The organism is Janthinobacterium sp. Bl 1 (assembly GCF_058215535.1).
Window position 1 is genome coordinate 1,426,886 of the sequence record NZ_CM177086.1, and the last position, 56,164, is coordinate 1,483,049.

Annotated in this window: 53 protein-coding genes, 1 tRNA gene and 1 pseudogene (1 of these 55 only partly in view); 39 read left to right on the forward strand and 16 right to left on the reverse strand. The window is 61.9% G+C overall.

The window, feature by feature from the left end; translation table 11 throughout:
* From AC4BCN_RS06495 to AC4BCN_RS06510, 4 genes are all read left to right on the forward strand, one after another.
* Positions 1-886, forward strand: partial view of an NCS1 family nucleobase:cation symporter-1 gene (locus AC4BCN_RS06495; RefSeq protein WP_072454245.1) — the 3' portion only. Its footprint begins 599 nt before the window's first position; 886 of the gene's 1,485 nt are visible here — the last part of the coding sequence; the start codon falls outside the window, past its left edge; the stop codon is at positions 884-886.
* Between the two features lie 17 nt (positions 887-903).
* The gene (gene hydA, locus AC4BCN_RS06500; protein WP_338680912.1) at positions 904-2,295 is read left to right on the forward strand and encodes a dihydropyrimidinase; all 1,392 of its coding nucleotides are present in this window, start codon (positions 904-906) and stop codon (positions 2,293-2,295) included.
* A gap of 10 nt (positions 2,296-2,305) precedes the next feature.
* A complete protein-coding gene (locus tag AC4BCN_RS06505; protein WP_219330070.1) occupies positions 2,306-3,541 on the forward strand; it encodes a Zn-dependent hydrolase in 1,236 nt (411 codons plus the stop codon).
* A gap of 809 nt (positions 3,542-4,350) precedes the next feature.
* Positions 4,351-5,412 (forward strand): sulfatase-like hydrolase/transferase, encoded by a 1,062-nt coding sequence (locus AC4BCN_RS06510; protein ID WP_175560491.1) that lies wholly within the window; start codon positions 4,351-4,353, stop codon positions 5,410-5,412.
* A 213-nt stretch (positions 5,413-5,625) separates the two neighbouring features.
* On the opposite strand, the gene AC4BCN_RS06515 is transcribed toward AC4BCN_RS06510, so the two are convergent.
* Positions 5,626-7,383, reverse strand: coding sequence for an allantoate amidohydrolase (locus AC4BCN_RS06515; protein ID WP_490492832.1), 1,758 nt, complete (start codon positions 7,381-7,383; stop codon positions 5,626-5,628).
* A gap of 72 nt (positions 7,384-7,455) precedes the next feature.
* Positions 7,456-8,394 carry a LysR family transcriptional regulator gene (locus tag AC4BCN_RS06520; protein ID WP_034754583.1) on the reverse strand — a complete coding sequence of 313 codons (939 nt, stop codon included), beginning with the start codon at positions 8,392-8,394 and terminating at the stop codon, positions 7,456-7,458.
* A 131-nt stretch (positions 8,395-8,525) separates the two neighbouring features.
* Between AC4BCN_RS06520 and AC4BCN_RS06525 the strand changes: the two genes are divergently transcribed.
* The 14 genes from AC4BCN_RS06525 (at position 8,526) to AC4BCN_RS06590 (ending at position 24,355) form a co-directional block, all read left to right on the forward strand.
* Positions 8,526-9,758, forward strand: a complete 1,233-nt coding sequence (locus AC4BCN_RS06525; protein WP_490492833.1) for a urate hydroxylase PuuD — start codon at positions 8,526-8,528, stop codon at positions 9,756-9,758.
* A complete protein-coding gene (locus AC4BCN_RS06530; protein ID WP_490492834.1) occupies positions 9,755-10,990 on the forward strand; it encodes a M20/M25/M40 family metallo-hydrolase in 1,236 nt (411 codons plus the stop codon). The genes AC4BCN_RS06525 and AC4BCN_RS06530 overlap by 4 nt, the downstream gene beginning before the upstream one ends.
* 57 nt (positions 10,991-11,047) lie before the next feature.
* Positions 11,048-11,965 (forward strand): LysR family transcriptional regulator, encoded by a 918-nt coding sequence (locus tag AC4BCN_RS06535; protein WP_456148593.1) that lies wholly within the window; start codon positions 11,048-11,050, stop codon positions 11,963-11,965.
* 165 nt (positions 11,966-12,130) lie between these two features.
* Positions 12,131-12,802, forward strand: coding sequence for a hypothetical protein (locus AC4BCN_RS06540; RefSeq protein ID WP_490492835.1), 672 nt, complete (start codon positions 12,131-12,133; stop codon positions 12,800-12,802).
* Between the two features lie 108 nt (positions 12,803-12,910).
* On the forward strand, positions 12,911-14,239 hold the full coding sequence (locus tag AC4BCN_RS06545) for an MFS transporter (RefSeq protein ID WP_490492836.1): 1,329 nt from the start codon (positions 12,911-12,913) through the stop codon (positions 14,237-14,239).
* 4 nt (positions 14,240-14,243) lie between these two features.
* Positions 14,244-14,921, forward strand: a complete 678-nt coding sequence (locus AC4BCN_RS06550) for a DUF2848 domain-containing protein (RefSeq protein ID WP_490492837.1) — start codon at positions 14,244-14,246, stop codon at positions 14,919-14,921.
* A gap of 4 nt (positions 14,922-14,925) precedes the next feature.
* Positions 14,926-16,275 carry an amidase gene (locus AC4BCN_RS06555; RefSeq protein ID WP_490492838.1) on the forward strand — a complete coding sequence of 450 codons (1,350 nt, stop codon included), beginning with the start codon at positions 14,926-14,928 and terminating at the stop codon, positions 16,273-16,275.
* A gap of 128 nt (positions 16,276-16,403) precedes the next feature.
* Positions 16,404-17,696: a paraquat-inducible protein A gene (locus AC4BCN_RS06560; RefSeq protein ID WP_490492839.1), complete on the forward strand. Its 1,293-nt coding sequence runs from the start codon at positions 16,404-16,406 to the stop codon at positions 17,694-17,696.
* A complete protein-coding gene (locus AC4BCN_RS06565; protein WP_139090131.1) occupies positions 17,689-19,320 on the forward strand; it encodes a PqiB family protein in 1,632 nt (543 codons plus the stop codon). The genes AC4BCN_RS06560 and AC4BCN_RS06565 overlap by 8 nt, the downstream gene beginning before the upstream one ends.
* Positions 19,317-19,913, forward strand: coding sequence for a PqiC family protein (locus AC4BCN_RS06570; RefSeq protein ID WP_070303397.1), 597 nt, complete (start codon positions 19,317-19,319; stop codon positions 19,911-19,913). Before AC4BCN_RS06565 ends, AC4BCN_RS06570 begins: the two co-directional genes overlap by 4 nt.
* A 47-nt stretch (positions 19,914-19,960) precedes the next feature.
* The gene (locus AC4BCN_RS06575; RefSeq protein WP_485882556.1) at positions 19,961-20,368 is read left to right on the forward strand and encodes a DUF2946 domain-containing protein; all 408 of its coding nucleotides are present in this window, start codon (positions 19,961-19,963) and stop codon (positions 20,366-20,368) included.
* A 77-nt stretch (positions 20,369-20,445) separates the two neighbouring features.
* Positions 20,446-22,569 carry a TonB-dependent receptor family protein gene (locus tag AC4BCN_RS06580; protein WP_485882554.1) on the forward strand — a complete coding sequence of 708 codons (2,124 nt, stop codon included), beginning with the start codon at positions 20,446-20,448 and terminating at the stop codon, positions 22,567-22,569.
* Positions 22,570-22,577: 8 nt separating this feature from the next.
* On the forward strand, positions 22,578-23,969 hold the full coding sequence (locus AC4BCN_RS06585; RefSeq protein WP_490492840.1) for a PepSY-associated TM helix domain-containing protein: 1,392 nt from the start codon (positions 22,578-22,580) through the stop codon (positions 23,967-23,969).
* Positions 23,970-23,971: 2 nt separating this feature from the next.
* Positions 23,972-24,355 (forward strand): hypothetical protein, encoded by a 384-nt coding sequence (locus tag AC4BCN_RS06590; RefSeq protein ID WP_456148604.1) that lies wholly within the window; start codon positions 23,972-23,974, stop codon positions 24,353-24,355.
* 6 nt (positions 24,356-24,361) lie between these two features.
* Here AC4BCN_RS06590 and AC4BCN_RS06595 read toward each other — a convergent pair whose 3' ends face one another.
* Complete coding sequence (locus AC4BCN_RS06595; protein ID WP_046685653.1) at positions 24,362-25,276, reverse strand: LysR family transcriptional regulator; 915 nt, start codon at positions 25,274-25,276, stop codon at positions 24,362-24,364.
* 102 nt (positions 25,277-25,378) lie between these two features.
* On the opposite strand from AC4BCN_RS06595, the gene AC4BCN_RS06600 reads away from it, so the two are divergent.
* The 4 genes from AC4BCN_RS06600 to AC4BCN_RS06615 all read left to right on the forward strand — a co-directional run bounded on the left by AC4BCN_RS06600 (position 25,379) and on the right by AC4BCN_RS06615 (position 29,138).
* A complete protein-coding gene (locus tag AC4BCN_RS06600) occupies positions 25,379-26,488 on the forward strand; it encodes a muconate/chloromuconate family cycloisomerase (RefSeq protein ID WP_331777578.1) in 1,110 nt (369 codons plus the stop codon).
* 9 nt (positions 26,489-26,497) lie between these two features.
* The gene (catC, locus tag AC4BCN_RS06605) at positions 26,498-26,788 is read left to right on the forward strand and encodes a muconolactone Delta-isomerase (RefSeq protein WP_070291119.1); all 291 of its coding nucleotides are present in this window, start codon (positions 26,498-26,500) and stop codon (positions 26,786-26,788) included.
* Positions 26,789-26,799: 11 nt separating this feature from the next.
* Positions 26,800-27,603, forward strand: a complete 804-nt coding sequence (gene pcaD, locus AC4BCN_RS06610; protein ID WP_490492841.1) for a 3-oxoadipate enol-lactonase — start codon at positions 26,800-26,802, stop codon at positions 27,601-27,603.
* Positions 27,604-27,746: 143 nt separating this feature from the next.
* Entirely contained in the window at positions 27,747-29,138 is a 1,392-nt protein-coding gene (locus AC4BCN_RS06615; protein WP_490492842.1) for a sodium:solute symporter family protein, read from the forward strand.
* Positions 29,139-29,151: 13 nt separating this feature from the next.
* Here the strand turns inward: AC4BCN_RS06615 and AC4BCN_RS06620 are convergent, their stop codons facing one another.
* The 3 genes and pseudogenes from AC4BCN_RS06620 to AC4BCN_RS06630 form a co-directional block, all read right to left on the reverse strand.
* Complete coding sequence (locus tag AC4BCN_RS06620) at positions 29,152-30,546, reverse strand: GntP family permease (RefSeq protein ID WP_139090141.1); 1,395 nt, start codon at positions 30,544-30,546, stop codon at positions 29,152-29,154.
* A 126-nt stretch (positions 30,547-30,672) separates the two neighbouring features.
* Positions 30,673-30,749: transfer RNA gene (locus AC4BCN_RS06625), tRNA-Pro, on the reverse strand.
* A 72-nt stretch (positions 30,750-30,821) separates the two neighbouring features.
* A pseudogene (locus AC4BCN_RS06630) lies at positions 30,822-32,996 on the reverse strand (AsmA family protein).
* 40 nt (positions 32,997-33,036) lie between these two features.
* Between AC4BCN_RS06630 and AC4BCN_RS06635 the strand changes: the two are divergent.
* The gene (locus tag AC4BCN_RS06635; RefSeq protein WP_490492843.1) at positions 33,037-33,390 is read left to right on the forward strand and encodes an ArsR/SmtB family transcription factor; all 354 of its coding nucleotides are present in this window, start codon (positions 33,037-33,039) and stop codon (positions 33,388-33,390) included.
* Positions 33,391-33,403: 13 nt separating this feature from the next.
* Positions 33,404-33,826 carry an arsenate reductase (glutaredoxin) gene (arsC, locus tag AC4BCN_RS06640; RefSeq protein WP_490492844.1) on the forward strand — a complete coding sequence of 141 codons (423 nt, stop codon included), beginning with the start codon at positions 33,404-33,406 and terminating at the stop codon, positions 33,824-33,826.
* A gap of 50 nt (positions 33,827-33,876) precedes the next feature.
* Here the strand turns inward: arsC and ispB are convergent, their stop codons facing one another.
* Positions 33,877-34,866 (reverse strand): octaprenyl diphosphate synthase, encoded by a 990-nt coding sequence (gene ispB / locus AC4BCN_RS06645; protein WP_034754644.1) that lies wholly within the window; start codon positions 34,864-34,866, stop codon positions 33,877-33,879.
* Positions 34,867-35,170: 304 nt separating this feature from the next.
* Here ispB and rplU point away from each other — a divergent pair, with 304 nt between their 5' ends.
* The 5 genes from rplU (at position 35,171) to proB (ending at position 38,587) form a co-directional block, all read left to right on the forward strand.
* Positions 35,171-35,482 (forward strand): 50S ribosomal protein L21, encoded by a 312-nt coding sequence (rplU, locus tag AC4BCN_RS06650; protein WP_034754730.1) that lies wholly within the window; start codon positions 35,171-35,173, stop codon positions 35,480-35,482.
* A gap of 40 nt (positions 35,483-35,522) precedes the next feature.
* On the forward strand, positions 35,523-35,795 hold the full coding sequence (gene rpmA / locus AC4BCN_RS06655; protein WP_070219281.1) for a 50S ribosomal protein L27: 273 nt from the start codon (positions 35,523-35,525) through the stop codon (positions 35,793-35,795).
* Positions 35,796-35,908: 113 nt separating this feature from the next.
* Positions 35,909-37,018 carry a GTPase ObgE gene (obgE, locus tag AC4BCN_RS06660; RefSeq protein WP_034754647.1) on the forward strand — a complete coding sequence of 370 codons (1,110 nt, stop codon included), beginning with the start codon at positions 35,909-35,911 and terminating at the stop codon, positions 37,016-37,018.
* A 12-nt stretch (positions 37,019-37,030) separates the two neighbouring features.
* Complete coding sequence (locus AC4BCN_RS06665; protein WP_128140466.1) at positions 37,031-37,441, forward strand: hypothetical protein; 411 nt, start codon at positions 37,031-37,033, stop codon at positions 37,439-37,441.
* 27 nt (positions 37,442-37,468) lie between these two features.
* Complete coding sequence (proB, locus tag AC4BCN_RS06670; protein WP_086137518.1) at positions 37,469-38,587, forward strand: glutamate 5-kinase; 1,119 nt, start codon at positions 37,469-37,471, stop codon at positions 38,585-38,587.
* A gap of 118 nt (positions 38,588-38,705) precedes the next feature.
* Here the strand turns inward: proB and nth are convergent, their stop codons facing one another.
* Together nth and rsxB are read right to left on the reverse strand one after the other, a co-directional pair.
* Positions 38,706-39,353, reverse strand: a complete 648-nt coding sequence (gene nth / locus AC4BCN_RS06675; RefSeq protein WP_139090144.1) for an endonuclease III — start codon at positions 39,351-39,353, stop codon at positions 38,706-38,708.
* Positions 39,350-40,081: an electron transport complex subunit RsxB gene (rsxB, locus tag AC4BCN_RS06680; protein WP_490492845.1), complete on the reverse strand. Its 732-nt coding sequence runs from the start codon at positions 40,079-40,081 to the stop codon at positions 39,350-39,352. The genes nth and rsxB overlap by 4 nt, the downstream gene beginning before the upstream one ends.
* A gap of 316 nt (positions 40,082-40,397) precedes the next feature.
* Between rsxB and AC4BCN_RS06685 the strand changes: the two genes are divergently transcribed.
* Positions 40,398-41,183 carry a substrate-binding periplasmic protein gene (locus AC4BCN_RS06685; RefSeq protein ID WP_223278815.1) on the forward strand — a complete coding sequence of 262 codons (786 nt, stop codon included), beginning with the start codon at positions 40,398-40,400 and terminating at the stop codon, positions 41,181-41,183.
* 96 nt (positions 41,184-41,279) lie between these two features.
* Here AC4BCN_RS06685 and AC4BCN_RS06690 read toward each other — a convergent pair whose 3' ends face one another.
* From AC4BCN_RS06690 to AC4BCN_RS06705, 4 genes are all read right to left on the reverse strand, one after another.
* Positions 41,280-42,500, reverse strand: a complete 1,221-nt coding sequence (locus AC4BCN_RS06690; protein ID WP_070303359.1) for a polyhydroxyalkanoate depolymerase — start codon at positions 42,498-42,500, stop codon at positions 41,280-41,282.
* Positions 42,501-42,775: 275 nt separating this feature from the next.
* Positions 42,776-43,099 carry a ferredoxin FdxA gene (gene fdxA / locus AC4BCN_RS06695; protein WP_010395176.1) on the reverse strand — a complete coding sequence of 108 codons (324 nt, stop codon included), beginning with the start codon at positions 43,097-43,099 and terminating at the stop codon, positions 42,776-42,778.
* 341 nt (positions 43,100-43,440) lie between these two features.
* Positions 43,441-43,728 carry a protealysin inhibitor emfourin gene (locus tag AC4BCN_RS06700; RefSeq protein WP_490492846.1) on the reverse strand — a complete coding sequence of 96 codons (288 nt, stop codon included), beginning with the start codon at positions 43,726-43,728 and terminating at the stop codon, positions 43,441-43,443.
* A gap of 96 nt (positions 43,729-43,824) precedes the next feature.
* Complete coding sequence (locus AC4BCN_RS06705) at positions 43,825-45,222, reverse strand: hypothetical protein (protein WP_490492847.1); 1,398 nt, start codon at positions 45,220-45,222, stop codon at positions 43,825-43,827.
* A gap of 200 nt (positions 45,223-45,422) precedes the next feature.
* On the opposite strand from AC4BCN_RS06705, the gene AC4BCN_RS06710 reads away from it, so the two are divergent.
* From AC4BCN_RS06710 to proX, 4 genes are all read left to right on the forward strand, one after another.
* Positions 45,423-45,707 carry a polyhydroxyalkanoic acid system family protein gene (locus AC4BCN_RS06710; RefSeq protein WP_490492848.1) on the forward strand — a complete coding sequence of 95 codons (285 nt, stop codon included), beginning with the start codon at positions 45,423-45,425 and terminating at the stop codon, positions 45,705-45,707.
* A gap of 584 nt (positions 45,708-46,291) precedes the next feature.
* Positions 46,292-47,524, forward strand: coding sequence for a glycine betaine/L-proline ABC transporter ATP-binding protein ProV (gene proV, locus AC4BCN_RS06715; protein WP_035828675.1), 1,233 nt, complete (start codon positions 46,292-46,294; stop codon positions 47,522-47,524).
* A complete protein-coding gene (gene proW, locus AC4BCN_RS06720) occupies positions 47,521-48,624 on the forward strand; it encodes a glycine betaine/L-proline ABC transporter permease ProW (protein WP_490492849.1) in 1,104 nt (367 codons plus the stop codon). The genes proV and proW overlap by 4 nt, the downstream gene beginning before the upstream one ends.
* 12 nt (positions 48,625-48,636) lie before the next feature.
* Positions 48,637-49,695 (forward strand): glycine betaine/L-proline ABC transporter substrate-binding protein ProX, encoded by a 1,059-nt coding sequence (gene proX / locus AC4BCN_RS06725; RefSeq protein ID WP_070303354.1) that lies wholly within the window; start codon positions 48,637-48,639, stop codon positions 49,693-49,695.
* Positions 49,696-49,786: 91 nt separating this feature from the next.
* On the opposite strand, the gene AC4BCN_RS06730 is transcribed toward proX, so the two are convergent.
* The 3 genes from AC4BCN_RS06730 to AC4BCN_RS06740 form a co-directional block, all read right to left on the reverse strand.
* Positions 49,787-50,257 (reverse strand): GNAT family N-acetyltransferase, encoded by a 471-nt coding sequence (locus tag AC4BCN_RS06730; RefSeq protein ID WP_490492850.1) that lies wholly within the window; start codon positions 50,255-50,257, stop codon positions 49,787-49,789.
* A 46-nt stretch (positions 50,258-50,303) separates the two neighbouring features.
* A complete protein-coding gene (locus tag AC4BCN_RS06735) occupies positions 50,304-50,558 on the reverse strand; it encodes an acyl-CoA-binding protein (RefSeq protein ID WP_034760268.1) in 255 nt (84 codons plus the stop codon).
* Positions 50,559-50,757: 199 nt separating this feature from the next.
* The gene (locus tag AC4BCN_RS06740; protein ID WP_034760263.1) at positions 50,758-51,114 is read right to left on the reverse strand and encodes an FKBP-type peptidyl-prolyl cis-trans isomerase; all 357 of its coding nucleotides are present in this window, start codon (positions 51,112-51,114) and stop codon (positions 50,758-50,760) included.
* A gap of 197 nt (positions 51,115-51,311) precedes the next feature.
* Here AC4BCN_RS06740 and AC4BCN_RS06745 point away from each other — a divergent pair, with 197 nt between their 5' ends.
* From AC4BCN_RS06745 to AC4BCN_RS06765, 5 genes are read left to right on the forward strand one after another with little or no spacing between them, the layout of a single operon-like run.
* Positions 51,312-52,283, forward strand: coding sequence for a YVTN family beta-propeller repeat protein (locus AC4BCN_RS06745; protein ID WP_058049179.1), 972 nt, complete (start codon positions 51,312-51,314; stop codon positions 52,281-52,283).
* 11 nt (positions 52,284-52,294) lie between these two features.
* Complete coding sequence (locus AC4BCN_RS06750) at positions 52,295-53,137, forward strand: polysaccharide deacetylase family protein (RefSeq protein WP_490492851.1); 843 nt, start codon at positions 52,295-52,297, stop codon at positions 53,135-53,137.
* On the forward strand, positions 53,134-54,174 hold the full coding sequence (locus AC4BCN_RS06755) for a sterol desaturase family protein (RefSeq protein ID WP_490492852.1): 1,041 nt from the start codon (positions 53,134-53,136) through the stop codon (positions 54,172-54,174). Before AC4BCN_RS06750 ends, AC4BCN_RS06755 begins: the two co-directional genes overlap by 4 nt.
* The gene (locus tag AC4BCN_RS06760) at positions 54,174-55,001 is read left to right on the forward strand and encodes an EI24 domain-containing protein (RefSeq protein WP_490492853.1); all 828 of its coding nucleotides are present in this window, start codon (positions 54,174-54,176) and stop codon (positions 54,999-55,001) included. Before AC4BCN_RS06755 ends, AC4BCN_RS06760 begins: the two co-directional genes overlap by 1 nt.
* 31 nt (positions 55,002-55,032) lie before the next feature.
* Positions 55,033-55,818, forward strand: a complete 786-nt coding sequence (locus tag AC4BCN_RS06765; RefSeq protein WP_490492854.1) for a competence/damage-inducible protein A — start codon at positions 55,033-55,035, stop codon at positions 55,816-55,818.
* Positions 55,819-56,164: the final 346 nt, after the last annotated feature.

The following is a 56,164-nucleotide window of genomic DNA, read 5'->3' on the forward strand; positions in this document are numbered from 1 at the left end:
CAGCAAGGCCGGCGGCGTGGCCAGCCTGCTGGACCAGCCATCGCAGTTCATCCCCGGCGGCAAAAAGGCGGGCCAGTTCTGGAGCGTCTTCTGGCCATCGCTGACGGCCATGGTGGGCTTCTGGGCCACCTTGGCATTGAACATCCCCGACTTCACACGCTTCGCCAAGACGCAGCGCGACCAGGTGATCGGCCAGTCGATCGGCTTGCCCGTGCCCATGGGTCTCCTGGCCATGCTGGCCGTCATCGTCACGGCGGGTTCCGTTGTAATGTACGGCAAGGCCATCTGGGACCCTGTCGACCTGGCCAGCCGCATGACGGGCGCCGCCGTGCTGATCGCCCTGATCATTCTCCTGATCGATACGGTCAGCGTCAACCTGGCGGCCAATCTGGTGGGCCCGGCGTACGATTTTTCCTCGCTGGCGCCGAAGCAGATTTCGTACAAGATGGGCGGCTACATCACGGCCTTCATCGCCATCGTCATGATGCCGTGGAAGGTGCTCGAGTCGACGCAGGGCTATATCTTCACGTGGCTGATCGGCTACTCGGCCCTGCTGGGACCCATCGCCGGCATCCTCATCGTCGACTATTATTTTGTGCGCAAGACGCAGCTTGATGTGAAGCAGCTGTACCGCGACGACGGCGTCTACTCATATGGCAATGGCTGGAACATGGCGGCGCTGATCGCCTTTGTCATCGCCGTGCTGCCGAACATCCCGGGCTTTTTGAACGCGGCCTTTCCCACGGCGTTTCCCGACGTGGCCGAAGGCTTCAAAACCATTTACACCTACGCCTGGTTCGTGGGCGTGGCCATCGCCGCCGTCGTGTACGGCGTCATGATGAAGGGCAAGGCCGTGGCGCACGTGCAGCAGGCGCCGCAGTCGTAATCACTGAAGGAGACAAGATGACTACACTGATACGTGGCGGTACCGTCGTCAACGCCGACCGCGCGTTTCGCGCCGATGTGCTGATCGAGGGTGACATCATCGCCGCCGTCGGCGAGAACCTGGCGGTACCGGCAGGGGCTACCGTGATCGACGCGGGCGGCCTGTACGTGATGCCGGGCGGGATCGACACGCACACGCACATGAACTTGCCCTTCATGGGCACCGTAACGTCCGACGATTTTTTCACGGGCACGGCGGCGGGGCTGGCAGGCGGCACCACCACCATCATGGACTTCGTCATTCCCGCGCCGAAGCAATCCTTGATCGAGGCCTATCACCAATGGCGCGAGTGGTCGGCCAAGGCGGCCGGCGACTACACCTTCCACGTGGCGATCACATGGTGGAGCGAGCAGGTACATGCAGAGATGGGCACCCTCGTGCGCGAGCATGGCGTGAACAGCTTCAAGCATTTCATGGCCTATAAAAACGCCATCATGGCCGACGATGAAACCCTCGTGAAAAGCTTTACCCGTTCGCTGGAACTGGGGGCGCTGCCCACCGTGCATGCGGAAAACGGCGAGCTGGTTTTTCAGTTGCAGCAAGCGTTGCTGAAAAAGGGGATCACCGGACCGCAGGCGCATCCGCTGTCGCGCCCACCGGCCGTGGAAGCGGAGGCGGCCAACCGCGCCATCGCCATTGCCAACGTCCTCAATACCCCCGTGTACATCGTGCATGTCTCGTGCGCCGAGTCGCTCGACGCCATCACACGGGCGCGTGCCAACGGCCAGCGCGTGTATGGCGAGGCGCTGGCGGGCCACTTGGTGATCGACGACAGCGTCTACCAGAGCGATGATTTCGATTACGTGGCCGGCCACGTCATGAGCCCGCCATTCCGCGGCAAGCACCATCAATCGGCCCTGTGGCATGGTCTGCAAAGCGGCAACCTGCACACGACGGCCACCGACCACTGTACCTTCTGCGCCGAGCAGAAGGCGGCCGGCAAGGACGACTTCACGCGCATCCCGAACGGCTGCGGCGGCGTCGAGGAACGCATGGCCGTCGTGTGGGACGCTGGCGTCAATTCCGGCATGCTCACGCCTTCCGAATTCGTCAAGGTCAGTTCCAACAATGCGGCACAGATTTTCAATATGTATCCGCGCAAGGGTGTCATCGCCGCAGGCAGCGACGCCGACATCGTGCTGTGGGACCCGCAGGGCACGCGCACCATTTCCGCCGCCACGCAGTTCGCCAAGGGAGGCTTCAACGTCTTCGAAGGGCGCACCGTGCGCGGCATCCCCAGCACCACGATTGCCGCCGGCAAGGTGGTGTTTCACCAGGGTGAATTGATGGCCGTCGAAGGGGCGGGGCGCTATATCGAGCGTCCTGCCTTTTCCGCCACGGCCGCATAAGGAGTTGACGATGGATGCATTGCGTATCAATGGCGAACGATTGTGGGCGGCCCTGATGGAGCTGGCGCAGATCGGCGCGACAGCGAAGGGCGGCGTCAAGCGCCTGGCCCTGACGGACCTGGACAAGCAGGGACGCGACCTCGTGGTGGGCTGGGGGCGCGAAGCGGGCATGAGCATCACGATTGACCAGATCGGTAATGTCTTCATGCGCCGTGACGGCGTAGATAACACCTTGCCGCCCGTGATGACGGGCAGCCATATCGACACGCAACCGACTGGCGGCAAGTTCGATGGCAATTACGGCGTGCTGGCGGGACTGGAGGTGGTGCGCACCCTGAACGATCTGAAGATCAAGACGCAGGCGCCCATCGAAGTGGCCTTCTGGACCAACGAGGAAGGCTCGCGCTTCGTGCCCGTGATGATGGGTTCCGGCGTATTTTGCGGCGCCTTTTCGCTCGAAACGGCGTATGCAGCGAAAGACACGGAAGGCAAAACCGTGGGGGAGGAACTGGCGCGCATCGGATACAAGGGCGAGCAGGTGCCGGGCGACCATCCGATCGGCGCCTACTTTGAAACGCATATCGAGCAGGGCCCCGTGCTGGAAGATGCCGATAAAGTCATCGGCGTCGTGCCTGCCGTGATGGGCCTGTCGTGGTACGACTGTGTGGTGACGGGCATGGAAGCGCATGCGGGCCCCACGCCCATGGGACTGCGCAAGGATGCGCTGCAGGTGGCCACCACCATCATGCAGGAAGTGGTGGCGATTGCCAACCGCTACCCGCCGTATGGGCGCGGCACCGTGGGCATGGTGCAGGTCTTCCCGAACAGCCGCAACGTGATCCCCGGCGAGGTGAAATTCAGCATCGACCTGCGCAACGTGAACGACGAACTGCTCAACACCATGCATGGCGAGATCACGGCCTTCATCGATGCTACGCGCGACAGGACGGGTCTGGGCATTTCACTGGAAAGAGTGTCCTACTACCCGCCATGCCCGTTCCACCCCGACTGCGTGGGCGCCGTGCGCAACGCCACTGAAAAACTCGGCTACTCCGTGATGGACGTGGTCTCCGGCGCCGGCCACGACGCCATCTACGCGGCCCGGCTGGCTCCGGCCGGCATGATCTTTGTACCGTGCAAGGACGGCATCAGCCACAATGAAATCGAAGACGCCAAGCCCGAGCACCTGGAAGCGGGCTGCAACGTGCTGCTGCACGCGATGCTGGAGCGGGCCGTGGCGGTGTAGAAAAAATCGTCAGGCGTGCCGTTTATTTTGTTTCTTCAACATGATGAAGTCATGGCGGCGGTCACCAATGGCCCGCCAGCCTGACTTCCTGGCATCTGGCGGACATTCGGTTTTCGTCTACCGCACCGCGTCGAGCGTGGCGCACCCTGCGTCTTCTGTCACTTTTTCTGTTTTTGCAAGTGAGCACACCGTCGCGACACCAATCGGTGCGGGCGTATATATGGCAACGACCTTGATTGCGGCAACCTCTCACTTATCCGGAAATACAATTTCCGCCAGCTTTTAATATCAATTATTCCTTAACTTGACTTGCAGTTCATAATGTCAAGAAGTGATGCAAAATTGCCATTTTAAATACGATGTTTTTTTATTCCAGCTGTACGTCGTTTTCTGTTCCGGGTATGGTAAAGAAGATTTGTGACAAGCGTGTTACAATATGTGCAAAAAAATAATTAAACCGTTAGGCAGATGTCATGGCCTTCGGGTGTCTTTGTGCGCTGACAAAATGCCATTTTTAGTATTGCCTATCTATGAGTTCAATTTTCACATTGCAAGAAAAACCGATTTTTTCAACTTATTCTGAAAAAATCATATATGTGCGCTGTTTTTTATGGATGCTATTGCCTAGCTTAATATGGAGCTTTGCATTTGGCAGTATCTATATCTGCGTCGAGCCACTGTTTTTTCCTTATCTGGAAAAAAGTTTCAAGAGATGGGTTTCGTTTTTAATAAAATTTGTATGGATTTTTGTTTTTTTGGTTTCCATATTGTCAAGTTGGAATATTCGACCCAGTTCGTATGAGTTTTACTTGTTTGCTGTTTTGGGAAATTCCCCGGTGCCGATATTGTTAACCTGTTCCTTGTTTTTTTTACTAATGTTTTTTTTCCTGTATTCAGATGTTTATCGGAAAACTTCATTGGAATTCAGGCGTGTTGCTTTTTTTATTGGTTTTTCCCTTATATTATTCAAGGGGGTGCTGCTGGTGCTGGATGTTGGCGCAAGTGAGATTCGCAATAAAATTATCACGCCGTCACCTTTTGCCATTAAAACGCTGATCAGTGATGGTTTTTCAAAAAAAGAAAATTCTTTAGGGAAAACCAGCGAACCGACCTTTTTGAATCATGTGAAAGGTGAAAGTTCAATGCCTGCAAAAATGGTTTTGATGCTAGTGGAGTCGTGGGGGGAAAGCCATGGATCGTTGGTGGCGGTCGAAAAGAAGCTGAAGAGCCGCGGCGTGAAAGTGCTGAAGACAGGATTCACTGATTATCACGGCTCGACCATGCAGGGAGAGATTCGTGAGTTATGCTCTGAATATATTCAGTTTGATGCAAGTACTAATTTTTCAGCAATGGCTGATGGTTGTGCTCCGGCCTACATGAAAAATAAAGGGTATGAGGTTTTCGGAGTACATGGTTATCAAAAAATGTTTTATGCCCGCGATACCGTCTGGAAAAGCTTGGGTATCGACCATGCATATTTCCAACCTGAAATGAGCAAGCTGAAAACCTGTCCAGGACCATTCCTTGGTATCTGTGATGAAGATATGATTAATTTTGGAGTGGATTTGATACGGCAGCAAGACAGGGCTTTTTTGTACATGCTTTCGTTATCCAGCCATGAGCCCATTGCTTCTAGTATGCCGGAAGCATCAGTCCAATATTTCCAGGGTATTGAGACAATTGGTGATTCACAGCTGGTAGCACGTAGCGCGATTGGAATTTTGATCGATACATTGAGTACAAGTACTGAACTGGGCTGTACGGAAGCTTATGTGGTTGGTGACCATCAGCCACCATCTGCTGTAAATAGCGGGCAGCTCTCTGAAAATCAGGTTCCATATATACGAATGTCCTTTCACTGCGAGCCATAGCACGCTTCAGTTTGTGAAAAATAGCATAATGTGGTGGTTTGTAGCGGACCTGACTTCAGCTTGCTACAAACTTCTGCGTGGATCGAGGCAGGCACCGCAGAATTTCGTTGTTACTGCACAACATACACCATAATGCCGGCATGCACCCGGTTTGATTGTCTTCCACGCAACATCCGGACGTGCTGCCCGGCCTTTCCATCATTTTCTTTCCTGTTACATGCGTGTCTCCTGGAAGCCGCGCAAAAACGCCAGCAGCGCGCGCGCCGCGATGTCGGCGTCGTCCGCCGTCATGGTTTCCAGCGGGTTGTGGCTGATGCCGCCATTGCCGCAGCGGGTAAACAGCATGGCCACGTCGGTGATGGCGGCCATGGCCATGGCGTCGTGGCCGGCGCCCGACAGCAGCGCGTACGGTTCGATGCCGACCGATTCCACGGCTTGCGCCAGCTGCGCCATCAGCCACGGTGCGCACGGCGCCGCACGCGCCGACAGCAGCAGTTCCAGCTGGTAGTCGATCTGGCGCCGCGCGCAGATGGCGGCGATGCCATCGAGAATATCGTCGACGGCCGCCTGGCGCACGGCATCAACGGCTGCGCGGATATCGAGCGACAGGGTGCAGGCGCCGGCGATCACGTTGACGGAGCCGTTGGGCACGTGCAGCTGGCCCACGGTGCCCACCAGCGCTTCGCCCTGGCTGCAGCGTTGTTCCACCAGCAGGATGATTTCGGCGGCCGCGCTGGCCGCGTCCTTGCGCATGGTCATGGGCGTGGTGCCAGCGTGGCTGGCTACGCCGCCAAGATTGACCAGGTAGCGCGAACTGCCGGCAATCGCCGTCACGATCCCCAGCGGCAGGTCGCGCTCGAGCAGCACGGGACCCTGCTCGATATGCACTTCCACATAGCCGAGCACGCTGGCGGGATCGCGCGCGATGGCGCCGATGGCGCCCGCCTCGTGGCCGGCGGCGGCCAGCGCGTCGCGCATGCTCACGCCGTCCGCATCGACTTGCTCCAGCAGCGACACGTCGAACTGGCCCGTGACGGCCGTGCTGCCCAAAAACGTGCTCTTGAAGCGCACGCCTTCTTCTTCGGCGAAGCCGACGACCTCGAGATGGAACGGCAGTTTTTCGCCCCGTTCATGCAGGTGGCGCACGACGGCGATCGGCAGCACGATGCCCAGCCGGCCGTCGTACTTGCCGCCGTTGCGCACCGTGTCGTAGTGCGATCCCGTCATCAAGGTCTTCGCGCCGGGGATATCCGACAGATAGCGTCCGACCACATTGCCGACGGCGTCGATGTGCACCTGCATGCCCGCGTCCCGCATCCAGTCGGCCAGCTGCGCGGCCGTTTTCTGGTGCGCCGGCGTCAGGTAAGCGCAGGTCAGGTTGTAATCGCTGTCGCTCCAGCCGGCCAGGGTTTCCGCCTGCTGCATGATGGCCGGGCCGAAGTCCAGGCGCACGTCGAACAGCTCGTTCAGGCGCAGCTCGGCGATGCGCTTGATCTGCCGCAGCGATTCGGCCAGTTCGTCGGCGCGGCGATTTTTCAGGCGGCGCGCAAATGTGGCGATGATGTCCTGGCGCGTCAAGCCTTCGCCCGTCGGGCCCTTGACGGCCAGGATGAAGGGAAAGCCGAACTTGGCGTTGTAGTCGCTGTTGAGGCGCTGCAGGGTGGCGAATTCGTCGGCGCTGCACAGGTTCAGGCCGGACTTGGCCTGTTCGCGCGTCGATTCCGCCGTCAGCTGCCCGGCGATGGCGGCCTTGCCGGCCAGCTCCGGGTGGGCGCGGATCAGCCCCAGCTGCTCTTCGGGCGAGGCTTGCGCCAGCACGCGCTGCAGTTCCGTCTTGAGTGCCGTCAGGCTGGCAAACGGCCGGGCGGCGGCCGCGCGCTGGGCGATCCAGGGCGAATGTTCGTAGATGCCGTGCAGGTGCGCGATAAAATCGGCCTGGCTGCCGGCGTTCAGGTCTGAAAGGGTGGTCATGGTTTTCCGATCATGCAAGCGGTGATGATAGCGCCCCGTTCTGCGTCCATTATATGCGCGCGCTGATAGCGGCTATCGCTGCACCAGCGCCTTGGCGGCCGCACTGACCTGGTCGCGCAGCCATTTGTGCTCGGGCGCCTGGTGCACGCGCTGGTGCCACAGCTGGTAAAAGCGCATCGGCGGAAATTTCAGGGGCACAGTGTACGTTTTCAGCGGCAGGGTCTTTTCATAGAAGCGCATGAATTGCCGGCCCGTCGTGAGCACGAGGTCCGTCTGCGTCAGCATGTAGGGAATCAGGCCGAAATACGCCGATTCCACCACCACGTTGCGCTGCAGGTTTTGCCGTTCGAGGAAGGAATCGATGACGCCGTGGTAGCCGGGCATCATCTGCGACGGCGCCACGTGGGGCAGGCTCAGATAGTCGTCGAGGGTCATGGCGTCGCTGGCCGTGCGCCGCGCATAGGCGTTTTCCGCATGCATGGCGCAGATGATGGGGTCTTCGAACAGCTTCGAGATATGCAGGTGCGCGGGCGGCTCGTCCCAGTTGGCGATGACCAGGTCCAGGCCACCATCGGACAGCTGGCGGATATGGTCGATGCCCGGCCCCAGGCTATGCAGCACGACGCGGCTTTTCGGCGAGCCGCGCCGCAGCAGGGCCACCACGTTGGGCAGGAACTGGCTGTCCAGGTAGTCGGGTGCGGCGATATGGAAGGTGCGCGCCTCTTCCTGCGCCACGAACGGCGTCTTCTTGACGAACAGGCTTTCCGTCTGGTCGAGGATGCGCTTGGCCGGATTGAGCAGGCTTTCGCCATGCTGGGTCGGCACCATGCCGCGCGCGCCGCGCACGAGCAGCGGGTCGCCCGTCAATTCGCGCAGCTTGCGCAAGGAGGCGGAAATCGAGGGCTGCGGCTGATTGAGCTTCAATGCCACGCGCGAGACATTCTTTTCTACCAGCAGCAGGTAGAGGATGCGGATCAGGTGCAGGTCGAGGTGTTGCGGCAGGCTGGACATGTGGCGGCGGCTCAGTTGTATATCGATTTGAATATGTCAAATATACGATATTTTTCATGTGATGGGCGGTAAATCCGTTTATCTTGTGTAGATTGGCACGAATATTGGTTCGGTCTGACTAGAGGAAATTTATGGAAGTATTTGCCTACCTGATCCCGTACGGCCTTGAGTGGCTGAACCTGATCGTCCGCTGGCTGCACGTCATCACGGGCATCGCCTGGATCGGTGCTTCCTTTTATTTCGTCTGGCTCGACAACTCGATCCGCCCGCCCGCACCCGGCTCGGACCTGGCGAAAAAGGGCGTGTCGGGAGAATTGTGGGCCGTGCACGGCGGCGGCTTCTACAACCCGCAAAAATACCTGGTGGCGCCCGCCGAACTGCCGAAGGAGCTGCACTGGTTCAAGTGGGAAGCGTATTCCACGTGGCTGTCCGGTTTCGCGCTGCTGACCATCGCCTATTATTTCAATGCCCAGGCCATGATGATCGACAAGGCCGTGGCGGACATCTCCAGTGGCCAGGCTGTCGGCATCGGCATCGCCACCCTCGTCATCGGCTGGACCGTGTACGATTTGCTGTGCCGTTCCCCGCTGGCCAAACATGAACTGTGGTTCGGCGTGACGGTGTTTGCGCTGATCGTCGGCGCCGCCTACGTGCTCACGCATTTGCTCAGCGGGCGCGCCGCCTACATCCATGTGGGCGCCATGATCGGCACCATCATGGTGGCCAATGTGCTGATGCTGATCATCCCCGGCCAGCGCAAGATGGTCGAAGCCATGGCGGCCGGCAAACTGCCCGATCCCAAGCACGGCTTGAAGGCCAAGCAGCGCAGCGTACATAACAATTACTTTACCTTGCCCGTGCTGTTCATCATGATCAGCAACCACTACGCGATGACTTACCGGAACGACCACGCGTGGCTGGTGCTGGCGCTGATCATGGCGGCCGGCGTCTTCATCCGCCACTTCTTCAACCTGCGCCACAAGGGACGTGTCGAGTGGCGCTATCCGGCTCTCGGCGTTGTCCTGTTGCTGGCCGTGGCTGTGGCCATCGCACCCAAGGTACCCGTGGCCGTGGCGGCCGCGCCGGCGGTGGATCCGGCCGCGCAGTTCAAGGCCGTGCATGCCATCATCGCCCAGCGCTGCGCCACCTGCCATTCAGCCCAGCCCACGCAGCCCGGCTTCGCCACGGCGCCAGCCGGCATGATGCTCGATAATGAAACGGAAATACGCCAGCACGCGGCGCAAATCTACAAGCAGGCCATCGAGCTGAAAGCCATGCCGATCGGGAACCTGACGAATATGACGGAGGCCGAGCGCAGCGAGCTTGGCGTCTGGCTGCAACAGACCATGCAAGGAGCAAAATGACTACGCAAGCAGAAAAAATAACGGCCTGGATCGACGAACATTTCGACGAGGAAGTCTCTTTTTTACAAAAGGTGGTGCAGCAGCCGACGGATACGCCGCCCGGCAATAACGCGCCCCATGCGGACCTGGTGGCGCAGCTGCTGCAGGCGTATGGCTGGAACGCCGAAAAGCACGCCGTGCCGGCGGACCAGGTGGAAGCATATGGCATGCAGAGCATCACCAACCTGATCGTGCGCAGGCCGTATGCGGCGGGCGGTCCGACCGTGGCCCTGAATGCGCATGGCGACGTGGTGCCGCCCGGCGACAACTGGACGTATCCGCCGTATGGTGGCCAGATCGACGGCGGCTATATGTATGGCCGCGCGACGGCCGTGTCGAAAGGCGATTTCGCCACCTATGTGTTTGCCGCGCGCGCGCTCGAAGCCTTGGGTATTCCGCTCAAAGGCCAGCTGGAACTGCATTTTACGTACGACGAGGAATTCGGCGGTTTGCTGGGGCCGGGCTGGCTGCTGGAACAGCAGCTGACGAAACCCGATTTCGTCATCGCAGCCGGTTTCAGCTACGGCATCGTCACGGCGCACAATGCCTGCCTGCAGCTGGAAATCACCGTGCACGGCAAGTCGGGCCACGGGTCCATGCCGGAGACGGGGCACGACGCGCTGCAGGCGGCGAACAAGATCCTCAATGCGATCTATGGCCAGCTGCCGGAGCTGAAAAAGATCAAATCGAAAGTCGCCGGCATCGACTCGCCCACCATGCTCGTGGGCCGCATCGATGGCGGCACGAACACCAATGTGGTGCCGGGCAAGGTGGTCATGAAGATGGACCGCCGCATGATTCCCGAAGAAGACCCGGTGGCGGTGGAGGCGCAGGTGCGCGCGCTGATCGAGGACGCCGTGCGCGGCGAGCCTGGCATCCGCATCGAGATCCGCCGCCTGCTGCTGTCGCACGCGCTGCGGCCCTTGCCCGGTTCCGAGCAGCTGGTCGGCAGCCTGCAGAAAAACGCGCAAGCGATTCTGGGCGAGACGATTCCCGCCGTCGGCACGCCCCTGTATGCGGATGCGCGCCTGTATGGCGAGCGTGGCATTCCTGCCGTGCTGTATGGCGCCGGCCCGCGCACCGTGCCAGAGTCGAACGCGAAGAAGGCCGATGAACGTCTGGCGCTCGATGATTTGCGCAAGGCCAGCAAGATCGTCGCCCTGACTTTGCTCGACTTCCTGGGCGGGAAATAGAACGGGGGCTTTGGCTTACAATGGGGCGGACACTCAACCTGTGAAGAAGAGCTCCCATTGAATACCCGTTTTCTCGAAGCGTTTGTCTGGGCTGCGCGGCTGGGCAGCTTCCGCACGGCGGCCGACAAGCTGCACATCACGCAGGCGGCCATCTCGAACCGCATCGCTTCGCTGGAGCAGGACTTCGGCACGCGTCTGTTCGACCGCGATGCGCGTGAAATCCGCCTGACCTTTGCCGGGCGCAACCTGCTCGTGTACGCCGAGCGCATGCTGGAGCTGTGCCGCGACATGTATGCGGCCAATTCCTCGCCTGCGCTGATCACGGGCGAAGTGCGCATCGGCGTCATCGAAACCATCGTGCATACCTGGCTGATCCCGTTCCTGCAGCGCGTGCAGGAGCGCTATCCGGGTATCGAGATTCAACTGACGTCGGAATCGACGCGCCGCCTGCATGAACAGCTGCAGCAGGGCGAGCTCGATATCGCGCTGCAGACGGACATGCTGACGGGCGACCATATCCGCAGCACGGGCAGCGGCGCCATCGCCATGGGCTGGGCCGGCAGGGCCGCCGACTGGCCCGATACGGGCGTGCCGTTCACGGTGGCGCAACTGGCGCAGCATCCGATCATCACCATGAACCGCGGCTCGCAGCCGCATTCGGCCTTGAAGGCGCTGTGCCAGGACGAGGGTGTGCAACTGGGAAGGGTCCATTGCGTCAGCTCGATCTCCGCCATCGTGCGCCTGGTCAAAGCGGGCTTCGGCATCGCCGTGCTGCCGCTGGCGCCCCTGCGTGAGGAAATCGAGCAGGGCCACATCGCCCTGATTCCCTGCACCAGCAGCCTGGCGCCGCAGCGCATCGTCATCAGCTACAGCGAAGACATCACCACGGAAGCGATCCAGCTGGTGGCCATGCTGGCATGCGAGGAGGCGGCACGGTTTACCCTTGGTCTGGGCGAGGAGTACGGTGCGGGCTGACGTGGCTTAGCKCGGATTAGCGCCCAAGCGCGTAATCCGACAACATTGTTGGCCCCACCCACAAGAAAAACTTATCAGTCGCGTTCAGAATAACCCGTTTGCCAAGTGATGGCGTGCCACCTATTCTGGATTGGCATACCACCCATAACGCAGAACGGAACCATCATGACGACGTCCCCCACCTTGCCAGGCATCCTGTTTGTCTGGACCAGCGCCGACCCGGAGCACGAACGCGATTTCAACCGCTGGTACGACCGCGAACACGTGGAAGAGCGCGTGCGCATTCCCGGCTTCGTCAGCGGCACGCGCTACCAGAGCGTGCGCGGCCCGCGCAAATACCTGGGCCTGTATCGCACCGTGTCGCTGGGCGCCTTCCAGACGCCCGACTACTTCAAGGCCTTCGGTCACCAGACGCCATGGTCGCTGACGAACTTGCAGCGCATGGTCGACCCGATGCGCCGTGTATGTGCCATCGAGGCGGAAACGGGCATGGGCACGGGCGCCTGGCTGGCCGTGCTGCGTCTGGGCGCGCCAGCCATCGGCCAGGACGCGCAAGCCGTGGACGCCATGGCCACGCTGGGAACGAAGCTGCTGCAGATCGACGGCGTGATTGCCACGCGTCTGCTGACACCGGACGCGAATCTGTCCGGCCCTTTGCCGGCGGAACGGACGGAGGGCCGCGTGCTCGACCCGATTTTCCTGATCGATGCGTCGTCCGAAAGCGCCGCCATGGCGGCCGCCAATGCCGCCAGCGCGGCGCTGGGACTCGATGCGGAACAGGCGGCCATCCTGCAACTGTCCTGGCAATTGCGCGAGGCGGACCTGCACGCGGCCTGACACGGCCGCGCGCATCTTGCCGGCACCGATAACACGAGACACGGGCCACGGCGCAGGGCAAAGCATCCTGCGCCGGGCCTGCAATAAAACTGACGAGAGAGGTAGGCTATGACCACATATACGAACGCTGCGCATCCGGCAGCCCAGGCACCGGGCGAGAAGGCCACGACGGCCAAGACGGGCCGCCTGGCCACGGCCAGCATGGTCGGCACGACCCTGGAATGGTATGACTTCACCGTCTACAACACCATGGCCGCGCTGATCTTCAACCACCTGTTCTTTCCTTCGTTCGATCCGCTGACGGGCACCATCCTGGCCTTTTCCACATATGCGGTCGGCTACATCTCGCGCCCCATCGGCGGCGTGATCTTCGGCCATCTGGGCGACAAGCTGGGACGGCGCTGGGTGCTGGTCGTGACCCTGATGCTGATGGGCGTGACGACGGGCTTGATGGGCCTCTTGCCGACGTATGCGACGGCCGGCATCTGGAGCCCCATCCTGCTGGTGGCGCTGCGTTTCGTGCAAGGCATTGCGCTCGGTGGCGAATGGGCGGGCGCCGTCCTGATCTCCGTCGAACACGGGGCGCCGGACAAGCGGGGACGCAACGCCTCGTGGACGCAGGTGGGACCATCGTTCGGCACCTTGCTGGCGACCGGCTGCATCGGCTTGATCACGTACCTGCTGCCGCATGAAGCATTCATGGATTGGGGCTGGCGCATGCCGTTCATCGCCAGCCTGCTGCTGGTGGCGTTCGGCATGTGGATACGCAGCGGCATCGAGGAAACCCCGCTGTTCAAGGAACTCGACCAGCAGGATGCGAAGGCGGAAGCGCCGATCGGCGACGTGCTGCGCGTGTACTGGCGCCGTTTGCTGATCGCCGGCGGCGTGCGCATCGGCTCGGACGTGCTGTATGCGCTGGTGGTGGTGTTCACCCTGACGTACGTGACGACGGTGCTGCACCTGTCGTCGACCCTGGCGCTGACGGCCATCATGGTCGGCACGGCGTGCAATGCGCTGGCGGTGCCCGTGTTTGGCGCGCTGTCGGACAAGATTGGCCGCCGCCCCGTGTATGCGCTGGGCGCCATCCTGGGCTTCGTGTGGGCGTTTGCCTTCTTTACCTTGTTAGACACGGCCAGCCCGGCCGCCATCGTCACGGCCGTCGTCGTGGGCCTGGTCATCCACGCCATCATGTACGGCCCGCAAGCGGCATTCGTCATCGAACAGTTCCCCACCAAGGTGCGCTACGCGGGTTCCTCGCTGGCCTACACCCTGGCCGGCGTCATCGGCGGCGGTTTCGCGCCGCTCGTCATCGCCAGCCTGTACCGCTCATATAACAGCACCGTGGCCGTCTCGCTGTACGTGGCGGCGGCCTTGCTGATCACCGGCGCCGCCGTCTTTGCGGCGCGCGAAACGGGCCGCGGCCCTCTGGAGGAATAACATCATGACGACATTGCGTTTTCAACTGGCTGGCTACGGCCCCGTCACCTTCGACATCGATCACCTGATCATCGCCGGCTGGACGGGCCGCGACATGGCGATGGTGGAACTCCATATCGCCGAACTGGAAGCCATCGGCGTGGCGCGCCCGAAAAGCGTGCCGACGTTTTACAGGGTTTCGGCGGCATTGCTCTCGAGCGACGCCGCGATCGAAGTGCCGGGCGGCGATTCGTCCGGCGAAGCGGAATTCGTGCTGTTTTCCACGGAATACGGCCTGCTGGTGGGCATCGGTTCCGATCATACGGACCGCAAGGTGGAAAGCTATGGCGTGACGGTATCGAAGCAGATGTGCGGCAAGCCCGTGGGCGATACTCTGTGGCGCTATGCCGACGTGGCCGGCCACTGGGACCAGTTGCAGATGCGCTCCTGGCGCGAGCGTGCCGGCGTGCCGGCCCTGTACCAGGATGGCCCCGTGACGCGCATGCTGTCGCCGGAAGACCTGATTCAGCGCTACACGGGGCAGGCCAGCCTGCCCGTGGGCAGCGCCATGTTTTGCGGCACGCAACCGATCATCGGCGAGATGGGCCATGGCGACGCTTTCGAGCTGGAGCTGTATGATCCAGCCTTGCAGCGCCGCCTGCAGCACCGCTATGCCGTGCAAACCCTGCCCGTGGAAGGATAAAGCAATGACCAAGACCATCCGAGAACTGGCGGCCGACCTGGCCGCCGGCAGCATCACCAGCGTGGCGCTGACACAGCAGATGCTGGCGCGCGCCGAAGCGCACCGGGCGCAGGGCGGCCATGCCTATGTCAGCCTCGATGGCGAACAGGCGCTGATGGAGGCGCGGGCCAGCGATGCGGCGCGCGCCGCCGGCATCGTTGCCTCGCCGCTGGCCGGCGTGCCCATCTCGATCAAGGACCTGTTCGACGTCAGGGGGCAAACCAGCAGCGCCGCCTCGCTGGCGCTGGCCGGCGCGCCGCCTGCCGTGGCCGATGCGGGTGCCGTGGCGCGCCTGCGCGCGGCCGGCGCCGTTCTGCTTGGGCGCACCAACATGAGCGAATTCGCGTTTTCCGGCCTGGGCTTGAATCCCCATTACGGCACGCCGCGCAATCCGCTGGACCGCGAAAGAGTGGCGGGCGGTTCCACCTCGGGCGGCGCCGTGACGGTGGCGCTGGACATGGCGGCCGGCGCGCTGGGCACCGATACGGGCGGCTCGATCCGCATCCCGTCCGCCTTTTGCGGCTTGACCGGTTTCAAGCCGACGGCCGCTTCCGTGCCGCTGGCCGGCACGGTACCCTTGTCGCGTTCCCTCGATTCGGTCGGCCCCATCGCCCATAGCGTCGACTGCTGCGCCATTCTGTACGCGGCGCTGTCGGGCCATGACATCGGCGCGCAGGCGCCAGCATTGAAAGGCTTGCGCTTCGGTTTTACCCTTGATTACGTCGGTACGCACGTGGAGCCGCAGGTGCAGCAGGCTTTCGATACGGCGCTGGACCAGCTGCGGCAAGCGGGCGCCCTGGTGGAGCAATTCGATTTCCCCGAATTGCTGGAGCTGCCGGGTATCAATGGCGGTGGCGGCTTGGTGGCGGCGGAAGCCTGGCGCTGGCACAGGGAGCTGCTGGAAGAGAAGGGCGCGCAGTACGACCAGCGCGTGGCGGCGCGCATCCGCCGCGGCCAGCACCAGGGTGCAGCAGACTACATCGATTTGCTCGATGCGCGTGCGCGCCTGATCGCCACCGCGGAGCAGCGCCTGGCGCCATTCGACGCCTGGCTGATGCCCAGCGTAGCCATCGTCGCGCCGCAGGTCGCGCCATTGGAATCGGATGACGCCACCTTCTTTGCCACGAATGGCCTCGTGCTGCGCAACGCCAGTGTGATCAACTTCCTCGACGGCTGCGCGCTGTCCCTGCCATGCCATGCGGAAGGCGAGCTGCCCGTGGGGCTGGGCATTTGCGGCCTGGCCGGCGCGGACGGTCAAGTTCTGCAAATCGGTCGCGCCGTGGAGGCGCTGTTGCGCGGGAGTAAAAAAGAATAGTGCCGTAGTGCAGGAAAATGCCAACTCTGTCATGATGGCTGGCATTAACATGGGAAAGTCGCGCTTCGGGCGCCGGCAAACTTCATACTGTGCACCGATACGACCTGATTAGCTGTCATGACTGCGGCGTGCTGTACCGCAAACGTCCGCTGCGTCCCCGCGAAAAGGCGCGCTGCATCCGTTGCCGCTCGGTGCTGTACCGGGGCGCCCATGCGCGCGGCGCATCGGCCGAATTGACCAAGGTGGTGGCGCTGACCCTGGGCGCCGCCTTCGTCTTCCTGATCGCCCAGTTTTTCCCCATCGTCGAACTCGACGTCAATGGCCTGACGTCCAGCGCCACCTTGCTCGGTTCCATCCGCGTGCTGTGGTACGAGCAGATGCACATCGTGGCGACGATGGTCTTCCTGTTTACCATCCTCTTTCCCGCCATCGAGCTCGGTTCCCTGCTGTATGTGGCCCTGGGCTTGCGCGGCGGCGTCAAGGTGCCCGGCTTTAACCGCGTGCTGCGCGCCGTGCAGACGGCGCGCGAATGGGGCATGACGGAGGTGCTGATGATCGGCATCCTGATCACCGTCGTCAAGATGACCAGCCTGGCCACGGTGCTGCCGCAACCGGGGCTGTTCGCGTTTGGCGCGCTGACCCTGATGCTGGCCATCGTCGTCTCGTTCGACCCCAAGGCCCTGTGGAACCTGGGCGACGACCTGACCCGCCAGGCGCTGCCCGGCATCCGCTACAAGGCTTTCGCTCCGGGCGAGAAGGTGCTACCTTGCCATGCCTGCGGCCTGGTGGCGCCGCCCTTGGGCAAGGGCAAACACCTGGCGTGCGTGCGCTGCGGCACGGCCCTGCACGTGCGCAAACCGGACAGCATCAATCGCACCTGGGCCTTGCTGATCGCCGCCATGATCCTCTACATTCCCGCCAACCTGCTGCCCGTGATGGTGACGCAATCGCTGTTCGGCGCGCAGGACGACACCATCATGAGCGGCGTCGTGCTGTTCTGGACCAGCGGCTCGAAGGGCCTGGCCATCATCATTTTCATCGCCAGCGTGGTCGTGCCGATGCTGAAACTGGGCGTGCTGGCGCTGCTGGCGTTCACGGCGCAACGGCGTTCGCGCTGGCGGCCGCGCCAGCGCACCATTTTGTACCGCATGGTCGAATTCATCGGCCGCTGGTCCATGCTCGACATCTTTGTCGTCACCCTGACGGTGGCGCTGGTGCGCTTCAAGTCGCTGGCCGTGATCACGGCCGGACCCGGCGCGCTGGCCTTTGGCGCCGTGGTGGTGCTGACCATGCTGGCGGCGATGCAGTTCGACCCGCGCCTGATCTGGGACCCCGTGGACGACAAGGCGGCCGAGGATGAAAAACGCAGCAGCGCGGCAAATACCGGAAACAATACAGTGATTGGAGAACAGCATGGCTGACAAAGAAACGGGCGACCTTGCCGAAACCGGCGCACGGCCTTTGCCCGAACCCGATGTGGACCCGGCCAGCCGCTGGCTGCCGTCGCTGGTGTGGCTCATTCCGCTGCTGGCCGCGCTGATCGGTGCCGGCCTGGCCGCCAAGTCCATCCTCGACCAGGGACCCACGGTGACGGTCAGCTTCAAGAGCGCCGAAGGCCTGGAGCCGGGCAAGACCAAGGTCAAATACAAGGATGTCGATATCGGCCAGGTGCGCGCCATCACCCTGGGCGACGACTTGAGCAAGGTGCTGGTGACGATCGACATGAGCAAGGAAGCGCGCCGCTTCGCCACCGCCGATTCGCGCTTCTGGGTGGTGCGCCCGCAGATCGGCGCCAGCGGCGTGACGGGCCTGGGCACCTTGCTGTCGGGCGCCTACATCGGCGTCGACACGGGCAAGTCGGAAGCCAAAAAGGAGAATTTCGTTGGCATGGAGAGCCCGCCCGCCGTGGCCGGTGACCAGAAGGGCAAGCTGTACACGCTGCATGCGGACAGCCTCGGCTCCGTCGACGTGGGCTCGCCCCTGTTCTTCCACCGCCTGCGCGTGGGCAAGGTGGTCAGCTTCGCGCTGGACAAGGATGGCAACGGCATCACCATGTCGGTTTTCGTGAACGCGCCGTACGACCAGTTTGTCGGCAAGGATGCGCGCTGGTGGCATGCCAGCGGCGTTGACGTGCGCCTCGATTCGAACGGCTTCAAACTGAATACGCAATCGCTGGCCGCCATGCTGGTGGGCGGCATCGCCTTCGAGGCGGAAAACGGCCGCAAGCCCGTCGAACCGGCGCCGGCCGGCACCAACTATCGCCTGGCGGCCGACGAGGCCAGCGCCATGCGCGAGCCCGATGGCGAGGCGATCACCACCGTGTTCTATTTCGACCAGTCCCTGCGCGGCTTGCAGCCCGGCGCCACGGTGGACTTCCGCGGCATCGTGCTGGGCGAAGTGCGTTCGGTGGGCATCGAGTTCGATCCCGTGAAGAAGAACTTCCGCATGCCCGTCACCGTCAACCTGTACCCGGCCCGCCTGGGCATGCGCTTCAAGGCCGCCGTCGACGATGAGGAAGGCTCGGCCGGCCACCAGCTGCTCGAACGCATGGTCAGCCGTGGCTTGCGCGCCCAGCTACGCACGGGCAACCTGCTGACCAGCCAGCTGTACATCGCGCTCGACTTCTTCCCGAAAGCGCCGAAGGTGGCGCTCGATCCGAACAGGTACCCGCTGGAAGTGCCGACCGTACCGAATACCCTCGATGAATTGCAGACGCAGATCGCCAGCATCGCCCGCAAGCTCGATCAGGTGCCGTACGCGGAGATCGGCAATAACCTGAACGCCACCATCAAGCAGGCCAATACCCTGTTCAAGCAGCTCGATGGCCAGGTGGTGCCGGAAATGCGCGACACCCTGACGGCGGCGAAACAGACCTTCGGCTCGGCCGAACAGGTGCTGCAAAAGGATTCGCCGCTGCAGTCGGACGTGCGCCAGGCCTTGCAGCAGCTGACGCAAACCCTGCAGTCGCTGAACGCGCTGTCGGATTACCTGGAACGTCACCCCGAGTCCCTGATCCGCGGTAAAAAAGGAGATGAAAAAAAATGATGAAACCGATTTTTTCCGCACTGCTGGCGGCCAGCCTGCTGGGCGCCTGCTCCACGCCCCAGCCCGAACATTTCTATACGCTGAGCGGCGGCGCCGACGCGCAGCCGGCCAAGCCCGTCAAATACTATGTCGAGGTGCTGGCCGTCAGCGTGCCGCAACAGGTGAGCCGCAACCAGTTTGTCGTGACGGCGCCGTCGGGCCGCATCGAATTGCTGGAGCAGCAGCGCTGGGCGGGGCCGCTGGCCGGCGAGATCGGCCAGGCCCTGTCCACGGCCGTGACGAACGACCTGGGCGCCATCGATGTGTTCCGCACGCCATACCCGGACAAGCTGCCCGTGTACCGGATCAGCACCAATGTGCAGCGTTTCGAGTCCGTGATGGGGCAGTACGCGCTGATCGATGCCGTGTGGAGCGTGCGCCAGCTGGCCAGCAACAAGGTGGTCACGTGCCGCACGATCGCCAATGAAAAAGTGGGCGCCGGCTACGATGAACTGGTGCTCGGCCACCGCCGCGCCGTGAACCGCATCGCTGCCGATACGGCAAGCGTGGTGCGTGCTTTTGACAGCGGCAACGCCGCCTGCCCGGCCGCCTGAGACGCTTTCCGCTACCCAGTCCCGGCGGCCGCTGGTAAAATGCGGCCATGGGAATGACCTTGTTCACGCGCCGCTTTGCCGCCTGGATCGCCTGTTTCGCGATCCTGCTGGCGGCGCTCGCGCCATCGATTTCCCAGGCTGTCGCCAACGCCAAGCAGGAATCCGGCTCCGGCTGGGCGGAAATTTGCTCGGTGGCCGGCATCCGTTTTGTCCAGCTTGGCCAGGCCGGTGGCGGCGCCGCCGATGAAAAATCCGGCGGCAAGGCCATGCAGATGGAGCATTGCGCCTTCTGTTCCACGCATGCGGGTTCCGTCGGCCTGCCGCCGACCAGCCCCGTGTTGCCGCTGCTTGTGGCCAGCGGCACGGCCATTTTCCCGTCCCTGTACTACCAGTCACCCGCACCGCTGTTCATCTGGTCCACGGCGCAGTCGCGCGCGCCGCCCGTTCTCGCCTGAGTTTTTGCATTTTCAATGCTGGCGCTGTCCACCTTGCGGTGTGACGCGCCGCATCCGCACACTTAGACGAGAATCACATGAACAAGAAACTGTTGGTGCTGGCCGCTGCCATCACCGTGGCTTACCCGTGCGCGCAGGCGCAGCAACCTGACCAAACCGACCACGCCATCGACACCGTCGTCGTTTCCGGCTCGCGCGCGCAATCGTGGCTGTCCGAGACGCCGCAAGCGATCGGCGTCGTCAATGCCAAAACCCTGGAACGCGACAAGCCCAAGACCATGGGCGATATCCTCAACCGCATCGCCGGCGTGTACTGGAATGACCTGGGCAACGAGCAGCACAGCATGAGCATCCGCCAGCCCATCGGCACGAATGCCGTCTACCAGTACCTGGAAGACGGCATTCCCATCCGTCCGCTGGGCGTCTTCAACCACAATTCTCTCAACGAGATGAACATGGCGGGCGCCGGCGGCGTGGAAGTGGTGAAGGGCGCTGCCTCCTCGCTGTATGGCAGCAATGCCGTCGGCGGCGCCGTCAATTTCCTCACGGCCGGCGCCAGCGCGACACCGACGGCAAGCGTGGGCCTGCGACGCGATAACGTGGGCGGTTACACGCGCTACGACACGGCCGCCAGCGATACCTGGGGCCCGCTGGGACTGCGCTTTTCCCATTACAGTTCGCGCCGCTCGCGCGACAACTGGCAAGAGTACAGCTATGGCGACAAGGATTCGTTCTCGCTGCGCGCCGACTATGCGCTCAGCCCCACGTCGCAGCTGCGCGCCACCATCGTCCACACGGATCTCGATGCGGCCATGACGGGCAGCCTGTTCGAGAACGACTACCGCCGCAATCCCGGCAAGAGTCTGAACACGTTCACCTACCGCAAGGACAGGAGCACGCGCATGAATCTGGCGTGGGAAGGGCAGACGACGTCCAATGGCACGAGCACCGTCACCGTGTTTACGCGCAAGAACGACCATGGACAGCTTCCCGCGTATTCCATCGGCAGCTGCGCGGGCATGCTGTGCAAGGGCGTCATCAACAACAACCACGTCGATTCACTGGGGCTGGACGTGAAGCACCAGCAGGAATTCGCCTGGCTGCGTTCGCGCCTGATCGCCGGCGTGTATGTCGACAAGAGCGACAATCCCTTTGTCAGCGATAACCTGTCCATCGTGCGCGATGCGGCCACGGGCCGCTACCTGCGCTATACCCTGGCCAATGCCAGCAATCCGCAGGGCGTGCGCGACTACCGGACGGACATCCTCAACACGGCCGTCTTCGCGCAATGGGAGTTCTCTCCGCTGCCTGGCACGCGCGTGGTGCTGGGCGGCCGCTCGGACGCCATCCGCTACGATTACCACAACCAGCTGGCGCCCGGCGGCAGCGTCCATTACGGCGCGCCCGACGAATCGCGCAGCTTTTCGCATGTGAGCCCGAAGCTGGGCGCCACCTACGCCATCGGCCATGCGGGCAGCGCATATGCAAACGTCAGCCAGGGCTTTACGCCGCCCGAAGTGAGCCAGCTGTATGGCAAGACGGGCATCGCCGACCTGCAGCCGTCCGTCTACAACAACTATGAGCTGGGCTTGCGCTGGGCTTTCCTGCAAGGACGGCTGAAACTCGATACGGCCCTGTACCGGCTTGACGGGCGCGACACCATCGTCAGCTATACCGTGTCGCCGGGCAACAGCGAAAACCGCAATGCGGGGCGCACGCGCGGCGAAGGGCTAGAACTGGGCCTGAACTACGACAGCGGCCCGTTCGACGCGCGCTTCGCCACGGCCATCGCGCGCCACCGCTACCTGCGCTACCAGGTGTCCTCCGTTCTTGATTACAGCGGCCGCACCATGCCGCAGGCGCCGCGCGACATCACGTCGTTCGAGGTCGGCTACAAGCCCGTGGCTGGCGCGCGTATCGCGCTCGAAGCCGTGCACCAGGGCCGCTACTGGATGAACAACGCCAACACGGTGGAGTACAAGGGCCATGCACTGCTGAATGCGCGCGCCAGCTATCAGCTCGCGCGCGGACTGGAAGCGTGGGCGCAGGTGCGCAACCTCGCCGACAAGCGCTACGCCGATTCGGCCAGCAGCAGTTACGCGGGCACGGGCAGCTACGTAGCCAATACGCAGAACCAGTACACGCCCGGTGCGCCGCGCAGCGTGATGCTGGGCCTGTCCTATACCTATAACGGACTGTGAGGACGGCCATGGACGATTTCACCTTTCTCATCGCGCGCCGCAAAAGCCTGTACTGGCGCATCCACTTCTGGGCCGCGCTGATCGCCTCTCCCTTCGCGCTGGTGGCCACCCTGACGGGCATCCTGTACGTGTTCACGCCGCAGATCGAGGCAAGGCTGTACCAGCAACTCGATCATGTGGCGCCGCAAGCGTCCATGCTGCCGCTGGACGCGGCCGTGGCGGCAGCGGAGCGGGCCGCGCCGCGTGGCTGGACGGTGCAGCACGTGGTGCCGCCGTTTCAGCAGGACGATGCGGTGCAGGTGGCGTTCGCACCGCCCGGTGGCGCGCACGATGAACATGCGGGCCATGGGATGTCGCTGCCGGCCAAGCCGAAGTTCGGCCTGCCCGCGCAAGCCATCATCGTCTACGTGAACCCTTACGATGCGCGCGTGCTGGGCAGCCTGGCCAGCAGCGAGCGCTTCGGCAACTGGGCCAAGAAACTGCATTCGCGCCTGCTGCAAAACGATGGCTGGCGCTGGATGATCGAGCTGGCCGCCAGCTGGCTGATGGTGATGCTGGTGACGGGCGTGGTGCTGTGGTGGCCGCGCGGCGCGCAATCGGGCTTGCCGAAGCGGGGCGCGCAGGGCCGCAATGGCTGGCGCCAGTGGCATGCGTTTCTCGGCGTGGCGCTCGGTATCGTCAGCGTCGTGATCCTGACGACGGGGCTGACGTGGAGCCAGCAGGCGGGCGCGCGCATCCGCGCGCTGCGCGACGTCAGCGGCCAGGCGCCGCCGCCCGTGCCGCGCGGCCTGCATTCGCGCGAGGAGGGCGCGCCGCTCGACTGGCAGGATGCGTGGCAGGTGGCGCGCAGCCATGCGCCCGCCATCGCCGTGCAGCTGACGGCGCCGGCCAGCCAGGACGATGTGTGGCGCGCCACCATGGCCGACCGCAGCCAGCCCACCTTGCGCTTCGACCTGCAATTCGACGCCTACAGCGGCAAGCCTTTGTACTATGCGGGGTGGGAAGCGCAGACGGCGTTCGGCAAGGCCACGGCCATCGGCATTCCGTTCCACCGCGGCGAATTCGGCTGGTGGAACCAGGCCTTGCTGCTGCTCTTTGGCGCCAGCGTGCTGTTCTCGCTGATATCGGGCTGGGTGATGTTTTTCAAGCGGCGCTTGCCAGGCTCGCTGGGCTTGCCCAAGCTGCTGCCGGGAGCCTGGAGCTCGCCTTCCTCGCTGGCCTGGCTGGCGGCGGCCGCCATGTGCGCGCTGATGCCGCTGCTGCTCGTTTCCGGCGGCATGTTGCTGCTGCTGGAGCTGGTCCTGGCGACGGGCTGCGCGCGTATGGGCTGCATGCGACTGCGCCAGAATGAAAGGCGCGGCCAGGCTCGTTGCCACAGGCCGCACCTTTGCAATGGCTGAACATGATATTCATCGATTTCCCCGCCTTGTCCGCGCTGGCCATCGCTTCTGCCACGATTACCAAAAAATGCAGCTGTTGCGCCGTCCCGCTCGACGCCTGGCAGCGCCTGCCTACCTCGCTGGAGCTGGACCGCTTTGAAGAAGTCGGCACCCTGCGCGAAGACCCGTACGAGGAACCGACGTTTGCCGAGTACCACCCGCACGGCACGCGCTACGACAGCATCGATGCGCCCATCGCACCGCGCTACTATCCGGCCAACCTGAGCCAGGTGGCCCGCTGCCTGAACTGCGGCCGCCACTACCTGCGCTACAACGAGGCGGGCGGCTATTTCACGGAACTGCGCATCCGCGCGCTGCGCCCGGAATTGTTGGCCGACGCCGCGTAGTCATCGCTACAGGCTTTCCTTGACGTGCGCGATGCCGTGTTCATCGTAGATCGAGTACACGGCGGCGAGAATGTTTTCCAACTCGGGCGAGCGGTCCCTATGCCGCATGCTGAATAAGATGGGCGAGAACGCATGCTTGTCGTCCAGCTTGCGGTACACGACGTTCCGGTGATGCATGGCTTGCACGCTTTCCGGCACGATGGAAATGCCCTGGCCGGCCGCCACCAGTCCCATGGAAATCTGCAGCTCGCGCACTTCCGTGACGGGACCCGGTGTGACATTGCCTTCGCTGAACATGGCCAGCACCTGGTCGGCAAAGCTGGGGCGGGGCGCTTTCGGATACACGAGCAGGGTTTCGTGGATCAGGTCAGTCAGGCGCAATCCGCCTTCGCCCTTGGCCAAGCGGTGGCCGGGCGGCAGGGCCACCACCAGCCGCTCCTCGCGCAGCAGAATGCGGCGGATGCTGGGGTCTTCGCTTTTCAAACGCCCGAAACCCACGTCGATGCGGCCTTCCTTCAGGGCCTTGAGCTGCTGCACCGTCGTCATTTCATGCAGGGTCACGTCGACCTCGGGATGGCGCTCGCAAAAACGGTGCACGATGTCGGGCAATTCTCCATACAGGGTCGAGGCGACGAAGCCGATCGACAGCGTGCGTTCCAGCTTGCCCACGCGCTGCGTCATCGCCTGCAGGTCGCGCACCTGGTCGAGCAGGGGCCGCGCATGGGCGAGGAAAAACTCGCCCGCTTCCGTCAGCCGCAGCGGCCGCGACCCTTTTTCGATCAGCGCCACGCCCAAGGTTTCTTCCAGCTGCTGCATCTGCCGGCTCAACGGCGGCTGCGCGATGTGCAGGCGCGCGGCGGCCCGCGTGAAGTTCCTTTCCTCTGCGACCGCAACGAAGTAGCGCAAGTGCCGTAATTCCATCTTCATACCTTTCAGGTATAGGTTTGATACCAACTCGGTGTTGGACGTGGGGATATTTGGGGAATATCGTGTCACCACTCCACAGAATTATACGGAATAAATATGATTCAAAATATCGAGACCTACCTGGTCGATGTGCCTACCATCCGCCCGCACCGCATGTCGGTCGCCACCATGAATACGCAAACCCTGGTGCTGGTGCGGCTGCGCTGCGCCGACGGCATCACGGGCTGGGGCGAAGCGACCACCATCGGCGGCCTGGGCTACGGTGGCGAAAGCCCGGAAAGCATCAAGACGAATATCGATACCTACATCGCGCCGCTTCTGGTCGGTATGGAAGCGAGCGAGGTGGCCAAGGCCATGGCCAGGGTGCGCAAGGTCATCCAGGGCAACCGCTTCGCCAAGTGCGCGATCGAGACGGCCCTGCTGGACGCTCAGGCGCGCCGCCTGAACGTGCCGCTGTCGGAATTGCTGGGCGGCCGCGTGCGCGATGCGCTGCCCGTGGCCTGGGTGCTGGCCAGCGGCGACACGGCGCGCGATATCGCCGAAGGGGAAAACATGCTGGAACTGCGCCGCCACCGCATCTTCAAGCTGAAGATCGGCTTGCGCGACGTGATGGATGACGTGGCCCACGTGCTGGAGATCAAGCGGGCGCTCGGCGAACGGGCCAGCGTGCGCGTCGACGTCAACCAGGCCTGGAGCGAGACGGACGCCGTGCGCGGCATCGCCGCACTGGAAGCGGGCGGCGTCGACCTGATCGAGCAGCCCGTCAAGGCGGGCAACCGCGCCGCCCTGGCGCGCCTGAAGCAGCGCTTCGACGTGGCCATCATGGCCGACGAAGCCCTGCACGGTCCTGCCGATGCGCTGGCGCTGGCGCAGGCCGACGCGGCCGACGTGTATGCCGTAAAAATCACCCAGTCGGGCGGCTTGCTGCCCGCGCTGGAAGTGGCCACCGTGGCGCGCCTGGCGGGCGTGGGCCTGTACGGCGGCACCATGCTCGAAGGCGGCGTTGGTACGGCCGCCACGGCCCACGTCTGCTCCACGTTCGCGGAACTGGCCTGGGGCACGGAACTGTTCGGGCCTTTGCTGCTGACGCAGGAAGTCTTGCGCGAGCCGCTCGTGTACCGCGACTTCATGCTGCAGGTGCCGACCGGCCCGGGCCTGGGCGTCGAGATCGATATGGACAAGCTGCGTTCCATGCAGCGTCAATAAGGAGAAACCATGTTATTCCATGTACGCATGAACGTGAATCTGCCCTTGAACATGCCCGCCGAGCAGGCGGCGCAACTGAAACAGACGGAAAAGGAACTGGCCCAGCGCCTGCAGCACGAGGGCAAGTGGCGCCATCTGTGGCGTATCGCCGGCCAGTACGCGAACGTCAGCGTCTTCGACGTGGACAGCGTGGACGAGCTGCATAATTTGCTCACCTCCCTGCCGCTGTTTCCCTATATGCAGATCGACGTGATGCCGCTGTGCCGCCATCCCTCGTCGGTGCGCGGCGACGATTCCTGAGGAGACATGCCATGACGCAGATAGGCAATGACACTGTCGGGAAAACGTGCGACGTGGACGGTATTCGCCTGCATTACCGCACGGATGGCGAGCGTGGCAAGCCTTGTCTGGTCCTGTCGAATTCCCTCGGCACCGACCTGTCCATGTGGGATGCGCAGGCGGCCGCGCTGGCCGGCGACTTTTTTGTCGTGCGCTACGATACGCGCGGCCATGGCCGGTCGGCCAGCGGCGGCGCGCCGTTCGGCATCGACCAGCTGGGGCTGGACGTGGTGGCGCTGCTCGACCACCTCGATGTGGAGCGCGCCGCCTTCTGCGGTATTTCCATGGGCGGCTTGACGGGCCAATGGCTGGGCATACACCAGCCGCGGCGTTTGACGAAGCTCGTGCTGGCGAATACGGCGGCGCGCATCGGCGGCGCGGCGCCGTGGCAGCTACGGGCGGAGCAAGTGCGCCGCGACGGCATCGGCGCGGTGGCCGAGAGCGCCGCCACGCGCTGGTTCACGCCGCAGTTTATCGAACGCGAAGCGGAGACGGTGGCGCGCCTGGCCGGCATTTTGCGCAGCCAGGATGCGGACGGTTACGCGGCCTGTTGCGATGTGCTGGCCCAGACGGACTTGCACGATGCCGTGGGCACGATCGCCGTGCCGACCTTGATCATCGCGGGCGAGCACGATCCCGTGACCACCATCGACGACGGGCGCTGGCTGCAGCAGCAGATCGCGGGCGCCCGTCTGGCAAGCCTGCCCGCCTCGCACATCTCGAACATCGAGGCGGCGGACATGTTTACGGCGCAGTTGCGGACTTTTTTAGTGTGAGGCTTGCTGTACCGTATCGGTATGGCGGGAATGCGGCTTTCTCCTGAGCACCGCCGCCGGCTGGTCCGGCATGCGGCAGGGGAAGCTTTCTTGAAAAATAATAATAAGAAAAGCAGACTTGGAGTAGACGGATGGAAAACAGATTGATCATTATCGCTGCGGTCACGGTGGGTTATTTCGCCCTCATGTCGTACATTACCTATAGCGTGCGCAAGCATGCCAACAGCGCCGAGGGCATGACGGCGGGCGGGCGCAATTATCCCGCCTTCCTGATCGGCGCCTTGCTGCTGTCGGAATTCATCGGCAGTTCCGTCAGCATCGGCACCGCCCAGAAGGGTTATGAACTGGGCATTTCCGCTGCATGGAATCTGGTGGCGCTGTCGCTGGGCTTTTTCCTGCTGGCCATCGTGCTGGTGAAAAAATACAAGGAAAGCGGGCAGTCGACGATTTCCGGCATCCTCGCGCAAACGTATGGCGAGCCCGTGCGCTATGCGGCGTCCATCCTCACCATCGTTGCGCTGAGCATCGTTGCCGTGGCCCTGTACGCGAGCGGCGGCGCCGTGCTGGCGGCCGTGCTGCACATCAACAAAACGGTGGCCATCTTGCTGGTGGGCGCCATCACCGTCATCTATGTCAGCCTGGGCGGCATGCGTTCGGTCGTGTACACCAATTTCGCCCACTCCATCGTCAAGTACCTGGGCGTGATCCTGGCGCTCGCGTATGCGCTGGAAGCAACGGGCGGCATCGGCGAGTTGCAGGCGCAATTGCCGGCCAAGATGTTCAACTGGGTCGAGATTGGCTGGGGCCAGATCATCGCCTGGATGATTGGCGGCATCGGTTCCATCTTCGCCACGCAATACGTGATCCAGGCGCTGGTCAGCACGGACAACCCGGCCGTGGCCAAGCGCGCCTGCTATTACGTGTCGTCGCTGATGATTCCGTTCGGCCTGATGGCAGCGCTGATCGGCATGTGCAGCGCCGTGCTGTATCCGGGCATGAAGTCGATCGACGCGTTTCCCACGATGATCGCCCACATGCCGGCGTTTTCCGCCAGCATCATGATCGTGGGCCTGGCCGGCGCCCTGTTCGGCGGCATTTCCGCCACCACCCTGGCATCGGCCACCCTGGCCATGAAGGATTTTTATGATCCCTGGTACAACAAGGCGAAGAACGACGCGAAATCGCTGATGTTCCTGCGTATCGCCATCGTCGTGGCCGGCCTGTTGCCGCTTGTGCTGGCGCTGTATGCGGAAAAGCTGCTGATGATCGCCTTCCTCGGCAAGGCCCTGCGCGCCACCCTGGCCGTACTGGTGCTGATGGCCTTCTATGCGCCGAAATTCGGCACATCGCGCGGCGCCTTTGTCGGCGTGATCGTCTCCGTGATCGCCACGATTGGCTGGTTCCTGGCGGGCAATCCGTATGGCGTGGACAGTTCCTACCTGGCGCTGGCCGGCCCGCTGCTGACCATGGGCATCAGCCATCTGTTCAAGCCGGCGCAAGCGTTGGCGAAGCCGGCATCGTCGTCGCGGCTGTAGCCTACCCCAACCCTCAGACCAGTCCCGTCATGTAATAGATGGCAATGACGAGGAACACGGCCACCGTCTTGATGACGGTGATGCCGAAAATGTCGCGGTAGGACTGGCGGTGCGTGAGGCCCGTGACGGCCAGCAGGGTGATCACGGCGCCATTGTGCGGCAAGGTATCCATGCCGCCGCTGGCCATGGCCACGACGCGGTGCATGACTTCGAGCGGAATGTGCGCCTGCTGCGCGGCCTGGATGAAACTGTCCGACATGGCGGCCAGCGCGATGCTCATGCCGCCCGAGGCCGAGCCCGTGATGCCGGCCAGGGTCGTGACGGACACGGCCGCGTTGACGAGCGGATCGGGCACGCTGCGCAAAGTATTGCTGACGGCAAGAAAACCGGGCAGCGCGGCGATGACGCCGCCGAAACCATACTCGGACGCCGTATTCATGGCCGCCAGCAAGGCGCCGCCCACGGCCGCCTTCGTGCCTTCGGCAAACGCGGCGCGGATGCGCCCGAAGGCCGTCACGCAGACGAGCAAAATTCCCAGCAACAAGGCGCCTTCCACGGCCCAGATACCCGTCACGGCGCCGATCGACGTCGACACGGGCGCATGCAAGCCCGGCAAGGCCTCGGCGGTGAGCACGTAGCTGGCGCCGTACCATTGGGGAATCAGTTTGGTCAGCGCAAAGTTGGCCACGCCCACCAGCACCAAAGGCGCCACCGACAGCAGCGGATGGGGCAGGTCGCCTACATCGGCCGTGGCCTTGTCGGCCTCGGCCCCATAACCTTCGCCCGTCGCCATGACGGAACGGCGGCGCCATTCGAGGAAAGCCAGTCCCATGATCACCGTCAGCACGGCGCCTATCGTGCCCAGCCACGGCGCGGCCCAGCCGGTCGTGTTGAAGAAGGTGGTCGGGATGATGTTCTGGATCTGCGGCGTGCCCGGTAACGTATCCATGGTGAACGAAAACGCGCCCAGGGCAATGGCACCCGGCATCAGCCGCTTGGGGATATTGCTCTGGCGGTACAGTTCAGCCGCAAACGGATACACGGCAAACACCACGACGAACAGCGACACACCGCCGTACGTCAGCGCCGCGCACACGGCCACGATCACGGCATTCGCGCGCGCACTACCGATATAGCGAATGGCCGCCACGACGATGGACTGGGAAAAACCGGACAGCTCGATCAGCTTGCCGAACACGGCGCCGAGCAAAAAGACGGGGAAATACAGCTTGATAAAGCCCACCATCTTTTCCATGAAGATGCCGCTGAACACGGCCGGCACGGCCGACGGATCGGTCAGCAGCACGGCACCGAGCGCGGCGATGGGCGCAAACAGGATCACGCTGTAGCCGCGGTAGGCAGCCAGCATGAGGAAGGCCAATGCGGCCAGAACTATCAGGAAAGACATCGGTCAGGCCCTTGCGCGAGAAGTGGTTAAGATATTAATAGTGAAATTAATAACATACTTCTCGGCAACCCGCCAACGCGCAGGTCAAGGTGCAAGCAGTTCAAGCTGGCGCAGTGAGGGAAAGGCTGGTCGGGGTGAGAGGATTCGAACCTCCGGCCTCTGCGTCCCGAACGCAGCGCTCTACCAGGCTGAGCCACACCCCGCTTTTCTTCATTACAGCAGATGGCGGAGCGGGTTTCAAGCGGCTGCATCAAGCTTGTTTGTTGCAAGCCTGCTTATTTCTTTTCCTGCTGCGTCTTCTTGATTTCCGCTTCGCTGACTTTTTTCGCTGGCGCATTCGTCGCGGGCGAAGTCGGGGCCTTGCGGGTGGCGTTGGCTTGCGCCATGACGGCGGCGCAGTCCGTGTCGGGGGCTTTGTCGACGTTGACCAGCGGCAGCAGGGCGGCCAGCGGCGTGACGGCGGTGGCCAGGGCCACGGCGGCGCCGGCTTTCAATGCCAGCGGGCCTTTTTGCGGGCCCACGTCCGGGTTCTTGAACGTGCCTTTTGCATACAGCGGCGTGCGCAGGGTGATGATGCGGGCGCCTTTGGTACGGGGGCGCACGTCGAGGTCCAGGGTTTCGCTGGCCAGGTTGACGTTGCCCGTGACATTTACCACGGCCGTGTCCGTATCGAGCACGAAGCGGCGCACGTCGGCCTGGCCATTCGTGACGGCGAAGTCGCTGGCCAGGCAGTTCAGGTGCACTTGCTTGTCGCCAAAGATTTTCACGAAGACGGCGTTGGCCAGGTTCAGGCCCGCCAGTTCCAGCATGAACTGGCTGACGGAGCCTTCGCTGACGGTGGCGGCCAGTTCGCCATTCGCGCTGGCCAGCATGGCCGAGACGGAATTGCCGTGGCCCGTCAGCGCCGCGTCGCCATACACCTCGCCGAAACTCGCTTGCATCGATTGCAGCTTGGGAAACAGTTCGCGTATCTTGAGGTGGCGCGCCGCCACCTTGGCTTGCGCGGCGATGGTTTTTTGACGGCCGTCGAGCGTGATGTTCGAGGTGATATTGCCGCCGGCCATGCCGAAATTGAGCGGCGTCAAACTCAGCACCTTGTCTTTCATGCGGATGTTGGCGACGATATCGTTGAGCGGGATATCGTGCGTGCGCACCAGTTTCTTGCCCGTGAATTTCACGTCGGCGTCGAGCGCATCCCATTTTGCCGTATTGAACTGTTCCACGGGCAAGGCTTTATTCCCGGGTTGCACTGGCGCCTTGCCGCGCGCCTGTTTGCGCGCATTGCTGTCGGCGCCGATGGTGGGGCCCAGGTCTTCCAGGCGCAGCTGCTGCGACGTCACTTCGCCGCGCAGCAGGGGCCGCGGCTGGCGCGGCAGGTATTGCAGGGTGCCGGCCAGGTCGCTCTCGCCTACCGTGCCCTTGAAATTCTGATATGTCCAGTTCCAGCTGGCGCCGTCCTTCTTGCCCAGCAGGCGACCCTTGGTCGCGTAGTCCGGCGTTTCCGGCAGCAGCACGCCCGTCAGCGGGTACAGGTCGGCCATGCTGGCGCCGGCCAGGCTCAGCTGCAAATCGATGCCGGACAGCGAGCGCGGGTCCGTCAGCGTGCCATCGATGCTGGCCTTGTTCTTGCCCAGCACGGCATGCGCCTGCACGGGATAGACGGTGTTGTTGTCGGTCAATGACAGCACGGCGCCCGCCTTGCCGCCGCCCGTCACGGGCGCCTTGCGGTAGCTGCCGCCCAGGGTGAAGGCGATGCCGTATTTCTGCACGGGCGCGCTGCCTGGCGCATCGCCGGGCGTGGCGTCGGGCGCCGTCGAGCTGACCTTGGCGTGCACGTCGAGGGCGATGCCTTCGTCCAGATAACGGATGACGCCGTCGCCGAAGGCCATGCGCTGGATTTCCACGTCCCATGCCGAAGGGCCGTTGTCTTTAAGGGTCCAGCTGTTGCTGCCGTCGGCGCGCCGCTGCAGGGCAATGTTGGGAGACGGTTACGCCAAGTCCGTCAGCACCACGCGATGCTGCAACAGGGGCAAGGGATGGATGGCCACGTCGATACGTTTCGCGCTGGCCAGTTGCGGGCCGGCCGTCGCCCAGTCCGGGTTGCTCATGCGCACGTCTTGCGCGCTGATGACGGGCCGCGGCACGTAGCGGCGCCAGCCCGGCTCCGTCTTCAGCCCCTGCTGCCATTTCACCTGCAAGTCGCCGCCGATGACGAAGCTGCGGCCCGTGCTTTCCGACACCTTTTCGTTGATGTAGGGGCGGGCGCGGTTCCAGTCGAAGGTCAGCACAAAGATGACCACAATGGTGATGAGGGCGAGCAGGGCGGCCAGGCTCCAGCCGAGGATTTTGAGCGGGGTTGAGCGTGTCATGAGTAAGCCAATCGCAATGATTTTTTCATCAAGGTAGACCGATAGGCCATGACAGTCGGTGCGCTGGGTTACGTAAGGCATCTCGCTTGAAATGATTCAATAATTCGACTATTATTGAAATATGGAAAATGAAAAATCAACTGCGGCGCATGCCGAGCCACTGACGAGCACGGCCGCCATCGCAGCCCTGGCCGCGCTGGCGCAGGAATCGCGGCTGGCCGTGTTCCGCCTGCTGGTGCAAGCGGGACCGGAAGGCATGGCCGCGACGAAAATCGCCGAAGCGCTGGCGATCGCGCCATCGTCGCTGTCGTTTCACCTGAAAGAACTGGCGCACGCCAATCTGGTGACGGCGAGCAAGGCGGGCCGCTCCATCATCTACGCCGCCAACTATGCGGGCATGAACGGCTTGCTGGCCTTTTTGACCGAGAACTGCTGCGCTGGCGCGCCTTGCTGCGTCAACGAACCCACTAACTGAAGGACATCACGACATGACGATCACGATTTATCACAACACGGCGTGCGGCACGTCGCGCAATACTCTGGCCCTGATCCGCAACACGGGCGTCGAGCCCGTCATCATCGATTACGTCAAGCATCCGCCTTCGCGCGAGGAACTGGTCGACCTGATCGCGCGTGCGGGCCTGTCCGTGCGCGCCGTCATGCGCGACAAGGGCGCCCTGTACGACGAGCTGGGCCTGGCCAATCTCGAGTTGAGCGATGCGGCCCTGCTGGACGCCATGCAAGCCCATCCTATTTTGATCAACCGTCCCATCGTCGTCACGGAACTGGGCGTGCGCCTGTGCCGGCCGTCGGAAAAAGTGCTGGAGATCCTGCCGCTGCCGCAGCAAGGGGCGTTTGCCAAGGAAGATGGCCAGGCCGTGGTCGGCGCCGATGGCAAGCCGGTGAAGTAAAAAAAACGGCGCCAGTGGCGCCGTTTTGTATTACATATAATAAAACGCGATCAGTGATTGCGGTCCACGGCAAACGAGCACAGTTGCAGCATCGATTGCTTGTAGACGCTGTCCGGCCAGCCGGCGATGGCGTCGGCGGCGCGCTGGCCGGCGATTTCCGCCTGCTTGCGCGTGTAGTCGAGGGCGCCGCTGCTGGTGATGGCCGTCAGGACGGTGTCGAAATGCTGTTCGTCGCCTTGCTCGATGCAGCTGCGCACCAGCTCGCGCTGTTCCGGCGTACCGTTTTCCATCAGCCAGATCAGCGGCATCGTTGGTTTGCCTTCGCGCAGGTCGTCGCCCACGTTCTTGCCGATTTCGGCGGCGTCGCCTGCATAGTCGAGCACGTCGTCGATCAGCTGGAAAGCCGTGCCCAGCGAGCGGCCGTACTCGGCGGCCGCTTCGATATCGTCTTCGCTGGCGCCGGCGATCAGGGCGCCCAGTTGCGCCGACGCTTCGAACAGCTTGGCTGTCTTCGAGCGGATGACGTTCAAATAGCTTTCTTGCGTCACGTCCGGATCGTGCATGTTCAGCAACTGCAGCACTTCGCCTTCGGCGATCACGTTGGTGGCGTCCGAGAGGATTTGCATGACGCGCATATTATTGAGCGACACCATCAGCTGGAACGAGCGCGAGTGCAGGAAGTCGCCCACCAGCACCGACGCGGCATTGCCGAACAGGGCATTGGCCGTCTGGCGTCCGCGGCGCATCGACGATTCATCGACGACGTCATCGTGCAGCAAGGTGGCCGTGTGGATGAATTCGACCACGGCGGCCAGTTCATGGTGCGCCGTGCCGCGATAGGCGTGGGCATTGGCCACCAGCAAAATCAGCACGGGACGGATGCGTTTGCCGCCTGCGCTGATGATGTATTCAGCGATTTGGTTGATCAGAATCACATCGGAGTGCAACTTTTGGCGGATCACCGTATTGACTGCATCCATATCGGCGGCAATCGTTTGCACGATGGTGTTTTGGTTAACGTGTTTGTTAGCGTCAGACAAGGCGAACCTGCATTAGATTGTGGGTGCCGCGATTATACGACAAGGCTTGCGCGTGCGTGACGTTTGCCTATGGCTGTAGGGCAATTGATTGATCTGGTTGGCACTGGCGCGCGTTTTGTTGTCCGCCTGGCGCAAGCCTGACATGATGGCCAGGTTGTCGACATACCACGATCATCGGCCTTTGTGAATAGTTTTTGACGCAATTTCTCAGTCCGTGTATAATCGCTGGTTCCCCCTGTTGTGTACGGCTTGCTTTGCACGGCAATGGGACAAATTCTTTCAACATTTGATGAGGTTTCAAATCATGTACGCGGTCATAAAAACCGGTGGCAAACAATACAAAGTTGTCGCTGGCGAAAAACTTAAAGTAGAACAGATACCGGCAGACATTGGTTCCGAAATCACCATCGATCAAGTTCTCGCAGTAGGCGCGGGCGACAGCATCAAGTTTGGTGCTCCATTGGTCGAAGGTGCAACGGTACTGGTTACGGTTGTGGCGCATGGTCGCCATGATAAGGTCAAAATTTTCAAGATGCGTCGTCGTAAGCACTACCAAAAGCATCAAGGCCATCGCCAGAATTTTACCGAAATCCAAATCGTTTCGATCAACGGCTAATCGCCGCTGTTTGAATTAATCAGCTATCAAGGAGTCTTAAATGGCACATAAAAAAGGCGGCGGCACAACGCGAAACGGCCGTGATTCAGAATCAAAGCGTCTGGGCGTTAAAGTCTACGGCGGCCAAGCTATCAATGCTGGCGGCATCATCATTCGTCAACGCGGCACCCCAGTGCGCGCCGGCGAAGGCGTAGGCATGGGCAAGGACCACACGTTGTTCGCGCTGATCGCGGGCAAAGTGAAGTTCGTTGTCAAAGGTGCTGGCTCGAAGCAATTCGTGACCGTTGTACCAAACGAAGCAGTACCAGCGTAATTCATCGCGGAGCGCCAGTTCGCTCCGCAATGATCGCATGATGTAAGGCGCAAGCCTTCAATCGAAAGGCTCTGCCCAAGGTAGAGCCTTTTTAGTTTTATGGCGGCAAAATTATGAAGTTTATCGACGAAGCAAAAATCGAAGTCATCGCGGGCGATGGCGGCAACGGCTGCGCCTCTTTCTGCCGTGAAAAATTCCGGCCTTTCGGCGGTCCCGATGGCGGCGATGGCGGCAAGGGCGGCACCATTTGGGCAGTCGCCGACCGCAATATCAACACGCTCGTCGATTTCCGCTTCTCCAAAATGCACAAGGCTCGCAATGGCGAGCCTGGCCGTGGCGCAGATTGCTATGGCAAGGGCGCCGATGACATCCACCTGCGCATGCCGGTCGGCACCTTGATCATTGACAACGCGAGCGGCGAAATCCTGGCCGATCTGACCGAACACGGCCAGACCGAAATGCTGGCCAAGGGCGGCGAAGGCGGCTGGGGCAATATCCACTTCAAGTCCTCGACCAACCGCGCACCACGCCAAAAAGGCGAGGGCAAGGAAGGCGAACGCCGCGAATTGCGCCTGGAATTGAAAGTCCTGGCTGACGTTGGCCTGCTGGGCATGCCGAACGCCGGCAAGTCGACCTTCATTTCGGCCGTCTCGAACGCGCGTCCAAAAATCGCCGATTACCCATTTACCACCCTGCACCCGAATTTGGGCGTGGTGCGCGTGTCGCACGAGAAGAGCTTTGTGATCGCCGATATTCCCGGCTTGATCGAAGGCGCTTCCGAAGGCGCGGGCCTGGGCCATCAATTCCTGCGCCACTTGCAGCGCACGGGTCTGCTGTTGCACATCGTCGACCTGGCGCCGTTTGAAACCAACGTCGATCCTGTCAAGGAAGCCAAGGCGCTGGTCAAGGAATTGAAGAAGTACGACGAGTCGCTGGTCGACAAGCCGCGCTGGCTCGTGTTGAACAAGCTCGACATGGTCCCGGAAGAAGAGCGCAAGAAGATCGTCAAGGACTTCCTCAAGCGTTTCGCGTGGAAAGGTCCCGTTTTCGAGATCTCCGCGCTGAACCATCAGGGTTGCCCGGAACTGGTGAATGCGATTTACCAGCATCTGGAAGAGAAGAAACACAGCGAAAGCCGTGCCGAAGAAACGCAGATGACCGAAGAAGCACGCGGTATCTCGTCGATCGACCCGGATGATCCGCGTTTCAAGATCCTCGACTAAGGCTTTACCCTGATGTCGGTACAGATGGCCGCTGCCGCGCCCGCACGCAAGCAAGCGTGGCAGCGCCGTGTATTGCATCTGATCGCGTATGCTTACGGGCTGAGCGCGGTCGCCTGCCTGCTGTTCGCCGATGCAATGGCGGCCGGCATGGGCATCTTCCTCAATGGCGTCAATGGCTACAGCCAGTTCTACGCTACGCATGTCGGTGTCTGGGGCGCTACCGCGCTCCTGGCGCTGTTCGCGGCACGGCAGGGCGAACCGCCTGTCCTCGGCGATATCACAGCAATGTTGCTCCTGGCGCAGCCCGCCGGCCGTCTGTTCGCGGCCATCAGCTTCGGCTTGCCCCAGGGTTTTGTGTTGTTCATGTGCGCAATGGAGCTGACGGCGGGGCTGGCCTTGCTGCTGCTGCGTCCTGCGCGCTGACGTCTAATAAGTGAAGAGCGCCGCCCCATGGATTCCGTGATTCAAAAAGCTACCCGCATCATCATCAAAGTCGGCTCCTCGCTGGTTACCAACGATGGCCGCGGACTCGACCATGCCGCCATTGCGCGCTGGGCCGCGCAGATTTCCGGCTTGCGCGCCCTGGGCAAGGAAGTCGTGCTCGTCAGCTCCGGCGCCATCGCCGAAGGCATGCTGCGCCTCGGTTTCGAGCAGCGCCCCACCGATATCCACGAATTGCAGGCGTGCGCCGCCGTCGGCCAGATGGGCCTGGCGCAAATCTATGAAAGCAGCTTCCGCGCCCATAGCCTCGGCACGGCGCAAGTGCTGCTCACGCACGCCGACCTGGCGGACCGCGAACGCTACCTCAATGCCCGCTCCACCCTGACGACCTTGCTGCGCCTGGGCGTAGTGCCGATCATCAATGAAAACGACACCGTCGTCACCGATGAAATCAAGTTCGGCGACAACGATACGCTGGGCGCCCTGGTCGCCAACCTGATCGAAGCCGATGCGCTGGTTATCCTGACGGACCAGCACGGCCTGTTCTCCGCCGACCCGCGCAAGGACCCGAACGCCTACCTGATTACGCAAGGCATCGCCGGTGATCCTGCCCTCGAAGCGATGGCCGGCGGCGCCGGCAGCAGCCTGGGGCGTGGCGGCATGCTGACGAAAATCCTCGCCGCCAAGCGCGCCGCCAAGTCCGGCGCCCATACCATCATCGCCTGGGGCCGCGACAGCGACGTGCTCAGCCGTCTCGCCCAGGGCGAGGCGATCGGCACGCAGTTGCTGGCGCAAACGGGACAATTGACGGCGCGCAAGCAGTGGATGGCCGATCATCTGCATACGGCCGGCGCCGTTGTGCTCGATGCGGGCGCCGTGCAAAAGCTGCGCCAGGAAGGCAAGTCGCTGTTGCCGATCGGCGTGACTGGCGTGAATGGCGAATTCGGCCGCGGCGCCGTCATCACCTGCGTCGACGCGGACGGCGTGCCCGTGGCGCGCGGCCTGTCGAACTACACGAGCGGCGAAGCGCGCCGCATCATGCGCAAGCCGTCCACCGAGATCGAGTCCATCCTCGGCTATATGGAAGGCCATGAGCTGATTCACCGCGATAATATGGTGTTGCTGTAGGGCGGATTAGCGCAGCGTAATCCGACAACATTGTTGCCGCGTCCTGTCGGATTACGCGCTGCGCGCTAATCCGACCTACGACGTAACGACAGCGGCCCATTCGGGCCGTTTTTTTTGATTACACCACGGCCGGCATCGGCGACTTGTCCTTGTAGTCGCACAGGTCGGCGATCATGCAGTTCCAGCATTGCGGCTTGCGCGCCGTGCATGTGTAGCGGCCGTGCAGTATCAGCCAGTGGTGGGCGTCGTGCAGGAATTCTTTCGGCACGAACTTCAATAACTTTTGCTCGACGATATCGACATTCTTGCCTGGCGCGATGCCGGTGCGGTTCGAGACGCGGAAGATGTGCGTGTCGACGGCCATCGTCGGTTCGCCAAACGCCGTGTTCATGACCACATTGGCCGTCTTGCGGCCCACGCCGGGCAAGGCTTCCAGCGAGGCGCGGTCGCGCGGCACTTCGCCGCCGTGCTGCTCGAGCAGGATCTGGCAGGTGGCGATGACGTTCTTGGCCTTGGTGCGGAACAGGCCGATGGTGCGGATGTAGCTGGCCAGCTCGTCGACGCCCAGGGCCAGTATCTGGGCCGGCGTATTGGCGACCGGATACAGCAAGCGGGTCGCCTTGTTGACGGACACGTCGGTCGCCTGCGCCGATAGCAGCACGGCGATCAGCAGTTCGAACGGCGTCGTGTATTCGAGTTCCGTTTTCGGGGAAGGATTGGCGGCGCGGAAGCGCGTAAAGATTTCCAGGCGTTTGGCGGCGTTCATGCGTCTTTTTTCGGCGTGTTGGGGGCTGGCGGGGCGGTATCCGTGCTGGCGGCAGCGGCCTTGGCGCGCGCGCGCTCCATGGCGGCGGCGATGATGGCGCGCTTGCGCTCTTTTTCTGCCTGTTCGTCTGGCGTGACGGGCACTTCCTGTGCCACTTCCTGCATCTTGGCGACGGCCTTGGCGGCCAGGCGCGCGTCGTTGGCTTCGGTTTCGCGGCGCAGGCGCTGCGTGCGGAAATCGTGGCGCGCGCGCGCATCATCGGCCTCTGCCTGGCTCCAGGCATCCCAGCCCGTGGCGTCGCCGCTGACCGGGTACATGACGATGCAGTCGACGGGGCAGGGCGCCACGCACAGGTCGCAGCCCGTACACAGATCCGTGACCACCGTATGCATCTGCTTGGCGGCGCCGACGATGGCGTCCACGGGACAGGCCTGGATGCACAGGGTACAGCCGATACACAGCGATTCGTCGATATAGGCGACAGATCGCGGACGTTCGAGGCCGTTGACGGGATTGAGCGGAATAACTTTTTTGCCCAGCAAGCCGGCCAGGCGCGCGATGCCTTGCACGCCGCCCGGTGGGCACTGGTTGATGTCGGCGCTGCCGGCGGCTATCGCTTCCGCATACGGGCGGCAGCCGTTGTAGCCGCATTTGGTGCATTGCGTTTGCGGCAGCAAGTCTTCGATCTGGTCGGCAAGTGAGGGAGAGGCGGGATGCGGCACGGTCATCTTCGATACGGTAAAACGCCATTATCGGCCATCTGGCGCGCGCACAAGTAAAAACCTGTTTCGTGACAGGGGATAAGGTGTGTCATGACGGGCTGTTGCAGACACGCCGCAATCGTATTTTATTTCCCGTGGGAATGTCAAAGTGCAAATAAACAACTTTGCAATTTCTTTCTTTTGTGGGAGCATGATTTTATCAAGTCAGTAATAAAAAGCCGACCGCCAGTCCTGTTGCCGCACCAGCATTGCAATGCGCGCCAGGCCATAGGAGCCAAACATGCGTTTCCTCCGGACAGTTGGTTTGCCCTTCTGTTTGTTCATGCACGCTTCGCTTGCCCTTGCACACGGGCAGGCGGCTACTTCCATGGCGGCGCAGGGCGCTGCCAGCTCGCGCATCGTCCGCTTCGCGGCGGAAGACTGGCCGCCCTTCATTTCCCGCAGCCTGCCTGCCGACGGCATGTCGGGCGCCATGGTTAGCGCCATCTTCGAGCGCCTCGGCTATGCGGTCAAGTATGAATATTTCCCCTGGAAGCGCGCCATGCAGTTTGGCCTGGCCAGTCCCCGCTACGCCGGGCTGCTGGCCGTCTGGCGCACGCCGGAACGGGAAAAGCTCTGCCACTTTTCTGTTCCGGTTGGTAACACGCAGGGTGTGCTGGCCTATTTGAAGGAGGATGGCGCGCCCGGTGCCAGCCTGGCCGATCTGGGCAAGCTGCGCATCGGCACCGTGGCCGGCTATTCGAATGGAGAACAGTTTGATGGCATGGTGGCGCGCGGCGAGCTGAAGACGGAAGAGGGCTTGAACGACGCGACGAATCTGAAAAAACTGTTGATCAAGCGCTACCGCGTGATCGTCATCGAGCGCCATGTCCTGCAGCATTTGCTGATGGGGCGCAACTTCAGCAAGGCTGAACGGGAACGCATCGGCATCATCGAGTCCGTCTTCAAGGAGCGCCCCGTGCACGTGTGCTTCCAGCGCGATGCCCAGGGTGCGCTGTGGCAAAAGCGCTTCAACGAGGCGGCGCGCGATGTCGACACGGCCCGGCTGGAACGCGATTACTGGAAACGGCTCGACCAGAGCCTGGCCACGGCCCCATCGTCCCCCTGATCTCTCACTGACGTGTGGCGCAGCTGTTGGACGTGCATAAAAGAAAACGCCACGCCAGTGTGAACTGGCGTGGCGTTTTGATGGAGATGCCGTGTATCAGCCGTGTTTTTGAATGAATTCGCCGATTTTCGGGCAAATGATTTCGCGCCAGCGGCGGCCCGAGAAGATGCCGTAGTGGCCGCATTTCGGCGCCACGAAATCTTGCTGCATCTCGGCAGGGATGCCGGAACACAGGTCATGCGCCGCCTGCGTCTGGCCAGCGCCGGAAATGTCGTCCAGTTCGCCCTCTACCGTGAACAGCGCCACATTCGTGATGTCTTGCGGACGCACCAGCTGGCCGCCCACTTTCCACGTGCCCATCGGCAGGCTGAATTCCTGGAATACCGTTTTAATGGTTTCCAGGTAGTACTCGGCCGGCATGTCCAGCACGGCGTTGTACTCGTTGTAGAACTGGCGGTGGCCTTCCGCCGGCTCGTCGTCGCCCGTCACCAGGTGCATATAGAACTCGCGGTGGCTTTGCGCGTGGCGGCCCGGGTTCATGGCGATGAAGCCGGCGTGCTGCAGGAAGCCCGGATAGACCTTGCGGCCAAAGCCCGGATAGTTCGGCGGCACCGCGTAGATCACGGTGTTTTCAAACCACGAGAATTTCTTTTCCGTCGCCAGGTTGTTCACTTGCGTAGGCGAGCGGCGCGGATCGATCGGGCCGCCCATCATCGTCATGGTTTTCGGCATGTGTGGATCTTTTGCCGTCGCCATCAGCGAGATGGCTGCCAGCACGGGCACGGTCGGTTGACAGACGGAAATCACGTGCAAGTCAGGCGCCAGCAGACGGATGAATTCCTGCACATAATAAATGTAGTCGTCCAGGTGGAACGGGCCTTCCGTCAGCGGTACCATGCGCGCGTCCGTCCAGTCGGTGATGTAGACATCGTGCTCGGCCAGCAAGCCGCGCACGGTATCGCGCAGCAGGGTCGAGTGGTGACCGGACAGGGGGGCAACCAGCAAAACTTTGGGCTGTTGCAAGCCAGTGGTTTCTTTTTTGAAGTGAATCAAACGGCAAAACGGTTTTGTCACGACAACGTGTTCGCGGATGTCGACGCTCTCGCCTTTGACGAGAACGGATTGGATGTCGAATTGCGGTTTTTCGTAGTCTTTGCCAAGGCGGTACATCAGCTCGTAGCCGGCTGCGATGCGTTGCGAAAACGGGGTGTGGGCTAGTGGGGAAACCGGGTTGGTAAATAACTTGGAGGACATGTCTGCCCATTGCATCACCGGAGTGAGGAAAGAGCGTTGCAGTTCGTGCAGTTGGTAAAGCATATAGAGTCCTTGTTTGATTCCAAGCGCCAATATCGGCTCAAATATCATAATCCAATTTTACGATATTTGTTGAGGACAAAATGTGCTTTACCGCGCATAGATCCACAGTTTGCGCATAGTTGTGACAGCGCGCCACACTTGCATGGATAGACCTGCAACCATGCTTTAAAAGCAAAAAAAGCAGCGTTTCCGCTGCTTTTTGTCTGTTTTTTGCCGCTACGCCCCTGCGGGGAAGAGTCTCCCCCGCAAGAACCGCCGCCGCAGCTGCCGTGCGCTTAGCGTACCAGCATGTCAAGCTTGTCCTTGACGTCCTTGTATTGCTCGGCTTCCGGCAAGGCAGCTTTCGTCTTGGTGATCGAAGGCCAGTTACGCGCCAGATCGACGTTGATCTTGATGAAGGCTTGCTGGTCGCCCGGCACGTCTTCTTCCGCGAAAATCGCGTTCACCGGGCACTCTGCCACGCAAACGGCGCAGTCAATACATTCGTCCGGATCGATTGCCAGGAAGTTCGGGCCTTCCCGGAAACAATCTACCGGGCAGACATCGACGCAGTCGGTATAGCGACAGGCGATGCAGGATTCGGTGACAACGTGGGTCATAACAGTCCTATCAATTTGGGGGAGGTGCTGTCGCGCCTGCAGGAACCTCGGCGGCGCATACTAAAGCAAAGCATTGTATTTTAAGGCAATTCGCTATTTCTCACAAATCCCGCTTATATACAATACATATAAGCAAATTCATTTTTTGGCAGTGCCGTTGCCGCGCAGGGCGGGTAATTCAGCGACTATCCGGGACGTTGCGATGAAGAACGCGGCAAGAAAGCGACAGTCGCCCGATGCGGCAGGGGGCTGGGCGGGCGGCATGCTGACTTGCCGTGTGGTGTTTTTGTTTTACCCAAATCAAGATCGGCACAGATAAGTGCCGGATCGTGCCGAAACTATCAGGCGCTGGCGCGTATTTGCGTCAGCAATTGCTGCCAACGTGCATTTTCAGCACTGCCATCTTCGGCAAACGTGATGGTGCGGCGCGCGGTGGGCGCATCGACCGTGATCTGCCAGCGGGGAATATCGGCGCCCACCTGTTCGCCCGCCGCTTGCGCGTGCGTGAAAAAGCCGCTGCTGGCCAGTGCCGCTTCCAGCCCGAGGCCAGCCGGATGGGTTTGCGTATCGATCTCATATTGTTCGCTCAGGCCGGCAAAGCCGCCGCTGCTGCGGGCTGAAATTTTCATGCTGCTCCTTGCTGTTGGGGTGGTGGTGGGACGCGCCACGGCCTGCCGCTATTCCGGCAGGCCTGGATAGGGCGCGCTGGTGCGCTGCTGTGCTGTCTATTTGGGGCCGTAACTGCGGCACCAGGCGGCCAGCGCTTCGCGCTCCGCTTCGAGCAATTGATCCGACTCGCTGTATTCCGCATGGTTCATGGTACCGCAGCAGGCGCGCCTGTCTTGCACGGCATCGTCGTCGTCGACGACAGCGGGAGCAAATGTCATTTGCCCATCCTCCGTCATGGCATTGGCCTTGAGCACTTCGCGCACGGTAAAGCTGTTGCGGATGAAGTCCAGGTAGGCGCCATTGCCATCGGTCTCGGCCATCGTCAGCATGTGGCCGGCCACGTCGGCATAGGTGGCGGCCTGGTCGGGCGATGCCACGAGGGCGCGCAGGACGAGGCTGCGCAGGTAGTCGCCGCAGCGGTGCAGGACGGCCGCGTCGTCTTCCAGCTGGGGCTGGCGTTCGTGGGCAAAGATGTCGGCCAGGATGTCGTAGATGGCGCCTGTAAACACTTGCGAGATGGCGTGCACTTCCGTGCCTGCTTCCGACAATTTGATGTCGTTGTCGGCATTGCGCAAGCCGTTGGGACGGCCCAGGGCCAGGCCGAACTGTTCCGCCAGGTCGGCCAGGAAGGTCTTGTCGTGCAGGTCGGATTTCGTTTGCGCGATCACGGCTTCCACCTGGTCCAGCTGCGACAGGGCCAGGAAGATGGCCGTCAGGTCGCCGAACGATTCGTGCAAGCCGCCCGTCTGCGGCGGATTGTTGCTGAGCAGCCAATTCGGTTTGAGGCCATCGAGCACGGCGTGCCCTGTTTCATGCGAGACGATGTCGAGCGAGCGGCAGGTGTAGACGCGCTCGGTGGCGCCGCTGGGGATGAAATCGCCGAACTTGAGCGCCTTGTCGCTGCGGCTGTAATAGGCATTCATGACATTGGGCAAGCCGTGCGGGAACACGCGCAGCGGTGCCGTGTTGCTGGCGCTATTCCATTGCCAGGGCAGGGGCGGCGCCGTGTCATTGCTGGCCAGCGCGCGCTGGTACATGGTCAATGTCATGCGCACGATGGCAAACGTGTGCACGGCGTCGAACTGGTCGGTGTTGGGCGAGACGATGAAGTCGCCGAAGGCATTCGGGCTGACCTGCGCGATGCCCGGTTCGCCAAACGTGACGCGCGCGTCGCGCGGACCTTGCAGGATCAGACCGGGCAGGAAGGTCTTGCGTGTGCCCAGTTCGCTGACGGACGGGTCTTGCTTCCAGATCAGCACGCGCGAACCGACGGGCACGGCGGCCGCGTTGCGCACCGTGGCCTCGGTCAGGCGGGGCGGCCCCGGCTGCAGGGTCAGTTGCGCATTCTTGCGGTGCTGGCGGTACGGCGCCGAGGGGGTGGGGACATAGCCGACGGGCAGGGACACGCATTTGGTCAGTACGGCTTCGACCGGCACGATGACTTTCTGATCCATGGTAGCTCTCCAAGACACGCGCAGCTGGAACTGGAATAGTCGTCCCGCTTCGGCGCATCCGGTTTGATACGGCGCAAGCGATGCGTGGGAAGGACGGGCTTTTTTAGCCGTCCGGCGCCAGCTGCGGCCGCGCCCGCCGCATGGCGGCTGGTATGATGCTGGCCGTATGGCACCCGTTTTTATAATAAAAGGATCGTTTGATGGCGGATATAAATATAGTTCAGCAACATAAGCTGACGGCAGCAAAGGCGCGCGAAGCGGCGCAGCAAGTGGCCGACAAGCTGGCCCAGGAATATGATTTGGCGTGCGCCTGGGATGGCGATGTGCTGCGCTTCGAGCGCAGCGGCGTCGATGGTTCGCTGACCCTGGAAAAAGAGCAGGTGCAACTGCAAATCAAGCTGGGCTTCATGCTCAGCGCCTTTGCTTCCACGATTGAAGGCAAGATCGCCGAGAAGATGCGCAAGGTGTTTACCGAGCCAGCTTGATGGCGTTTGCCCCGCTTGTCTGGCGCCAAGTTTGGTGGTAAAAATGGCGCCGCAGCGGAAGGCGAAAAGATGACGAAAACACGTCGCTTTTCGCCTTTTTTACGTCTGACTGTACGTTAGCGAACATTGCTAGCACATTTCTATTTGGAAAGCCATTGGACTTTGGCGGTTTTTTGCGTTATACTTGAGTCATATTTACAACAGCTACACCGCGTTTCACCTTCTGCTTCGCAGTACTCCCCACTCGCTCAGTGGTGAATAATTCTTCGGGTTTTACACCCGCATCCAGTTAAAAGTAGCTTGGTCGATTTTTTTTCGGTCAAATACATTTGGTGCCATGTATTTGCATGGCGCTAGCGTTGTTAAAAGTCCTGAACCACAGCCTCTTTTAGCACGCACACGGCACCCCGGCACCGGCTTTGGCCATCCGCTGGTCACACGCGTGTCACCCCCTGTTTCCTGTCGCTCCCGTGCGCTTGTTGCGCCGTGGCGTAGCCGACGCAACAGGGTTTGCTGATTCCCGCCGCAAGCTAGCAGGCTTGCTGGGTTTCATTCCATTCGTCAAATCGAGGGAGAACCACATCGTGGCAAAACAAATCATTATCGACCATGTGTTCAAAGTGTTCGGCGACAAGCCAGAAGAAGCACTTGAACTCGTTCATCAAGGCGCCAGCAAGCAGGACATCCTGGCCAAGACCGATTGCACCATCGGCGTTTTCGACGCCACCTTTACCATTGAAGCGGGCGAAATCTTCGTCATCATGGGCCTGTCCGGTTCGGGCAAGTCGACCCTGGTGCGCATGCTGAACCGTTTGATCGAGCCGACGGCCGGCCGCATCCTGATCGACGGCAACGATATCAATACCTTGCCGGATGCCCAATTGCGTGCCCTGCGCCGCAAGGACATCAGCATGGTGTTCCAGTCGTTCGCGCTGCTGCCGCAAATTACCGTGCTCGACAACACCGCCTTCGGCATGGAACTGGCCGGCATGCCCAAGGCCGAGCGCCATGCGCTGGCCCAGCAAGCGCTGGAACAAGTAGGCCTGGACGGCTACGGCGCCAGCTATCCCGACGAATTGTCGGGCGGCATGCAGCAGCGCGTGGGCCTGGCCCGTGCGCTGGCTTGCGATCCATCGATTTTGCTGATGGATGAAGCGTTTTCCGCGCTCGATCCGATCATTCGTACGGAAATGCAATCGGAACTGCTGCGTTTGCAGCAAATCAAGCGCCGCACCATCGTCTTCATTTCGCATGACCTCGATGAAGCCATGCGCATCGGCGACCGCGTTGCCATCATGAAAGACGGCCACGTGGTGCAAGTGGGCACGCCGGAAGAAATCCTGCGCAAACCGGCCAACGATTACGTGCGCAACTTCGTGCGCGGCGTCGATGCGGCGGCCGTGTTCAAGGCCAGCGATATTGCCCGCAAGAGCCAGATCGTCGTGTCCGAGTCCCCGAGCCGCGGCTCGCGCGCCGCGCTGTCGATGCTGGAAGAGCAGGATCGCGCGTTTGCCTATGTCGTCAATCCGCAGCGCAAGTTCCTCGGCGTCGTGTCGGCCGATTCGCTGCGCAGTGCGCTCGACGGCCATGTGGGACCGCTGGGCCTGGCGCATGCGTATCTGCCCGACGTGCAGACCATCAATGCGGACGAGCCAGTCGCCGGCCTGTTTGGCCAGGTGGCGCAGCTGCCTTACGCCGTCCCAGTGGTGGCCGATGACGGCAGCTTCCGCGGCGCCATCAGCAAGACAACCTTGCTGAAGTTCCTCGACCGCGATACGCCAGCCATTGCCGAACAACAACAGAAAGGACAAGCATGAATCCAAGCACCGTTTCCACAGTAGAAGCTGTTGTTGAACAGCCGGCCGCGCAAATCAATCCCTGGGCGCTGACGCCGCCGGGCGACACGTCCTGGCTGGACGCGGCCGGGCCGGCTGTACAGCCGGAACACGCGGCCTCCGGTTTTCACCTGACGCAGATTTTCGACGGCTCGCTGCCGCTGGAAAGCTGGATCAACCAGGGCCTGGGCTGGGTCGTCGCCCATTTCCGTCCTTTCTTCCAGGCCGTGCGCGCGCCGATCGACAGCGTGCTGTCCGGCGTGGAAGGCGTGCTCCTGGCGGCCCCGTCGCTGACGGTCATCGCCATCATCGGCTTGCTGGCGTGGCAATTTACCAGCCGCACCTTGGCCATCGGCACCGTACTGGCGCTGCTGGTCGTATCGATGCTGGGCATCTGGCCGGAAGCCATGACGACCTTGTCGCTGGTGTTGACGTCGCTGGCCTTCTGTCTGGCCATCGGTTTGCCGCTCGGTATTTTCCTGGCCAGCAGCGACCGCGCACAGAATATCCTGCGTCCCTTGCTCGACGCCATGCAGACGACGCCTGCTTTCGTTTATCTGGTGCCGGTGGTAATGCTGTTTGGTATCGGTAATGCGCCAGGCGTGATCGTGACGATCATCTTTGCCCTGCCGCCGCTCGTACGTTTGACCAATCTCGGTATCCGCCAGGTGCGTCCCGACCTGATCGAAGCGGCCCGCGCCTATGGCGCCTCGCCGTGGCAGTTGCTGACCCGCGTGCAGTTTCCGCTGGCCATGCCGTCGATCATGGCCGGTATCAACCAGTCGCTGATGCTGTCGCTGTCGATGGTCGTGATCGCCTCGATGATCGCCGTCGGTGGCCTGGGCCAGATGGTATTGCGCGGTATCGGCCGTCTGGACATGGGTCTGGCAACCGTCGGTGGCCTCGGTATCGTGCTGCTGGCCATCACCCTGGACCGCTTGACGCAAGCGATGGGCCAGCCACGCCGTGGCGTGCGCCATTGGTACCAGACGGGTCCCGCCGGTTTCGTGCTGCGCCTGGTGCGCGGCAGCACGGAGAAAAATAATGTTGCACAGCAAGCTACGCTGGCCAACGCACAATAAGAAAGGAACCACATGCATCAAATCGCACATTTCAAAGAGACGCAAAAATCGCAACGCAAGTTCCAGCTGTTTTCCGCCCTGGCGATCGCCGCCATGGCCCTGACCACGAGCCTGGCCATGGCGCAGACGCCGGCCGCACCCGCCGATGCGTTGCCCGGCAAGGGCATCAAGGTGCAGGCGCTGCAAAGCTCGATCGCGGAAGAAACATTCCAGACCATGCTGGTCGACAAGGCGCTGGAAAAGCTCGGCTACGAAGTGCAGCCGATCAAGGAAGTGGAATACCCGACGGCGCATATCGCGATTGCCAACGGCGACGCCACCTTCATGGCCGTGCACTGGGACCCGATGCACAAGGATTTCTATAACAATGCGGGCGGCGACGCCAAGCTGTTGCGCACGGGCCAATACGCCGGTCCTGCCGCACAAGGTTATCTGATCGACAAAGCGACGGCCGAGAAGTACAACATCACGAATATCGACCAGTTGCGCGACCCGAACCTGGCCAAGCTGTTTGACCACGATGGCGATGGCAAGGCCGACTTGACGGGCTGCAACCCCGGCTGGGGCTGCGAAGCGCTGATTGAGAATCACATGGATGCGTACAAATTGCGCGAAACGGTAACGCACGTGCAGGGCAGTTATGCGGCCCTGATCGCCGACACCATGGGCCGCTACAAGCGTGGCGAACCGATTTTGTACTACACGTGGACGCCGTACTGGGTCAGCGGCGTGCTGGTGCCGGGCAAGGATGTGGTCTGGCTGAAAGTGCCGTTCTCGGCCAACCCGGAGAAAGTGAACACGCGTCTGGACAATGGCAGCGATTACGGCTTTGCCGTCAACACGGCGCGCATCGTGTCGAACAAGGCCTGGGCCGAGAAAAACCCGGCCGCGGCCAAGCTGTTCGAAGTGATGCAACTGCCCGTGGCGGACATCAATGCGCAGAACGAGCGCATGCGCCGCGGCGAAAACACGCAAGCCGATATCGCGCGCCATACGGCTGGCTGGATCAAGTTCCACCAGCAAAAGTTTGACGGCTGGATCGCGCAAGCGCTGGCGGCGGCGAAAAAGTAAGTTCTAGCGCCGTTTTACCATGAAAGAGTGGCTACCATTTTGGTAGCCACTTTTGCGTTAACGGCCTGTTTTGGTGGTTTTTGGTGAGTTTTTAGCCGTTTTCGGCCAGTTTCAGGTGCAAAATGGGGAAAGGCTTGCCGAACGGGTCGCGTTCGGAGCGGCTTTCCCCGATAAAGCCCTGGTGGAGGTAAAAGCCATGCGCTTGCGTGTTGTGTTCGTTGACATCGACGGCCGTGGCGCCCAGGGCCGCGATGGCGTGCCGCACGAGCGCACGGCCGGCGCCGCTGCCGCGCTGGTCGGGATGTACGAACAGCATCTCGATCTTGGCGTGTTCGACGCACAGGAAGGCATAGGCGACGCCGTCATCGGCGCGCAGCACGTGCAGCAGGCGTTCGGCCGTCACCCTGGCCAGCTCGTCGCGGACGAAGGGCACCAGGAAAGCGATATCGCTGTCAGCGAGGAAATAGTGGGTGGCGCGTACGGACAGGTGCCAGACATCGAACAAGCGGGGCAGGTCGGCGGCATGGGCCAGGGAAAGCAGGGAATTCGGTGATGGTGTCATGCGGAAATTATACTGCCCCGGCAGGCGCCGGGGCAGGGAGGGACGATCAGTCCTTCAAGTCTTCGATCAGGTCGATGTATTGTTGCTGCGCATCTTCTTTCGAGGTGCCGGCCAGGGCCGCCCAGGCGTCGAACTTGGCGCGGTTGACGAAGTCGGTCATGCCAGGACGCTCGCCCGTGGCGTCGCCGCTCGAGGCTTGCTTGAACAAGGCGTAGATTTTCAACAAGGTCATATTGTCCGGACGCTCGGACAGGGTCTTGGAATCGAGCTGCGCTTGTTCGAATTGCTCTTGTAAACTCATGATGGCTCCTGTGTGCTGATGGAATCGTTGGAAAAGTGCGGCAGGCCCGGCGGAGTGGCCACCGTGCGTGCTGCAGTGCCTGACATCATAGTGAAAAAAGCGTGCCGTGCATTAGAGGACACCCTCAAAACAAAAACGCCGCCGCTGAGTGAACAGGGGCGGCGTCTGGCGCGGTCCTTGGAACGCAGCCTTCAGCTTCTTATACGCCCAGCAGTTCGACGTCGAAAATCAGGGTGGCGTTCGGTGGAATCACGCCGCCGGCGCCGCGTGCGCCATAGCCCAGTGCCGCAGGAATGATCAGCTGGCGCTTGCCGCCCACTTTCATGCCTTGCACGCCTTCGTCCCAACCCTGGATGACGCGGCCTGCGCCCAGCGGGAATTCGAATGGATCGTTGCGGTCCTTGCTCGAGTCAAATTTCGAACCGGCGCTGCCGTCGTCGTTTTGCAGCCAGCCCGTGTAATGCACGACAACATTGTTGCCGGCTTGCGCTTCAGCGCCTTCGCCAACGACGGTATCGATGTATTGCAGGCCGGAAGCGGTAGTGGTGGTGGTCATGATAATCCTTGTGTAGGCGATGAAAGCTTCAGATTGTAGAGCAATGAGTTGCAAAGCGCCATTCCAGGCCCGGCGCAAGGGAAAACCGGAAATTACGCCGATGTGTGGCTGCCGGTTGTATTTAAGGGGGGATTTCACACAATAAATACAGTGTTCCACGTAAAATGCATGTTTTGTATTTAACAGTGATTTCTTCCATGTTCCGCAGTCTACGCCGCCTTGTTTTTTCCTCGCTGTGCCTGGTTTCCGCAATATCGACGGCGCAAGCCGAAGTGGTGGTGGTACTCAATTCCCGTGATGCTACGGTGCAACTGCTGGACCAGAAAACCTATGCTCCCCTGTCCACCTTTGCCGTCGGCAAGGAACCGCACCATCTGATGGAAACGCCGGACGGCAAGTCGCTGATCGTCGCCAGTTCCGTCGGCAACGAGCTGATTTTCCTCGATCCTGTCTCGGGCCAGATCCAGCGCCGCATCAGCAACATCCTCGATCCTTACCAGATCGGCTTTTCGCCGGACCAGAAATGGTTCATTTCGAATTCGCTGCGCCTGGACCGCATCGACCTGTACCGCTACGACGGCAAGAACCTGACCCTGGCCAAGCGCATCCCGCTGCCGAAACTGCCCAGCCACATGGCGTTCACGGCCGACAGCACCATGGCCTTCATCACGCAGCAGGGCAGCAACCAGGTCAGTGCCATCGATCTGGCGACGCAAACCGTCAAATGGACCATGCCTGTCGGCCCCGCGCCCGCCGGCATCACGATGACGCCCGATGGCAAGCATTTGCTGGTCGGTATCATGGGCAGCGATTACGTGGAGGTGATCGACTGGCGCACGCAAAAGACCGTCAAGCGCATCAAGGCGGGCGCCGGCACGCATAATTTCCGCGCGCTCGGTGACAACCGCATGACGTTCGTCTCGAACCGCGTGTCGAATACCATCAACATCATCGACCAGAAGACGCTGGAAAACGTGGGCACCATCAATGTGCCGGGCGGCCCGGACTGCATGGAAATCACGCCCGATGGCAAGACCATGTGGGTGACCCTGCGCTGGATCAAGAAAGTGGCCGTGATCGACCTGACCACGCGCAAGGTCATCAAGACCATACCGGTAGGCCGCTCGCCCCATGGCGTGTATTTCGCCACCCACTCGCCGCGCATGTGATGGCGGGTGTGATGATGAAACACCTGATTCCCGCGGGCCGCGTGTCCGCCATGCTGCTGTGCGCCAGCGCCATGCTGTCCCCCGCGCATGCCGCCGCGCCGGCACCGGCAGCAACGGCCCCAGCCGCATCTTCAGCCCCGGCCGCCTGCAAGGGCACGATCTACATGACCTTCGACACGGGCAGCCAGTCGCAAGCGCAACTGATCGCCGACGTGCTGAACAAACGTCATGTAAAGGCAACCTTCTTCCTGGCCAATGAAAAGACCACGCGCGGCGACTATTCGCTCGATGCCTCGTGGGCGCCGTACTGGAAAGCCCGGGTCGCCGAAGGCCATGCGTTCGGCACGCATACGTTCGACCACGTGTACTGGAAGAAGGATCTGGCCAACGGCTTGATCCAGGTCAAGCCCCAGTTCGGCAAGGACGGCGGCAAGCTGGCCTCGTTTACGGATAAACAGTTCTGCGAGGAATTGCGCCGGGTCGATACGCGCTTCCAGGAGCTGACCGGCCACAAGCTCGATCCGTTCTGGCGCGCGCCGGGCGGCTACACGTCGCCGCGTACCCTGGCGGCCGGCAGCGCTTGCGGCTACCAGCACGCGGGCTGGGCGCCAGCGGGGTATTCCGGCGATGAGCTGCCCAGCGACAAGTATCCGAACGCCATGCTGCTGAAAAAAGCGCTGGCGAACTTGCGCAGCGGCGACATCTTCATTTCCCACATGGGCATCTGGTCGCGCAAGGATGCGTGGGCACCGGCCAACCTCGACGCTTTGATTTCTGGCTTGCAAGACAAGGGTTTCTGTTTTGCCACCCTGCGCGAGCATCCTGCCTACGCGCAGAAGAAGGGCCAGCCATGATCGCCGCCGATATCCTCGGCTTCGTCACCCCGGTGATCGACGCCGTGGTCGATACCTTTGGCGTGGCGCAAGGCTGGCTATTTCAGACGGTGGTCAATCCCCTCGTCTATCACCTGGGCTTTGGCGAATTCACGGAAGAAGCGTTCGAAGGCACGGAGTGGCTGCTGATCGGCCTGTGCGAACTGGTGCTGCTGTTTCTCGTGCTGCGCCCGCTCGAAGCCCTGATTCCCGCGCAAAAGATCACCGACCCGCGCGCGCGCTGGAACGATTTCATCTACACCGTGCTGCACCGGATCGGCCTGTTTTCTGTCGTCGTCTTCTTCACGCTCGATCCGCTGATGGATGCGCTGGCGGGTGCCTTGCGTTTCGATAATATCCATCCATTCAACCTGGAATCGCTGTTGCCCGGCATCAGTCCCTTGCTCAGTTTTATCATTTATTTTGTGATACTGGACTTCGTCGACTATTGCTACCACCGGGCCTCGCACCATTTCGGCTGGTGGTGGGGCTTGCACAGCCTGCATCACAGCCAGCAAAACATGAACTTGTGGAGCGATGACCGCAACCACTTGCTCGACGACTTCCTGCGCGACGTGGTGATGGCGCTGGTGGCGCTCGGCATCGGCGTGCCGCCGGGCCAGTACGTGCTGCTGGTGTCGGTTTCGCGCATTCTGCAAAGCTTGCAGCATGCGAATGTGAGGATACACTTCGGCCGCATCGGCGAGCGGCTGTTGGTTTCGCCCCGTTTCCACCGTACGCACCATGCGATCGGCGTGGGGCACGAGTCGCAAGGCAAGGGCAGCATGGGCGGCTGCAACTTCGGCGTGGTCTTGCCGATTTGGGATATGCTGCTGGGCACCGCGAATTTCTCGGCCGGCTATGCACGCACGGGCGTGCGCGACCAGCTGGCCCGTATCGACAGCAAGGGCATGGGCCGGCCGGGGCGCGACTATGGCCGCGGCTTCTGGCAGCAGCAATGGCTGGGCCTGCGCCGCATGGTGGAATTTGCAAGAATCAAACGAAAAGGACGTCGTTGATGCGTAATGTGTTGAATTCGTATGGCCGCGCCTTGCTGTCGCAATTGCACGGCAGGATATTGCTGCTGAGCGTGGCGCCGTTCATCCTCTCGCTGGTGCTGTGGGGATGCCTGCTGTATGTGGGTTTGCAGCCGCTGATCGACAGCCTGCATGCGCTGTTTACGCAATACGATTTCTTCCGCACCAGCGGGCAGGTGCTGTCCACCTTCGGCCTGGGCATGCTGAAAGCCGTGATCGTGCCGCTGATCGCCATGTTCATGCTGCTGCCGCTGATGATCTTGACGGCGCTGATCTTCATGGGCCTGTTCGCCATGCCGGCCATCGGCCGCCATGTGGGCGGGCGGCACTTTCCTCAACTGGACAAGAAGCATGGCGGCAGCCTGCTCGGCAGCGTCGCCACTTCGCTGGCCACGTTCTTGCTGTTCATTATCGCCTGGGTGATCATGCTGCCCCTGTATGCGTTTCCGCCGGCCGCCCTGGTTGGGCAAGCCGTGCTGTGGGGCTGGCTGACCTACCGCGTGATGGCATATGACGCCATGGCCGACTACGCCAGCGCCGAAGAGCGCCACGCCATCATGCGCACGCAGCGCTGGCCTTTGCTGGCCATCGGCATGGTATCCGGCGCGGCCGGCGCCGTGCCGGGCATGCTGTGGATGGGCGGCGTGATGTCGGTGGTGTTCTTCCCCTTCCTGGCGGCGTTTGCCATCTGGCTGTATGTGCTGATCTTTATCTTTACGGGTCTGTGGTTCCAGTATTACTGCCTGGAAGCACTGTCGCGTTTGCGGGGCGTACGCGGCATGACCGACGTGGCGCCGGCGGACGCTTGAGTATTTTTATCGAATTCTACGAGGAAGCTTCATGGCTATCGGATTGATCATCATTGGCGACGAAATCCTGTCGGGCAAGCGCACGGACCAGCATTTTCCAAAAGTGGTAAGCATGCTCAAGGCGCGGGGCTTGCAGCTGAGCTGGGCGGAATACGTGGGCGACGAACCGGCCCGCCTGGTCGCCTTGCTCAAGCGCAGCTTTGCCAGCGGCGACATCGTCTTCAGCTTTGGCGGCATCGGCGCCACGCCGGACGACCATACGCGCCAGGCGGCGGCCGATGCGCTGGGCTTGCCGCTGGTGCTGCATCCGCAGGGCAAGCTCAATATCCAGCAACGGATCACGGAAATGGGCGAAGAAGCGGGTGTACCGGCCGATTTGAACTCGCCGGAAAACCTGCACCGCCTGAAAATGGCGGAATTTGTCGAAGGCGCCGAGCTGATTCCGAATCCGTACAACAAGATTGCCGGCTTTGCCGTGCGCGAACATTATTTCGTGCCCGGTTTTCCCGTCATGTCCTGGCCCATGATCGAATGGGTGCTCGACACGCATTACGCGCACCTGTTCAATCAGGTGCCGCATGCGGAACACGCCTTGCTCGTGTATGAAACGGCCGAATCCCTGCTGACACCGCTGATGGTGGGCCTGGAAGCGGAGTTCCCGCTGATCAAGGTATTCAGCCTGCCCAGCGTGGGCGATGCGCAGACGCGCCGGCATATCGAACTGGGCGTCAAGGGCGAGCCTGCGCAGGCCGAGGCCGCCTTTGCGCAGATGTGTGCCGCGCTCGATACCTTGCAGGCGGAATACACCACCATCTGAGATGCGGCCAGCCCGGCGCCGGCGGCTTTTTCGCTGGTGTTCAGCCCGCTTCACAGCTATGTACGCAAGCGTACGTTCCAAGACGTTGTTTTTTTGCGAAAATCTTCAATGAAGCAAGATTTTTGTGTGCGCTCGTCAGTCGTTTTCATGCCGATGTGGTGGAATGGTGAACAGGGGCCTTGCGTGTCGAACGCGGGGTCGCCTGCCTGTGCAGTAACGTGTTTTTTTGATTCACCGGTATGGACATCATGTTAAGCAAGCTTTGTTGTGACCGGCCCTGGCTGGCCCTCGTCTTATCCCGCGCGGAGCGGTATCGCTACCGCATTTCCCGCGCCGTCCAAACCCA

Bases quoted from the DNA above. Each gene is read 5' to 3' on its own strand.
- hydA (WP_338680912.1), top strand. From the start codon at position 904: ATGACTACACTGATACGTGGCGGTACCGTCGTCAACGCCGACCGCGCG.
- AC4BCN_RS06505 (WP_219330070.1), top strand. From the start codon at position 2,306: ATGGATGCATTGCGTATCAATGGCGAACGATTGTGGGCGGCCCTGATG.
- AC4BCN_RS06515 (WP_490492832.1), bottom strand. From the start codon at position 7,383: ATGACCACCCTTTCAGACCTGAACGCCGGCAGCCAGGCCGATTTTATC.
- AC4BCN_RS06520 (WP_034754583.1), bottom strand. From the start codon at position 8,394: ATGTCCAGCCTGCCGCAACACCTCGACCTGCACCTGATCCGCATCCTC.
- AC4BCN_RS06525 (WP_490492833.1), top strand. From the start codon at position 8,526: ATGGAAGTATTTGCCTACCTGATCCCGTACGGCCTTGAGTGGCTGAAC.
- AC4BCN_RS06530 (WP_490492834.1), top strand. From the start codon at position 9,755: ATGACTACGCAAGCAGAAAAAATAACGGCCTGGATCGACGAACATTTC.
- AC4BCN_RS06540 (WP_490492835.1), top strand. From the start codon at position 12,131: ATGACGACGTCCCCCACCTTGCCAGGCATCCTGTTTGTCTGGACCAGC.
- AC4BCN_RS06545 (WP_490492836.1), top strand. From the start codon at position 12,911: ATGACCACATATACGAACGCTGCGCATCCGGCAGCCCAGGCACCGGGC.
- AC4BCN_RS06550 (WP_490492837.1), top strand. From the start codon at position 14,244: ATGACGACATTGCGTTTTCAACTGGCTGGCTACGGCCCCGTCACCTTC.
- AC4BCN_RS06555 (WP_490492838.1), top strand. From the start codon at position 14,926: ATGACCAAGACCATCCGAGAACTGGCGGCCGACCTGGCCGCCGGCAGC.
- AC4BCN_RS06565 (WP_139090131.1), top strand. From the start codon at position 17,689: ATGGCTGACAAAGAAACGGGCGACCTTGCCGAAACCGGCGCACGGCCT.
- AC4BCN_RS06570 (WP_070303397.1), top strand. From the start codon at position 19,317: ATGATGAAACCGATTTTTTCCGCACTGCTGGCGGCCAGCCTGCTGGGC.
- AC4BCN_RS06575 (WP_485882556.1), top strand. From the start codon at position 19,961: ATGGGAATGACCTTGTTCACGCGCCGCTTTGCCGCCTGGATCGCCTGT.
- AC4BCN_RS06580 (WP_485882554.1), top strand. From the start codon at position 20,446: ATGAACAAGAAACTGTTGGTGCTGGCCGCTGCCATCACCGTGGCTTAC.
- AC4BCN_RS06585 (WP_490492840.1), top strand. From the start codon at position 22,578: ATGGACGATTTCACCTTTCTCATCGCGCGCCGCAAAAGCCTGTACTGG.
- AC4BCN_RS06590 (WP_456148604.1), top strand. From the start codon at position 23,972: ATGATATTCATCGATTTCCCCGCCTTGTCCGCGCTGGCCATCGCTTCT.
- AC4BCN_RS06595 (WP_046685653.1), bottom strand. From the start codon at position 25,276: ATGGAATTACGGCACTTGCGCTACTTCGTTGCGGTCGCAGAGGAAAGG.
- AC4BCN_RS06600 (WP_331777578.1), top strand. From the start codon at position 25,379: ATGATTCAAAATATCGAGACCTACCTGGTCGATGTGCCTACCATCCGC.
- catC (WP_070291119.1), top strand. From the start codon at position 26,498: ATGTTATTCCATGTACGCATGAACGTGAATCTGCCCTTGAACATGCCC.
- pcaD (WP_490492841.1), top strand. From the start codon at position 26,800: ATGACGCAGATAGGCAATGACACTGTCGGGAAAACGTGCGACGTGGAC.
- AC4BCN_RS06620 (WP_139090141.1), bottom strand. From the start codon at position 30,546: ATGTCTTTCCTGATAGTTCTGGCCGCATTGGCCTTCCTCATGCTGGCT.
- AC4BCN_RS06635 (WP_490492843.1), top strand. From the start codon at position 33,037: ATGGAAAATGAAAAATCAACTGCGGCGCATGCCGAGCCACTGACGAGC.
- arsC (WP_490492844.1), top strand. From the start codon at position 33,404: ATGACGATCACGATTTATCACAACACGGCGTGCGGCACGTCGCGCAAT.
- rplU (WP_034754730.1), top strand. From the start codon at position 35,171: ATGTACGCGGTCATAAAAACCGGTGGCAAACAATACAAAGTTGTCGCT.
- rpmA (WP_070219281.1), top strand. From the start codon at position 35,523: ATGGCACATAAAAAAGGCGGCGGCACAACGCGAAACGGCCGTGATTCA.
- obgE (WP_034754647.1), top strand. From the start codon at position 35,909: ATGAAGTTTATCGACGAAGCAAAAATCGAAGTCATCGCGGGCGATGGC.
- AC4BCN_RS06665 (WP_128140466.1), top strand. From the start codon at position 37,031: ATGTCGGTACAGATGGCCGCTGCCGCGCCCGCACGCAAGCAAGCGTGG.
- proB (WP_086137518.1), top strand. From the start codon at position 37,469: ATGGATTCCGTGATTCAAAAAGCTACCCGCATCATCATCAAAGTCGGC.
- nth (WP_139090144.1), bottom strand. From the start codon at position 39,353: ATGAACGCCGCCAAACGCCTGGAAATCTTTACGCGCTTCCGCGCCGCC.
- rsxB (WP_490492845.1), bottom strand. From the start codon at position 40,081: ATGACCGTGCCGCATCCCGCCTCTCCCTCACTTGCCGACCAGATCGAA.
- AC4BCN_RS06685 (WP_223278815.1), top strand. From the start codon at position 40,398: ATGCACGCTTCGCTTGCCCTTGCACACGGGCAGGCGGCTACTTCCATG.
- AC4BCN_RS06690 (WP_070303359.1), bottom strand. From the start codon at position 42,500: ATGCTTTACCAACTGCACGAACTGCAACGCTCTTTCCTCACTCCGGTG.
- fdxA (WP_010395176.1), bottom strand. From the start codon at position 43,099: ATGACCCACGTTGTCACCGAATCCTGCATCGCCTGTCGCTATACCGAC.
- AC4BCN_RS06700 (WP_490492846.1), bottom strand. From the start codon at position 43,728: ATGAAAATTTCAGCCCGCAGCAGCGGCGGCTTTGCCGGCCTGAGCGAA.
- AC4BCN_RS06705 (WP_490492847.1), bottom strand. From the start codon at position 45,222: ATGGATCAGAAAGTCATCGTGCCGGTCGAAGCCGTACTGACCAAATGC.
- AC4BCN_RS06710 (WP_490492848.1), top strand. From the start codon at position 45,423: ATGGCGGATATAAATATAGTTCAGCAACATAAGCTGACGGCAGCAAAG.
- proW (WP_490492849.1), top strand. From the start codon at position 47,521: ATGAATCCAAGCACCGTTTCCACAGTAGAAGCTGTTGTTGAACAGCCG.
- proX (WP_070303354.1), top strand. From the start codon at position 48,637: ATGCATCAAATCGCACATTTCAAAGAGACGCAAAAATCGCAACGCAAG.
- AC4BCN_RS06730 (WP_490492850.1), bottom strand. From the start codon at position 50,257: ATGACACCATCACCGAATTCCCTGCTTTCCCTGGCCCATGCCGCCGAC.
- AC4BCN_RS06735 (WP_034760268.1), bottom strand. From the start codon at position 50,558: ATGAGTTTACAAGAGCAATTCGAACAAGCGCAGCTCGATTCCAAGACC.
- AC4BCN_RS06740 (WP_034760263.1), bottom strand. From the start codon at position 51,114: ATGACCACCACCACTACCGCTTCCGGCCTGCAATACATCGATACCGTC.
- AC4BCN_RS06745 (WP_058049179.1), top strand. From the start codon at position 51,312: ATGTTCCGCAGTCTACGCCGCCTTGTTTTTTCCTCGCTGTGCCTGGTT.
- AC4BCN_RS06750 (WP_490492851.1), top strand. From the start codon at position 52,295: ATGATGAAACACCTGATTCCCGCGGGCCGCGTGTCCGCCATGCTGCTG.
- AC4BCN_RS06755 (WP_490492852.1), top strand. From the start codon at position 53,134: ATGATCGCCGCCGATATCCTCGGCTTCGTCACCCCGGTGATCGACGCC.
- AC4BCN_RS06760 (WP_490492853.1), top strand. From the start codon at position 54,174: ATGCGTAATGTGTTGAATTCGTATGGCCGCGCCTTGCTGTCGCAATTG.
- AC4BCN_RS06765 (WP_490492854.1), top strand. From the start codon at position 55,033: ATGGCTATCGGATTGATCATCATTGGCGACGAAATCCTGTCGGGCAAG.